The sequence below is a fragment of the Paraconexibacter antarcticus genome, from assembly GCF_024220175.1.
Lineage (GTDB): Bacteria > Actinomycetota > Thermoleophilia > Solirubrobacterales > Solirubrobacteraceae > Paraconexibacter > Paraconexibacter antarcticus.
The window spans coordinates 1,329,452-1,386,622 of record NZ_CP098502.1 but is presented as its reverse complement, the minus strand read 5'-3'; the positions used below and the strand labels follow the sequence as shown (position 1 = coordinate 1,386,622).

The window sequence follows — 57,171 nt, the reverse complement described above, 5'->3', positions numbered from 1 at the left end:
ACTAGAGCGCGGCGCAAACCGGCTCCGTTATCGCGGTGTGAAGGGGGACGCGAGCAGCAGGCCCTCGCGCAGCCCACCGCCGGCGACCCGCAGCGGCGCCCCCAGCGCGGTGACCGCGGCCTCCAGCAGCACGAGGCCCGCGGGCAGCAGCGCGACGCGCCGCTCGTCGAGCAGGTGGATCGACGCGACGTCCGCCGCGGGGGCGCTCTGCAGGACCGTGAGGGCGACCCGGAGGCTGTGCGCGGAGAGCTCGCTGCCGACGAGCCGGGTGACCGACGTCGCGCTGCCGCCGACCGCGAGCGCGAGCGCCGGGCGCACCGGGGGCGCGACCGGCGCGAACGCCGCGGCGACCTCCGCGCGCAGCGCCGAGAGATCGTCCGGGCAGGGCGGGTCCAGGCACGGCGGCAGGCGCGCCGAGCCGATCGGGAGCGAGACCGACCACGTCGGCCCGCCGGCGAGCGTCCCGAGCACGAGCTCCGTCGACCCGCCGCCGACGTCGACGACCGCCAGCACGGTGTCGGGGGCGGCGTCCGCCGGGTCGAGGCCGAGCGTCGCACCCGCGAACGCGTACGCCGCCTCCTCGGCACCGAGCAGCACCCGGACCTCCACCCCGTGGACCCGCCGCACCGCCTCCGCGAGGTCGGCGCCGTTCGGCGCACCGCGCACGGCCGCGGTCGCGACGACGTCGACCGCCGTCGCGCCCAGCTCGCGCGCGAGGGCGAGCTGCTCCCCCACCGCGAGGACGACCGCCGCGATCCGCTCGGCGGGCAGCGGGTCGCCCGCGGCCCGCCCCGTCCCGAGCGCGGTGAACGCCCGCACCGCGGCCACCTCGGTCAGCCCGGCTCCCTCGCGGTCGGCCACCAGCAGCCGCGTCGTGTTCGAGCCGATGTCGATGCAGCCGATACGCGGGGGCGTCATCCGCCCCAAGACTGCCATGATTGAGGGCAGTGAGCACGGCCGCGCCCGCCATCGAGGTCTCGGACCTGCGCAAGTCCTACGGCACCCACGAGGCGGTCCGGGGGATCGACTTCGCGGTCGAGCGCGGCGAGGTCTTCGGCCTCCTCGGGCCCAACGGCGCGGGCAAGACGACGACCGTCGAGATCCTCGAGGGGTACCGCGAGCGCACCGGCGGCGACGTCAGCGTCCTCGGCCTGGACCCCGGGCAGCGCTCCCGCGAGCTGCGCGAGCGGGTCGGCATCGTCCTGCAGTCGAGCGGCATGTACCGCTTCGTCACCTGCCGCGAGGCGGTCGCCCACTGGGCCTCGATGTATCCGTCCCCGCGCGACGTCGACGAGGTCATCGCGCTCGCCGGCCTGCAGGAGAAGCAGGACAGCTACGTGCGGGCGCTCTCGGGCGGGCAGGCGCGCCGCCTCGACTTCGCCCTCGCGCTCATCGGCGACCCGGAGCTCATCTTCCTCGACGAGCCGACCACCGGGTTCGACCCGGCCGCCCGCCGCCAGGCGTGGGACACGATCCGCTCGCTGCGCGACCTCGGGAAGACCGTCCTGCTCACGACGCACTACCTCGACGAGGCGCAGGCGCTCGCCGACCGCGTCGCGATCATCAAGGACGGCCGCATCCTCGCGATCGGGTCGCCCGGCGAGCTCGGCGTCGGCTCGGCCACGCGCGTGCGCGTGAGCTGGCGCGACGAGCACGGGGCCGTCCAGGAGCGCGAGTGCACCGACCCCACGCAGCTCGTCCACGACCTCACCGGCGACGCGCTCGCCCGCGGCGAGAGCGTCACCGACCTCACGATCACCCGCCCGTCGCTCGAGGACGTCTACCTCGAGCTCACCGCCGCCGACGAGCCGGAGGTGGCCGGTGTCTGACGCGCTCGGCCTCGCCTGGCGCCAGTACCGCCTGGAGCGCCGCATGTTCTGGCGCAACCCGACGGCGGCGTTCTTCAACTTCTTCCTGCCGCTGCTGTTCCTCGCGCTCTTCGGCGCGATCCTCAGCGGCAACCAGAAGGACCTGAACGTCATCGTGCCCGGCATCGCCGGCATGAGCGTTATGTCGACGACGTTCAGCGCCCTCGCGATGAACCTCACCTTCCTGCGCGAGCAGGGCGTGCTCAAGCGCATGCGCGGGACGCCGCTGCCGTCGGGCAGCTACCTCGCCGCGATCGCCGCGCACGCGGTGACGAACGCGGCGGTGCAGGTCTTCATCGTCGTCTGCGCCGGGAAGCTCTTCTTCGGCGTCGACTGGCCGAAGGACTACGCGGAGCTCGTGCTCTACGTCGCGGCCGGGGTCGCCTGCCTCGCCGCGCTCGGCGTCGCCTACTCGCACATCATCCCGAACTTCGACGCCGCGCCCGCCTTCGTGAACTTCGTCTTCCTCCCGACGATCTTCATCTCCGGCGTCTTCTACGACGCGTCGAACGCACCGGCCTTCCTGCGGGACATCGCGCGGGCGCTCCCGCTCGTCCACATCATCGACGGGCTCTCCGGCGCGATGGTGACCGGGCGCTCGATAGCCGACAACGCGGGCGGTCTCGCCGTCATCGCGATCTGGGGCGTCGCCGGCGTCGTCTTCGCCGTGCGCGGCTTCAGCTGGGACCAGAAGAGCGCGTAGCACGGCGGTCCGGGCGGCGCCCGGGCCCGTACCGTGGGCAGGATGAACGTCACCTCGACCCCCGGAATGAGCTTCACCGAGCACGCGCGCGCCGTCGCGGCCGGCGATGCCGACGCCTGCGTGCGCATCGAGGCGCTCCTCGCCGGGCGGATGCGCAGCCACGCCGGGGCGACGCTCGACCGCGCGGTGTACCACGCCTGCCGCGGGGCCCGGCTGCTGCGCCTGGAGGGGGACCGCGACGCCGCCCGCGAGGAGCTCGGCCGCTCCCGCGAGTGCTACGTCGCCCTCGCCCGCGACCAGCGGACACCGGTCGACGACGACCTCGACGAGCTCTGGCTCGAGCTGCTCACCGGCGACGAGGACTGGACGGCGATCCAGCCGATCGCCGAGGCGCAGCTCACCCGCGCGCAGACCGGCCGCGAATGGGGCGTGTCCCGCTGGCAGGCGCAGCTGCTCGTCGCCCGCTGCGCGCACGCGGGCGGCGACGACGCGCTCGCGACGACGTACGCGGTCGCCGCCGCGCAGGGGCTCAGCACGCACTGCCGCGGCGAGCTCGGTCTCGTGGACGCGGCGCTCGCGTTCGTCGAGGAGCTCCACGAGGCCGCGGGCCGGACCGAGGAGGCCGCTCAGGTCGCCGAGCAGCGCGGGCAGCGCGCGGCCGAGATCGCCGCCCACGTCGCGGCCACCCGCAACGACGAGCTCGTCGGGGTGCTGATGGAGCTCGACGCGCTCGTCGGCCTCGACGACCTGAAGGCGTCCGTCCGCACGCTCGCGAACTTCCTGCGCGTCCAGGTCCTGCGGGAGCAGGGCGGCCGGCCGCGCGCGCAGCTCGTGCAGCACCTCGTCTTCTCGGGCCCGCCCGGCACCGGCAAGACGACGGTCGCGCGGCTCATGGGCCGCATCTACAAGGCGGTCGGCCTCCTGGAGAAGGGGCACGTCGTCGAGGTCGGGCGTGGTGACCTCGTCGCCGGCTTCGCCGGGCAGACGGCGATCAAGACCGGGCAGGTGGTCCAGTCGGCGCTCGACGGGATCCTCTTCGTCGACGAGGCCTACTCGCTCTTCGAGGGCTCGAACGGCTCCTCCTACGGCCCCGAGGCCGTCGCGACGCTCATCCGCGCGATGGAGGACCAGCGCGACCGCCTCGTCGTCATCATCGCCGGCTACCCCGAGCCGCTCGCCGAGCTCCTGCGCTCGAACCCGGGGCTGTCGTCGCGCTTCACGACGTCGATGACGTTCGCGACCTACTCGGCCCCGGAGCTCGCGGAGATCTTCTGCCGCCTCGCGGCCGCGGACCAGTACGACGTGACCGACGAGGCACGCGTCGAGCTCGTCCGGCTCTGCGAGGTCATGCTCGCGACCGCCGACGAGCACTTCGGCAACGCCCGCGCCGTGCGCAACGTCTACAAGGACACCCTCACCCAGCACGCCGACCGCGTCATCGCGCAGGACGTGCTGAGCGAGCCGGCCCTCTCGACCATCACGGTGGAGGACCTGCTCTGGGAGGACCGGCCGGACGGCGCCCTCCCCGGCGAGTTCACCCGCCGCCGGCGGTTCGCGGCGGGCTGACCGCCGCTCACCCGGCGCCCTTCGCCGCCCCGGGCGGCGGGGTCGCGACGTCCTGATCGGCCTGCGGCGGGTCCTTCAGCAGCAGCTCGGGGACGGAGACGAGGCCGTAGCCCTTCCTCCGTAGCCGTTTGATGATCCTCGGCAGCGCCTGGACGGTCTCGCTGCGGTCGCCGCCGCCGTCGTGCATGAGGACGATCGAGCCGGGCGTGACCGCCGACATGACGTTCTGCACGATCCGGTCGACGCCGGGCCGCGCGTAGTCCTGGCTGTCGACCGACCACAGGATCATCGCCATCCCGCGCCGTGCCATGAGCTTCTCGGTGTCCTGGTTGAAGGCGCCGTAGGGCGGGCGGAAGAGCCGCGGCACCGGCTCGCCCTGCGCCTCCATCGTCGCTGCGGAGGAGATGAGCTCGTCCTCCTGCTGGCGGTAGGTCATCGTGAGCAGCGAGTGGTGCGTGTAGGTGTGATCGCCGATCTCGACGCGGCTCAGGAGCGTCGTCGCCTTCGCCGGACCCGGGTTCTCGTCGAGGTTCCGGCCGACCTGGAAGAACGTCGCGGGCGTCTTCGTCCGGCGGAGGATCGCGAGGATCTTGCCGGTGAACGGGCCGGGGCCGTCGTCGAAGGTCAGGGCGACCATCCGCCGGGTCGCGGCGCCGTGCCGGATCGGGCCGATCCGCCCGCCCACCGCGAGCACCGCGCGCGTCTCGACGTCCGCCGCGTTCGGCTTCGGCAGCTGCTTCGGCCCGACGAGGCGGTCCTTCGGGATGGACTTGGCGACGCGGTGCGCCGGGGCGCCCTTCGAGTCCTTCGGCGCGTGGCCGAAGGGCATGAGCGACGACAGCACGAGGGCGAGCAGCACCCCGGCCAGCGACGCGATCTGGACGGGGCGCCGCTCCCAGTGGCGCAGGAGCGCGCTGAGATGACGGTGGGCGGCGGGCACGGAGAGGCGAGGGTAGTCCCCGGGCCTTAAGCGGGCTGCAGGAGCCGCTGCGGACGGCGCCGCAGGGCCCCCTCGGACCGCGGCCGCCCGAACTCCGGGGTCACAAACCCTACAAGCTTTATGCGGTATGCCATCCGGGCGCCCGGTGTGAATAAACCCTATACCCACCCTGTATTCTGGAGATTGTTCCCCGCGGCTCCGTGGGCAACGCCTCCGTCCGACCCGGGAGATCGTCGTGTCCGAGCTGTTCCGCTTCCCCAACCCCGTCAACGAGAAGGCCGCCCGCACCGTCGCGGGGGTCGTCGCGCTGACCTCGCTGCTCGCGCTCGTGACCGGCTGGCTCTGGCTCCTCGTCCCGCTCGCGTACGGCTTCGTCGCCCGCGCGCTCACCGGCCCGACGCTGAGCCCCCTCGGACGGCTGGCGATGAACCACGTCGCCCCCCGCCTCGGCGAGCCGAACTACACCGCCGGCCCGCCCAAGCGCTTCGCCCAGGTCATCGGCGCCGTCTGCACGACGCTCGGCGCGATCTTCGTCGTCGGGTTCGGCTGGGACACCGGCGCCGAGGTCATCCTCGGCATGATGGTCGTCTTCGCGACGCTTGAGTCGGCCTTCGCCCTCTGCGTCGGCTGCAAGCTCTTCGCCCTCGGCATGAGGCTCGGCGTCGTCCCCGCCGAGGTCTGCGAGGAGTGCAACAACATCTGGGCGCGGATCCCGCGCCCCGAGTCGGCCTGACCCGCCGCCCGCCCCGCCCCGCCTGCCCGCCCAACCGGCGGCGTGTGGTCAAGTGGTGCGATATGTCCCACCGGGCCGCACGCCGGACTCAGGTGCTCGCGAGGAAGGCCCGGAGCCGCGCCACCGTGCGAGCCGTCTCGTCCGCGTGCAGGTCGTCCCACACGAGACGGAGGACGCGGAAGCCGGCGAGCTGGTAGTCGGTGTCGCGATGCCGGTCCGCCCGCATCTGGCTGCGACGCTCGTGGAACGCCCGGCCGTCCAGCTCGACGACGAGGCGCGGTCCCAGATAGACGCAGTCCGCGCTGTGCCCGGCGATCCGGTGGTTCAGCTCGTCGGGGTGCGGGAGGCCCTGACGACGGCAGAAGCGCACGAAACGCCGCTCGAACTCGGACTTCGTGTGGGCGTCGTCGGCCTCGATGAGTCGCCGGACCCGCCCGCGCCCGGCCCGGCCCGGCGCCCGGTCCTGGGCCGCTCGGATCCGAGCGATGTCGAGGGACGGCAGGTCGTCGGCGAGCCGCCGGAACGCCTGCCAGTCCATGACGTCGGCGAGGTCGACGAGCGTCCGCGGGATGGTCGTCACGACGAAGGGCGCCTTGCGGAAGACGTCGACCACCGGGATCGACTTCACCCGGTGGACCGCGAGATCGCCGCGGCTGGTCGTCTCGTCCGTCGTGCTGAGGTGGATCCGTCCGTCGCCGGCCGGGATGCGCCAGCCGTGGAACGCGCCCGCGGTGAAGTGGGAGAGGACGTCGCTCGCACCGCAGGCCCACAGCGCCGCGAGCCAGGTGCCCTCGTCCCGCAGCACCGTGTGCCCAAGCGCGTAGACGTCGGCCTCGACACGCGTCAGACGGTGGTTCCGCAGGTACGCCTGCACCTGGTGCTGCGCGACCCCGAGGGCGATGAGCTGGTCGTGGCGGATGAGGCCGTATTGCCGGTTTGCCAGCTCGAACAGGCGCCGGTCCCGGTGCGTGCGGCGAAGTGGGGTCATATATCCCACTAGGCCGCACGCCGCCCGAACTCGCCCCCCGCCGCGCCGGGAGATGGCGCCGCGCCGCTCAGCCCACGACGAACGCGTCCGGCACGCTGCCGACGATCCGCACCGGCACCTCGTGCTCGCGCGAGCGCAGCCAGTCCTCCCGCAGGAGGCCGTGGACGTTCACGTCCTTCTGGACGTCGCCGTGGCGGTGCCAGCCGCGGAGGATGCCCTCGTGTACGAGCCCGACATTCGACAGCGCCGTCCGCGAGCGGGCGTTGGCGACGTCCGAGTACGCGCCGACCCGCAGGAGCCCGCAGCGCCCGAACGCGAGATGGAAGACGAGGGCCTTGGCCTCCGCGTTGACCCCGGTGCCCCACCAGTCCCGCCCGAGCCAGGTGCCGACCATCGCGCGGCGGTCACGGACGCTGAGCTCGCTGAGGCCGATGACCCCGACGGGCCCGGCCTCGCGGTGCTCGACGACGAGGTCGAGCTGGACGCCGGCCTGGCGGCGGCGGGCCTGGCGCGCGAGGTACGCCCGGGGCTCCTCGATGGTCGTGTACGGCCCCCACGAGAACCAGCGGGTGACCTCGGGGTCGCTCGCGAGGCGCAGGAGCGCCGGCGCGTCGCGCGCCGTGGGGAGCCGGAGGACGAGGCCCGGGCCGTGGACCTCGAGCTGTGGTGCGCGCGCCATCTCCGGTATCCCTACACCATGCTCGCCGTCCTCTACGACCTGCACGGGAACCTCCCGGCCCTCGACGCCGTCATCGACGACGCCGCGGCCGCCGGCGTGGAGGGCTACGTCCTCGGCGGTGACTACGCCGGCTTCGGGGCCTGGCCGCGCCAGACCGTGGCCCGCCTGGAGCGGCTGCCGAACGCGACGTGGATCGCCGGCAACCACGAGCGCTGGCTCTCCGGCGACGAGCACGACGTCCCCCCGAACCCGGTCGCGCGGCCTGCGGTGCGCGCCATGCGGCGGGACCTCGACGCGGAGACGACGGCCCGCCTGACCGCGCTCCCGTCCACTGCCCGCATCGGCGACACGCTCTTCTGCCACGCCTCGCCGCACTCGGACATGCGCTCCTTCGGCCCGGGCGTCGAGCCGGAGGACCGCGAGCGCCTCGGCGACGTCGGCGGCGCCACGCGCGTGGTCTTCGGCCACACCCACGTCCAGTTCCGCCGCACGGGCCCCGCAGGCGTCGAGCTCGTCAACCCCGGCAGCGTCGGGCTCCCCTTCGACGGGGACGACCGCGCCGCCTACGCGCGGATCGCCGGCGACGGGACGCTCACGCTCCACCGCGTCGCCTACGACACGCAGCTGACGATCGCCGCCCTCGAGGACCACGGCGAGCCGTGGGCGGCCATCGTCGCCGGCTGGGTCCGCGCGGCCCGCCCGGTCTGATCGGGCCCGCGACCGCCGCCCGTACCCTCGGGTGATGCCCGAGCGCTCCGATGCCTTCGAAGTCGTCGACGCCGAGGGACGGGTCCGCGCCCGCCTCGGCGTGGGCCCCGACGGCGCCCTCGCCCTCGACCTCGCCGACGCCGCCGGCCTGATCCGCGCGACGCTGAGCGTCGAGCCCGCCGGGTCCGCCTCGCTGCGCCTCGCCGACGAGCGCGGGACCTACCGCGTCGCGCTCGGCGCCTGGCTCGACGGCAGCTCCTCGGTGGACCTCTACGACGCCGGCCGCAACCACCGCGTGAGCCTCGGCGAGAGCCCGCGCGGGCCGGCCGGGCTCAACGTCTGGGACGCCGCCGGCCACCTGCGCGCCGCCCTCGCCCAGGGGCCGGAGGCCGACCGCGAGAGCTCCGTCGAGTTCTGGGACCGCGACGGGACCTACCGGGCCGGCTTCGGCACCTGGCCGGACGGCGGCACCGGTGCCGAGCTCCTCGACGCCGGCGGCACGCTGCGCACGCGCGTCGGCCAGCGCCCCGCCGCCGACGGCGCGCCCGCCGTCGTCGAGCTCTACGGGGCGGACGGCCGCTTCAAGGCCGCGATGGGCGAGTACCCGGACGGCGCCGGGCGGCTGAGCCTGTGGGACGCGGACGGCACGCCGATCGCCGGGCGCATCGATCAGAGCCCGTAGCCGAGCTCGCCGGGCGGCTTCGGGCGGGCGTAGTGGTAGCCCTGCCCGACGTCGCAGCCGAGCCCGCGGAGGCGCTCGACCTGCTCGACGAGCTCGACGCCCTCGGCGACCGTCCGCTTGCCGAGCGCGTGCGAGAGCGAGATGACCGCGGCGACGATCGCGGACTCCTGCTCGGAGCGGTGCATCCCCGCCACGAAAGAGCGGTCGATCTTCACGATGTCGAAGGGCAGCCGCTGCAGCGCGCGCAGCGACGAGTAGCCGGTCCCGAAGTCGTCGACGGCGAGCGTGATCCCTAGCTCCTTCAGGCCGTCGAGGACCTTGCCCATCGCGCCGAGGTCCTCCATGACCGTCGTCTCCGTGACCTCGAGGCAGAGCAGCCCCGGGTCGGCGCGGGTGCGCTCGAGGACGTCGGCCACGGTCGCGACGAGCTCGGGGTGCTGGAGCTGGCGGGCGGAGAGGTTCACCGACATGCGGACGGGGACCTCGGGGCGCCGGGCCTGCCACGTCGCCGACTGCGCGCACGCGACCTCGAGGACCTGGAGGCCGAGCTGGTGGATGATCCCCGTCTCCTCCGCGGTGGCGATGAACTCCGCCGGCCCGAGCAGGCCGCGCTCGGGGTGGCGCCAGCGGACGAGCGCCTCGACTCCGTAGAGGGCGCCGGTCGCCATCCGCACCTGCGGCTGGTAATGGACCTCGAGCTCGTGGCGGTCGATCGCGCGGTGGAGGGCGTGCTCGACGTGCTGGCGCTCGACGGCGCGCTCGCGCATCGCGTCGTCGAAGACCTCGTAGACCCCGCCGCCACGCTCCTTGGCCCGGTACATCGCGGCGTCGGCGTCGCGGATGAGGGCGTCGGCGTGCGCGTTCTGGTCGAGGGCGAGCGCGATGCCGACCGAGGTGCGGACGTACACCTCCTCGCCGTCGAGGAGGAACGGGGCGCTCAGCGCCGCCGAGAGCCGCTCGGCGATCCGGATCGCCTGCTGCTCGCCGTCGATCTCCTCGCAGAGCACGACGAACTCGTCCCCGCCGAACCGGGCGGCGGAGTCACCGGTGCGCAGGACGCCGAACAGGCGCGTGGCGACGTCGACGAGCAGGCGGTCACCCGCCGCGTGCCCGAGCGAGTCGTTGATGACCTTGAAGCGGTCCAGGTCGCAGAAGAGGACCGCGACCGACGTGTCGCGGCGGCCGAGGCGGGCGAGCGCCTGGCCGAGGCGGTCGAGGAAGAGCGCTCGGTTCGGGAGCCCGGTGAGCTGGTCGTGGAGCGCCTGGTGGGCGAGCTGCGCCTCCGCGCGCTTGCGCTCGATCGCGTAGCTCACCGAGCGCACGAGCAGGCGGCCGTCGACCTGCCCCTTGACGAGGTAGTCCTGCGCGCCGTCCTGCACCGCGCGGCGCGCAAGCTCCTCGTCGGCGCGCCCGGAGAGGACGATCACGGGGACGTCGACCGCCGCGGTGCGGATCTGGTCGAGGGCGTCCAGGCCGGTCGCGTCGGGCAGCGACAGGTCGAGCAGGACGCAGTCGTAGCGGGCGTCGAGGAGGCGGCTGATCCCCGTGGCCAGGCGGTTGACGTGCTCGACGAGCACCGGCCCCTCGGCCGCCTCGTCGAACATCTTCCGCACGAGCAGCGCGTCGCCGGGGTTGTCCTCCACCGCGAGGACGTGCAGCACGCCCTCGCCGAGGTCGGTGCGGGCCTCGGACCGCACCGGGTCAGGCCGGGCCGGGCGCGGCCGGGTCGGGTGCCGTCTCGTCCTTGAGCGACACGTGGAACACGCTGCCGCCGCCGGGGTTCGGCGTCACCCAGATGCGCCCGCCGTGACGCTCGGCGATGCGGCGGCAGATCGCCAGGCCGATGCCGTTGCCGTCGAACTCCTCGCGCGCGTGGAGGCGCTGGAACGCGCGCCAGATGCGGTCGGTGCGGTCGGTCTGCACGCCGATGCCGTCGTCGGTGACCGTGAGCTCCCAGCCGTCACCGCCGGGGACCGGGTCGACGGCGACCACGACGGTGTTGCCGCGCTCGGAGCGGCGGAACTTCACGGCGTTGGAGATGAGGTTCTGCAGCAGCTGGCCGAGCTGCGGGCGGTCGGCCACGATGACCGGGAGCGGGCCGCGGATCTGCACGTCGGCGCCGGCCTCGGCGATCGCGGGGCCGAGGTCGCGCTGCACCTCGACGAGCAACTGGTCGAGGTCGACGGGCGCGGCGCTGACCGCCGCGCTGCCCACGCGGGCGTACCGCAGCAGGTCGTCGATGAGCGCCTTCATGCGGTCGGCGCCGTCGACGGCGTAGAACATGAACTCCTTGGAGCGCGCGTCGAGGACCGGCCCCGCGCGGCGATCCAGCAGCTGCAGGTAGCTCGTCACCATGCGCAGCGGCTCGGTGAGGTCGTGGGAGGCGACGTAGACGAGCTCCTGGAGCTCCTCCTCGGTGCGGCGGTTGCCCGCGCGCACGGCGGCCAGGGCGCCGGCCGCCTCGGCCCGGCGCTCCGGCGGCAGCTCACCGATCAGCTCCTGGAGCCGGGTGAACGCGTCGCGCTCGGTCGCGTTGTCGATCGCCAACTGATCCACCGTCTGACTGCTATCGGCATCCCTCGCCGCGTCCTCAAGCCCCGCTGGCGCATCGGCATCCATGGTGGGGTTCACGCTACCGTGCGGGCATGCCGCCTGTGCACGATCCGGACCCGGACGACCCCCTCGGACTGGGCCTCTCCGGCGCTCCCGCCCCCGCCGAGGACGAGCCCGCCGACGCCGTCGAGGTCATCGACGTCGTGGCCTCTGTGGGCCCGCTCGACACCGTCGTCGTCACCCTCCGCGAGTTCCTCCACCGCTCAGGGGCGGTCCGCGCGATCGCGCTCATGCCGTCGGCGCGCGAGGAGGACCCCCCGACGCTCGTCGACTGCGCGCGCCTGCAGCCGATCGAGGTCGTCGCGGACGGGCGCACCGTCCACCTCCCCCACGCGATCCCGCTCGAGGCCGAGCCGCTGGCGCTGTACGACGTGCGCCAGCTGCCGCCCTTCGAGGTCCACCCCGGCGACGGGCGGATCGCCGCGCCCCTCGGCGGCGTGGAGCACTACGGGTACGCGGTCCGCTCGCTCGCCGCCGCCCTCGGCGACGGCGCGGTCGCGCTCATCACCTTCACGACGACCGACCTCGAGGCGCCGCTGTCGCTCACCGCGCGGCTCGGCGACCCGATCGTCATCAGCCTCGGCGACGAGGAGTACGAGATGGAGCCGGGCTGGCCGGAGCAGCTCCCGAGCGAGTAGCCGGACGCGCCGGCCGGTGGGCGCGGCGAGGCGTCCGTCAGGCCCGGTCCGCGACCCGCATGGCGAGCGCGAGCCCGCCGCCGATCGTGTGGGTGCTCTCGCCGATCGCGACGGTCGCGGGACCCCCGAAGGGCTGGCGCGCCTTGACCTCGACGTGGTCCCCGAGGCTGATGCCCTGGGCGTCGAGGTAGCGGAGCATCTCCGGGTCCCCGCCGGCGATGCGCGAGAACGTCCCGCCGTCGCCGGGCTGCAGGTCGGCGAGCGAGCGGGTGCGATCCTCCCCGACGAGCAGCTCGGCCGACGGGATCGGCGCCCCGTGCGGGTCGTGCGTCGGGTCGCCGAGCTTCGCGGCGATGCGCGCCTCGAGGTCCGCCGAGATGACGTGCTCGAGCGCGTCCGCCTCCTCGTGCACCCGGTCCCACGGGACCCCGAGGTGCTCGGCGAGGTAGAGCTCGAGCAGCCGGTGGTGGCGCAGGACCTCGAGCGCGAGGCGCTCACCCTCCGCGGTCAGCCGCACGCCCTTGTACGGCATGTGGTCGGCGAGCCCGAGCTCCGTGAGCTTGCGGAACATCGCCGACACCGACGCGGGCGTCACGCCGATGCGCTCGGCCATGTCGTTCGTCCCGACCGGCGCTCCCTCGCTCGCGATCGCGATCGAGTAGATCGCCTTCACGTAGTCCTCGACCGCCTCCGAGGAACCGGTGTGCGAGACGCGGTGGGGCCCGACGGACATGGCCCTGAACGATACCTCGGGGGCGGGGATGACCCACCGCCCGAGAGACGGAGCCCCTGGGCGGGTTCTCCCGACCTGATCCGCGGCGCAGCCGAGGATCAGGCGAACTCGATGACGGAGCGGATGCCGTCCGCCGCGTGCATGAGGTCGAAGCCCTTGTTCACCTCGTCGAGGGTGATCCGGTGGGAGATGAACGCATCGACGTCGATGTCGCCCGCCATGTAGCGGTCGACGAGCTGCGGGACCTGGTCGCGGCCCTTGACCCCGCCGAAGCTCGACCCGGCGACCCGGCGCCCGGTGATGAGGTAGCGGGGGATGACGTCGAGCGTCTCGCCCTTGCCGGCGACGCCCGTCACCGTGCACAGGCCCCAGCCCATGCGGGCGGCCTCGACGGCCTGCTGCATGACCTTCACGTTGCCGGTCGCCTCGAAGGTGTAGTCGGCGCCGAAGCCCCCGGTCATCTCGAGGATCTCATCGACCGCGTCCGGCCCGCCGACCATGACGTCCGTCGCGCCCTGGCCCTTGGCGAGCTCGAGGCGGTCCGCCGAGAGGTCGACGCACACGATGCGCTCGGCGCCCTGCAGGCGGGCGCCCGCGACCGCGCCGAGGCCGACCATCCCCGCCCCGAAGACCACGACGAACGAGCCGGCCTCGACCTTCGCCGTGTTCATCGCGGCGCCCAGGCCGGTGGACAGGCCGCAGGCGAAGAGGCACGCGCGGTCGAGCGGCGCCTCGGGGTCGACCTTCGCGAGCGCGATCTCCGGCATGACCGTCGCCTCCGCGAACGTGCTCGTCCCCATGAAGTGGCGGATCGGCTCGCCGCCGTCGCCGATGCGCGAGAGCCGCGTCGTGCCGTCGGGCAGGTGGCCCTTGCCCTGCTCCTCGCGGATGGCGAGGCAGATGTTCGTCTTGTCGGACACGCAGTGCACGCACTCGCGGCACTGCGGCGAGAAGAGCGTGACGACGTGGTCGCCGACCGCGAGCGAGGTGACGCCCTCGCCGACCGCCTCGACGACCCCGGCGCCCTCGTGACCGAGGACGGTCGGCGCGTACCCCGAGGGATCCACGCCCGAGGCGGTGTACATGTCGGTGTGGCAGACGCCGCAGGCGACGAGCCGGACGAGCACCTCGCCCCGCTGCGGGCCCTGCAGCTCGACGTCCTGGACGACGAGCGGCTTGGCGAATTCCTCGAGGACGGCGGCGCGGATCTTCATATGCGAAGACCCTAACCCCCCGCCGGAGCGGCGGCGCGCCGTGCGGGAGGGCCGGGGGTGCGGCCTCCCGTGGGGTGGCGGCGGGGTTCAGGCGACGCGCAGCGCCGGGCGCGCGGCAGGCCGCTCGTCCGTGTCGGTGAGCTGCGTGCGGAGCTCGTCGAGCGAGCGGCGCAGGAGGCGGGACACGTGCATCTGGGAGATCCCGACGCGGTCGGCGATCTCACGCTGGGTGAGTCCCTCGAAGAAGCGCAGCCGGACGATCTCGCGCTCGCGACCGGCGAGGGCACGCATGCCGTCGTCGAGCAGCACGCGGCGCTCGGCGGTCATGAAGCCGTCGTCCTCCTCGCCGAGGAGGTCCAGCGCGGTGCGGTTGTCGCCCACCGGTTCCTCGAAGGAGACCGTCGAGTAGTTCTGTGCGCCCTGCATCGCCTCGAGCACCTGCTCCTCGGTGGAGTCGGTGGCGACGGCGAGCTCGGCGATCGTCGGGGCGCGGCCCTCGGTCACGGTGAGCCGGTCGACCGCGCGCGTGAGCTTCGCGTTGAGCTCCTGGATGTCGCGCGGGACGCGGATGGACCAGCCGCGGTCGCGGAAGTGGCGCTTGATCTCGCCCGCGATGTTCGGCGCGGCGAAGGTGGAGAGCTTGAAGCCACGCTCGACGTCAAAGCGGTCGACCGCCTTGAGCAGGCCGACGGCGCCGACCTGCACGAGGTCGTCGAGCGGCTCGCCGCGGCCTGCGTAGCGCCGGGCCATGTGCCGCACGAGGGGCATCATCCGCTCGATGAGGATGGCGCGCGCCGCGCGGTCGCCTTCCAGGTGGTAGCGGCGCAGCAGCTCTGCTTCGTCGTCGAGTGCTGCGGTGGGGGTGACCGTCTCGGTGTTGCTCATGGGCCTGGGGTGCCTTCCCGTTGCCGTGTGCGGTGGATGACGTTGATACTCACGACCGAAAGCACGCGAACAAGCCGGTCAAACCCGGTCACATCGCCGGTTCCGCGAACATTTTCCCGGTCTGAGGGTGGTCACGTCCGGTCATATGCCCGGTGAGCAGGCCCGCGGCGGTTGCACCTCACGCCGGGATGTGACAGACAGGTTTCTGCGCACACGTTCTCGGGCAGTGCAGCATGGCCGTTCGTGCGCCCTCCGCGATGACAGACCTTCCCGACCTCGAACTCACCCTTCCCGCCCGTGCGGAGAACGTCGGCGTCGTCCGGCACCTCCTCGGCGGGGTGGCGGAGGCGCTCGACATCGACCGCGAGCAGCTCGACGACATGCGCCTCGCGGTGAGCGAGGCCTGTGCGAACGCGGTCGTCCACGCGTACGGCGACGGCAGCGGCCTGATGGACGTCGACATCGCCGCCCGCGGCGCCGAGCTCCTCATCAACGTCCGCGACCACGGGGGCGGCATGGCCCCGCGCACCGACTCCCCCGGGCTCGGCGTCGGGCTCCCGCTGATGGCGAGCCTCGCCGAGTCGATGGAGCTCCTCACCCCGCCCGGCGGCGGCACCGAGGTCCGGATGCGCTTCCGGCTGCCACCCCCTCCCGTGCAGGAGCTCCGCGCGTGACGAGCGACGAGGCGCCGGTGCCCGCCGGGGACCGCACGCCCCCCAACGGCGCGGACGGCCGGGTCGACCGCACCCGCGTGAGCCTTGCGTCCGGGCCGATGATGGGGCCGGTGCTGTCCCGGCTCGTCGGCATCTACGCCGCCCGCGCCGACCTGCCCGTCGATCGCCTCGGGGACGCGCTGCTCGTCGCGGATACGCTCGCCGACCGCGCGCCCGCGGTCTCGGACCGCGGCCGCGTCCAGCTCAGCCTCCAGTCCGAGGCCGGCCGGCTCGAGCTCCGCATCGGGCCGCTGCGCCCCGGCGGCGGGCAGCGGCTGCTCGACGGGGCACGGCTGCCCGAGACCGGCGCCGTCGTAGAGCAGCTCGCCGACGAGGTCCGCGTCCGCTCCGGCGCCGCCGGCGGCGAGGTCCTCATCGTCAGGTTCGGCGCGTGAGCGGGCCCCGTCGAGCAGACCGGTGTTACAAGCCGGCCGGCACGGGTAGCATGGGCGCGCATGTCTGATTCCGCGAGCGACCCGATCACCTTCGACTTCGCCCTCTCCGAGGAACGCCTCGCGAGCGGTGCGCACGTCGTCGCGGTCTCCGGCGAGGTCGACATCTTCACCGCCCCCGACCTGAAGCGGACGATCGCCGCCGCGATCGAGGACGGCGCGCATCTGCTCGTCGTGGACCTCACCCACACGCGGTTCCTCGACTCGACCGCCCTCGGCGTCCTCATCGGCGCGGTAAAGCGCCTGCGGCCGCTGAACGGCCGCCTCGCGATCGTCAACACCGAGCCGTCCACGGCGAAGACCTTCCAGATCACCGGCCTCGACCGGATCTTCACCATCGTCGCCACGCGCGACGAGGCGCTGGACGTCGTCACCGCCGCCTGACGCATACGCCGCGCGCACCGGTCGCGCTGACGCGTCCAGTTCCGCCGCGCGCCGTCCAGCAACGTTCTAGTCTGATCCGGTGACGTTCTCCTGGCCGCCGCCTGCCGGCCGTTCCCGGGTCCTGGGCGCGGCGATCGCCGCCGGGCTCGTCATCCTCGTGCTCTTCACCGTCTTCGTGCTGCGGCTCACGGAGAACGCCGTCCGCCGCGAGGCGACCGGGCGCGTCGGGACCACCGCCGAGCTCAGCGCCCGGCTCGTCCGCGAGCAGGCCCTTCGCATCGGCGAGGTCGTCGGGTCCTACGGGACGCGGCTCGAGACGCTGCCGCCGCTGCGGAACGCGCGCCTGCCCGCGGCCGACGCGCAGCGGCTCCACATGACGCTCCGGGCGCTGCGGACCGAGGTCGACGGCATCGCCTCGGCGGCGTTCACCGATCCGCAGGGCCGGCTCGTCGCCTCGTCCCCCGCTTCGCCGCTCCCGATCGGGACCGACCTCTCCGGGCGTGACTGGTACCAGGGCGTCAAGCGCCGGTCGCCGTACCTCTCACGCGCCTTCATCTCGGCCGGGCCGGCCCACCGCAAGGTCACGGTCACGGCCGTCCGGGTCTACGGCGCGCGCCACCGGCTGCTCGGCATCCTCCTGGCCTCCGAGACCGACCGCACGCAGCGGTTCACCGACGCCTTCGGCCGTGAGTTCCACGCGAACGTGACCGTGACCGACCAGGACGGGGTCATCGTCGGGACGACGGGCGGGGCCGCCAACCGGCTCGTCTCCCTGGCGCAGGACCCGCTCGTCGCCAAGGCGCTCCGCGGGAGGAAGGGCACCTCGGTCGGGGACGTCGGCGGCGACCGCACCGTCACCGGCTTCGCGCCCGTCGCCGGGACGGGCTGGACGGTCACCGCGGCCGTCCCGGCCTCCGAGGCCTACTCCGACGTCCCGCGCCTGCGCCTCGCGCTGCTGATCGCCGCGGGCGTCATCGCCTTCCTGCTGCTCTTCCTCGTGCCGACGGTCGCCGGGCGCCTGTCGCGCGCCCGCGACGCCCTCGGGGTCCAGGAGGCCTTCCAGCGCGACCTGCTGCCGTCGCAGCTGCCCCGCGGCGTGCAGTCCGTCTACCTCGCGAGCGAGCGCCGGATGCTGCTCGGCGGCGACTTCATCGACGCCGTCGCCACGCCGGAGGGCGGCGTCGCGCTCCTCGTCGGCGACGTCTGCGGCCACGGCCCCCGTGCTGCCGCCCTCGGCGCGGGCCTGCGGGCCGGCTGGCGGACGCTCGCGACCGCCGGCGTCGGCACGACGCGCCTGGACCTGCTCGACCTCCTCGTGGAGGGCGAGCGTCGCGACGAGGACCTCTTCGTCACCGTCGCCTGTGCCGAGATCAGCCCGGACGGCCGCCACCTGACCTACGCGATTGCGGGGCACCCGCCGCCGCTGCTCCTCACGCCCGACGGGATCACCCTGCTCGAGGGCCCGCGCGGTGCGGCCCTCGGCCTCGGCGCCTCCGTGCCGTGGCCGACCGGCGAGTGCGCGCTGCCGGACGGCTGGGCGCTGGCGCTGTACACCGATGGCCTCATCGAGGCGCGGCCTGCCCCCGACGGCCCGCGTCTCGGGGTCCCGGGACTCGTCGAGTGGGCGACCGACCCGGCGGGCCGTCCGAGCGCCGAGCGGCTGCTCCGGGCGGCCCGCAACCTCGCCGACCGCGAGGCCCATGTGCTCGAGGACGACCTCGCCCTCGTGCTCGTCGACGCCTCCGTCGTGCAAGTTGATGTGCGGACCTCCGCCGCTCCGCGTAGCATTGAGCACGCATGACGTTCGGCCAACTCAAGATCGACCGCGACACCACCCCGGAATCGACCACCCTCCGCGTCAGCGGCGAGGTCGATCTGGCGACTGTCGACACCCTCGTCGAAGCCGTGGAAGGGGCTGTGCCGACCGGTGGCACCCTTGTCCTCGACCTCACCGGCGTCGAGTTCATGGACTCCGCCGGCGTCGCCGCCGTCAACCGCTGCCGCCGGATGATCACCGCCGCCGAGGCGAAGATGGTCGTCCGCTGTCGCGCCGGCGGCCCCGTCGCGCAGCTCGTCTCGTGGACGGGGCTCGACACGATCATCGACGTCGAGATCGTCGACGGTCCCGCCACCGTCTGACGTGCCCGGCGCCCGGCGGCGCCGCTGCAACACGACCCGCAGGCACCGCCGGCCGCCCCGCGATCTGCGAGGCTCGCAGGGTGGACAACCCCGGTCAGACCGTGAGCGCGACGGAGTTCGCCGCGCTCACCGGCGTCTCGCGCGAGCGCCTGCGCACGTGGGAGCGCCGCCACGGCTACCCGGTCCCCGTGCGGGTCGAGGGCGGCGCGCGCCGCTACGCGGTCGCCGAGATCGCTCGGGTCGTGGGCATCCGCCGCGCGGTCGAGACGGGCGTGCCGGTCGGGGTGGCGATCGCCGCCGAGCCCGGCGACGCCGCCGAGCCGATCGGCGACCGCGCCGCGGCCGCGCTCGCCGAGCACGCACCGCTCGCCGTCGTCGCCCTCTCCGGGCCGGAGCCGCTCATCGTGCGCTCGGTGAACGCCGTCGTCGCCGCCCGCCCGGACGCACCGCGTCCCGGCGACGACCTCCTCGCGCTCGCGCCGTGGTACGCCGAGGACCCGGGCTTCGCGACGCTCAAGCGGCTCTTCACGGACGACCTCATGGCCGCCCCGTGCACCCACCCCGACTGGACGGGCGGCCTGCGGCCGGGAGCGCAGTCGCTCGCCTATCGCCTTCCTCACGAGCTCGGCCGTCCGCCGCTCGTGGCGCTCATCGGCATCGACACCGCGCGCGAGCGCCGCACCCGGCAGCTGCTGCAGGATGCGGAGGCGGAGCTCGCCCGGGTCCGCGACGAGCTCGAGACGGACCGCGCCTTCGCTGCGGCGGCCGGCGCCGTCGCCGACCTCTTCCGGACCCAGCGCGGCGCCTCGACGCTCGCGGACGCGGCGACGATCCTCGTCCGGCGGCTCGGCGCCGTCGACGCGGGCCTCGCCCCCTCGATGGGCGGCGCGCTCGTCCTCGGCCGCTCCGCCCGCGGGCTTCTCGGCCCGGACCTCGTGACCGCCGCGCGCTTCGACGACCTCGCCGACGCCCTGCGGGAGGGGGCGCCGGCCTGGATGCCGGCACCGGTCGCCGCGGCGTTCGGCGCGCCCACCGGCCTGGAGCTGCTGCTCGTCCCGCTGCAGGCCGCCGGCGACGGCCTCGGGGCCCTGCTGCTCCTCTTCGACGAGCGCTCGGTCCTCACCGAGGCCGGCGAGCGGCTGCTGCGCGTCACCGCCGGCACGATCGCCCTCGCGCTGGTCCGCGAACGGGTCGCCGGCGAACTCCGGGACCCCGGCGCGGACTGACGCGCGGGGCGTTGCGTGACACCCGGCGGACGCCGCGCGCCGCGATGCGGAAAACTTCCACGGCATGAGCGTCATCGATGAACTGGAAGAGCACAACCGCCGGTACGCCGCGAGCTTCGCGGAGCAGCACCTGCCGACCGAGCCTGCGCTGCAGCTGGCCGTCGTCGCGTGCATGGACTCCCGCATCGACGTCTTCGCGTGCCTCGGGCTCGAGCAGGGCCAGGCCCACGTCATCCGCAACGCCGGCGGCGTCGTGACCGACGACGTCATCCGCTCGCTCTCGATCTCGCAGCGCAAGCTCAAGACGCGCGAGATCGTCCTCATCCACCACACGCAGTGCGGCATGCAGACGATCACCGACGACGGCTTCCGCCAGGAGCTGCAGGAGACGACCGGTCAGGCGCCGTCCTTCGCGATCGAGTCGTTCACCGATGCCGACGCGGACGTCCGCCAGTCGATCGCGCGCCTGCGGTCCTCACCGTTCCTCCCGCACACGGACTCGATCCGCGGCTACGTCTACGACGTCGAGACGGGCGTCCTGCATCAGGTGCAGGAGACCGCTCCCGCCGCCTGATCACCCCGCTCGGCCGGCGCCGCGCGCCGGCGCCGGCGCCGAGAAGCGCAGGAAGGCCGTCAGCAGCTGCCGCAGCGATCGGTCGAACCGCTCGGCCGGGAAATGCTCGGGGTCGGTGAGGGCGAGCACCGCCGCGTTCTCGCCGAGCCCGACGATGCTCAGCGCGAGCAGCTCGGCGTCGACCTGGCTCGTGCCGTCGGGACCGGCGGTCAGGCCCTCGACGATCTGCTGCACCCGCGCGACGATCGTCGCGCGGCCCGCGTCGATCCGCTCCCGGACGAGGGCCGGTGTCCCCTCGACCTGCAGGAGGATCAGCTCGTAGCTCCGCGGCCGCTCGGTGATCGCGCGCAGGACGCGGCCGATCGCCTCAACGACGAAGGCGGCCAGGTCCTCCGGCCCCCCTCCGGCCGGGGTCGCGATCGCGCCGATCGCGGTGAGGATCTCGGCGACCGCCCGCTGCTCCTCGGCCGACAGCAGCGTCGTCATCACGTCGTCGCGGTTGTTGAAGGCGTCGTAGACGACCGGCTTCGTCACCCCGGCCCGGCGGGCGATCGCCTCCATCGTCAGCCCCGCGTACCCGTGCTCGCGCACGACGTCGAGCGCCGCCTCGAGCAGCTGCTCGCGGCGCTCGGGCGCCGACAGGCGGGGCGCGTAGCGGCGTGCCGGACGGGCGGCGGCCTTGCGCGGGGTCGGTGGGCGACGGCTACGGGCCACGGCGACCTCTAGGGTGCCGCCGCCGTCACGTTCGGGTAGTACGACGTCTTGCCGTTGAACGTGATCCCGGGCGCGGTGTAGCACGGCGGCGCGCCACCCAGCTGGATCGGCGTGGGGTTGCCCACGTTGCGGCAGTCCGAGGACGGGAGGCCCTTGCCCTTCGCGAGCTCGGCGATCGCCCCCGGGGCCAGGTACGGGTTATGACGGTTCGTGCCGATGCGCTGCGAGCCGCCGGCGACGGCCTCGTTGAGGATCGGGACGATGACCCGCAGGTAGTGCTGGCCGCTTGCGTCCTTCGCCTGGGTCGCGGCGCCGAGGTTCGCGATCGCGGTCACCGCGTCCTGGCGGTAGAGGTTCGCGTACTGGACGACCGGGACGAGCTGGCGGCCGGCGGCCTCAAGCTGGACGAGGAGCGGCCGCGCCGCCTTCAGCGTCCGCGTGAGCGCCGGGAGGGCCGGGCCTGCGGCGTCGAGCACCGGGCCGAGCTCGCGGAAGGCGCCCTTCAGCTGCGGCGCGAGCTTCGACGCCTCGATGAGCGCGGGCCGGACGAGCGGGGCGACCGGGCGAAGCGTGGCGAGCGTCGGGGCGGCGTCACGGGCGACCCCCTCGAGCTCGTTCGCCGTCACGCGCGCCTCGCGGAGGAACGGCGGCAGCACGCGGATCGTTGCGGTGAGCTCCTTGTTGCGCGCGGCCGTCGCGCTGAGCAGGCTGTTGCCGGAGCGGACGAGGCTCTGGACGTCGGTGCCGCGCTCGCCGACGGCGGTCAGCGCGTCCCCGGTGTCCCGGATGAGCGCCTTGAAGGCGGGCTTCTGCGCGTCGAGCGTCGTGACGAGACGGGCGAGCGCGTCGGTCGCGGGGCCGGCGTTTCCGAGCAGCGCGTTGAGGTCGTTCCCGCGGCCGTCGAGCCCGATCGACAGGTCGGAGAGGAAGTTCTTGAACTCCTCGCGCGTCGTCTTGTCGAACGCGCCGAGCACCTGGTCGACGGCCTGCGGCTGGCCGATGTTGGAGAGCTTGAGGCTGCCGCCCTCCCTGAGCTTCGGGGCGTTCGGGGAGCCGGGCGTCAGCTCGATGAACGTCTCACCGAGCAGCGTCTTGATGCGGGTCGTCGCCTTCGCGTCGACCGGGATCGGCGCGTAGCGGCGCTTCAGCTCGATCGTCGCGTCGAAGCGGCCGTTCTGCGGCTCGACTTTCACGACCTTGCCGACCGGGACGCCGGCGATGCGGACCGAGGAGCCGCTCGCGAGGTTCGTCGCGTCGGACCCGAAGGAGGCGTGGAAGCGGTAGCCCTGCGCCTGGAACGGCGTCGTCCCGCCGAACGCCTTCCACACGAACAGCGTCGCGCAGAAGCACGAGAGCGCGAAGATCATGGCGGTGGCGATGGCGGCGAGTGACGGAGGCTTGGATCCCATGGTGCTGGCGGTCTACTTGCACGTCGGCGCAGGGCCGATGATCGTCTTCAGGAGCGGCGCGATGCTGCCGGTCGCGTTGATGAGGCTGTTGCAGGAGACGAGGGCGACGCCGCGCCAGCCCGCGCCGTGCGGGTCCTGCACGGACGTGAACGAGTTCGCGTTGTGGGCGAACCAGGCGAGCCAGAAGAGGTAGCCCTCGTCGTCGCCGGAGGGGTTGTAGGCGAGCTCGTTGACCGTGTAGTTCAGGATCTTGAACGCGCTGGTCAGCGACGGGGTGACCGAGCTGAGGTCGCGCGTGGTCGGCGACAGGTCCACCGCCAGCGGCTGGAGCTGACGGACGAGCGGGCGGAGCTTCGTGCGCAGCACCGGCTCGCCCTGGACGGCGACGTCGTCGACGGCCTTGAGGATCGGCTTGAGCTTGCGGAGCGTCGGGTCGAGCCCGTCGAGGGTCGGCGTGAGCTCGCCGGAGAAGCCGCGGAGGTTCGCGAGCGTGCTCGAGGTGGCCGACAGCGTGGCGGGGAGCTTCGCGACCGAGGCGCGCAGGGCGGCCTCCTGGCGCGCGAGCGCCTGCAGCGTGGCGTTGCCGCCCGTCACGACGTCGGCGAGCTGCTGGTCCTTCGACGCCGTCGCGGTCGTCAGCACGGCGAGGCTGTGGACGAGGCGACGGAGCTCCGTGCGTCGCCCGGCCATCGCCTGCGTCACCTCGTGGAGCTGCTGGGCGGTGGGCTTGAGCGTCTTCAGGAGCGCCTGCAGGTCCGGCCCGCGCCCGTCGAGGCCCTTGTCGACACCGGCGACGAGCACCTGGAAGAAGCGGCGGGTGTCCGTGTCCAGCGCGGCGGTGAGCTCGTCGCTGTCGACCGGCGGCGACGTGCGCGCCACCGGGATCGTCGTGGACCTCGGCGCCACCCCGGCGGTCCGGTGGCCGGGGAACAGCTCGACGATCATGTCCTTCAGCGGCGTGTTCGGCACGAGCACGGCGTGCGCGTCGTTGAAGACGTGCGGGAGCTTGCCGGGGTCGACCTGCATCTTCACGACGGCGAGGCCGTCCTTGTACTCGGAGCTCGTGATCGTGCCGACGCGCACGCCGGCGACGTTCACCGCCTGGCCGAGGCCCGGGTTCAGGCCGGCCGTCGTGTCGAACTCGGCCTTCAGCGTGTACCGCGAGGCGAACGGGTTCGGGAGCCGCTGCTTGACGAGGATGTAGCCGCCCGCGAGCGTCGCGGTGACCATGAGGAAGGCGATGACTCCGAGCCACTTGCCGTAGTCGTCGATCGCGCGTCTCATCGCTTCGCCCCCTTGACGGTCGCGGCCTTCGCGGCCTGGCGGGCGACGTCGCGCAGGGCGTCACGCAGCGCCGAGGACGGCGCCGACGCGGTCGGGGCCTGCTCGCCGACGGTGCGCGTGATCGTCGGCACTGTCGCGGCGGCCGGCGTACCGCCGCCGGAGGAGGACGACCGCTTCGTCGCCGTGATCGTCCCCGCGGCGGGGAACGGCGTGCGGGCCTGCAGGTTCGGCGCCGCCTGGTCGGTGCAGGTCGCCTCGGGGTGGTAGGGCGGCAGGTTCCCGTTGCCGAGCCAGTGCGGCGAGGTCCCCTCGATCTTCGGGCCCTGGCCGACGAGCTGCGGGAGGCCGGGCAGTGATCCGGTCGCGATGCTCTCCGCCCCCGCCGCCGCGATGTAGCGGACGGCCGGGCCGTTCGCGTCGAAGTCCTGCGACGAGCTCGCGAGGCCGGTCGTCGCGTGCAGGAGGTCCTGCCACACGGGGCGGCCGGTCGAGTTGGCGCCGTCGTTCAGGCTCGCGTTGAGCACCGGCAGGACCCGGTTCTGCAGGCAGTTGCTCACCGGCGTCACGAGCGGGAAGAGCGTCGTGAGGCGACGGCTGAGCGTCGGCAGGCGGTCGATCGTCGGGGTGAGCTTCGTGAGCAGCGCCGGCAGCTCGGCGGGCTTCGCGAGCGCCCCCGCCTGGCGCAGGAGCGCCGCGGTGTGGCGCAGGGTGGCCGGGGTCTGCGGGAGGTTCGGGCGCAGCGCGTCGGCGAAGCGCTTGACCGACGGCAGCGCGGCGTCGATCGCGGTGAGCGACGGCGGCGCCGTGCGGACGAGGTCGTCGATGCCGCGGACCGTCGCGCCGAGGTTCGCCGACTGCGAGGCCAGCGCGCCGCTCGTCGTGTCCAGGGCGCCGACCATCCCGCCGAGCGCCCGGTCGTTCGCGGCGAGCGTCCCGGTGATCATCGAGAGGGAGGAGATGAGGTTCGACAGGTCATGGCGCTCGATGCCGCGGGCCGCCTGGGCAACGATCGCGGTGTCTCGGAGGGCCGGGGTGAAGGGCTTGGCGGCGTTGCCGAAGGCGTGGGCGGCGCCGTTGTCGAGGCCCTCGCTGAGGTTCGTGATCGTCCGCTTGATCGAGTCGCGCGTCGAGTGGTTCAGCGACGTGAGGATCTGGTCGAACTGAACGGGCACCTGGGTCTGCGGCAGCGGGATCGTCCCGCCGTCGGGCAGGTCGGGGGCGCTCGGGCTGCCGGGCCGGAGCTCGATGTAGAAGCCGCCCTCGAGAAAGAGCCGCGGCCGCACGCGGATCGTCGCGTCCTGATGGATCGGGAGCGCGTTGTCCTTGAACTCCATCTTCACGAGCGCGGTCGTGCCCGGGCCCTTGGCGAGGCCGACGACCTTGCCGACGTCGACGCCGGCCACGCGGATCGGGGAGCCCTTGCGCAGCTGGCTCGTGTTCGAGAGGACCGCGTCGGCCCGGTAGCCGTGGACGAACGGCACGCGCTTGGCGAACGAGAAGTAGACGACGAGCGCGATCGCGACGATGCCGACGAGGCCCAGGGTCCCGACGCTCAGGCGCTTCCTCGGGGTGCGGCGCTTCGCGGCCATCTACTTGGTGCTCCCGATGAAGCCGGCACCCGCGCCGAGGTCGCGCACACCGGGCGGTGGGCTGGTCTCGACGGTGCTGTTCCGCTGATTCCCGGTCGGGTTTCCGATGCGCACGCCCTTGACGTACGGCTCGTTGCCGGCCTCGCACTCGTCGGCGTTCTCGTGCGGGGTCGGCGTGTTGTGCAGGTTCGGCGCCACCGTGCCGGCCGAGGTGTCCTGACCGGAGAGCAGCAGCGTCGTGACGTTGAACCACGAGGCGGTCTGGTCGCCGATGCCGACCGTCGAGAACGCGTTCCGGAAGGCGACCGGCAGCAGGTTGCACTGCAGCTGCGACGGCAGGATGGTGTCGAGCGTCGTCTTCAGCGTCTTCACGGTCGTCGTGAGGAGCTTCACCGAGTTCGGCGCGCTCGGATCACGCGAGAGCGTGCCGAGGGCCGCGAGCGCCGTGCGCAGGTTGTCGGCGAGCGCGGGCGTGCGCTTCAGTACCGGGGTCCCGGCCTTGATCGCGTCGCGCAGCCGCACGGTCGCCGTCGGGAGCAGGGCGGTGCCGGGCCGGATGGCGCGCGTGATCGAGGAGAGGTCGGCGAGCGTCGAGCGGATGACGGGCAGCGTGCGGATCCCGGCGTCCTCCGCCTTGGGCAGCTCGTCGATCGTGTCGCCCAGCGCGGGCGAGGAGGCGTCGAGCGCCTGGAGCGTCGTCGCGCCGTTGTCGAGGAGCGACACGAGGTCCGGGCTGACGGGCGCGATCGCCCGGGCCGCGAGCGCGCCGCCGGTGATGAACCGGCGCAGCTGGGTGTGCGGCTCGACGGCGACCTTGATGACGCGCTCGAGCGCGGGCAGGAGCTTGCCGGAGGCGGCGATCGTCATGTTGATCGACTCGCCACGGCCCGCGAGCGCGTCGCCGAGCGAGGTGATCGTCCCCTGCAGGCCCTTCGTCGTCTGGTCGTCGAAGACGTTGAACGCCTCGTCGAGCTCGACGATCGGCTCGGCGTGGCTCAGCGGGATCGTGCCGCCGGCCGGGACGCCCGTGGCGGACCTGCCCGGGATGAGGTCGAGGTACTTCGCCCCGAGGATCGACCGCGGGCGGACCTTCACGCGGGTGTCGACGGAGACGGGCTCCTGGCTCTTCTCGAGCGCGAGGGTGAGCAGCGCGTAGGCGGGCTTGCCGTTCACGCCGGGCTCGGCCTTGATCTTCGTGACGAGGCCGACGCGCGCGCCGCCGACGCGGACCTCGCTGCCGCCCTCGATGAGCTCCGCCGCGTCCGGGACCTGGACCCGGATCTCATAGGCGGGCACGAACGGCAGGCCGCGGTTCGCGCGGTAGGAGAGCACGATGCCGATGAGGCCGATCGCGAGGATCATCGACCCGACGAGGATCGGGTTCGAGAAGAGCTCCGAGGAGGAGGCGCCGCGCCGCTTCATGAGCCGAGGAGGTACTGGAGGAGGTCGCGGGCGGTACCTGAGCCCTTGGACTGGTCCGACCCGCCGAGGGCCCCGGGGACGCCCGGGATCGGCGGCAGCTTGATCGGCGGCAGGCCGGGCAGCTGGATCGTCGCGCCGTCGGTCGTGCCCGCCGGGGCGGGCGTCGCCGGCGCGGCCTGCGTGGAGGTCGCCGCCGGGGCCGCGGGCGCCGCCGTGCCGGGCGTCGTCTTCACCTTGCGCGCGGCGGGTGCCTTGCGGGTCGCCGTGGTGTCCCCGTAGTGCGCGGAGCAGCCCGGGGTCGGGGTCTCGGAGTACTGCGAGCAGCTGCTGAGCAGGATGTGCGCGGGCAGGAGGTGGGAGACCGAGTCGAAGCGCGAGGACGCCGAGGCCGCGCCGTAGATGAAGCTCAGGAGGTTCTCGAGCCCGCCGCGGGCCTGGAGGTTCACGAGCAGCTGGTTCAGCGAGCGGCCGGTCGGCCCGGCGGCGGCGGTGAACGTCTTCAGGAGCTTCACGACGGGCTTCGCCGCCGTGACGGTCCTGGACCCGGTCGTCGCGGCCGTCGACAGGTGGCTCAGCGCCGGCTTCGCGGCGGCCGTGAAGGCCGGGATCTGGTTCACGAGCGAGACGATCCCGGGGGTGGCCGTGCGGATGTCGCGGAGTACCGGGGTCCCGGCCGCGGCGACCTCGTTCAGGCGCGCGAACGTCGGCTGGGCCTGGTCGAGGAGCGCGGGCAGCTTCTTCACGCCCTGCTCGAGCGGGTCGCTGTGGTCGGCGGTCGTGCGCGTGACCTTCGCGGCCTCGTCGAGGAACGACGTGACCGACTGCGGGCGGTCGGCGAGCGTCGTCGAGATCCGGTCGACGTCGACGATCGACTGCGCGATCTCGCGCTTCTGCTCGCCGAGGATCGTCAGCGCCTTGCGCGTGAGCGCCAGGGCGGGGTTGGCCCGCCGGAGCACCGCGTTGAGGTCGTCCCCGCGGCCGGCGAGCCCGAGCCCGAGCGACGCGATGACGACCGAGAACCGCTGACGGACCGGGACGCGGAAGATGTTGAAGAGGTCGGTGATCGCGACCGGGACCGAGGTGTGCGTCACGGGCACCGTGGCGGCCTGGTCCCCCACCGGCTCCAGGGCGCCCGCCGCCGGGGTCCCCGGCTCGCACTGGACGAACCGCTCGGAGATAAGGCCCTCCGGCTGGATGTTGCAGGAGGCGTCCTTGCGGAACGGCGCGAAGCGGCGGTCGACCTGCATCTGGATCCGCGCCTTGAAGTCAGGCGTGAGGACGACGTCCTTGATCGTGCCCACCCGGGCGCCGGCGATCTTCACGAGCTGGCCCGGGATGATGCCCTTCGCCGTGTCGAAGATCGCGTCGACGCGGTACGTCGAGTCGGCGGTCGCCGAGCCGTGGTGGCTCGACGTCACCGGGCCGAGCAGCAGCCCGACGAGGACCGCGCAGGCAACGCCGACGGCGGCGGCCCAGCGCATGAGGCGGCCGGGCAGGGCGATGGGGAGGCGCACGCGGGACATCACTTCTGGTCGTGCGCCGGGTTGCAGAGGGACGGGTCCGGGATGTACGGGTTGGACTTGTCGCCGGCGGGCTCGACGGCGCCGCCCGGGCAGCGGGCGGTGTTCCCGGTGCTGAGCTGGGTCTTCGCGACGGAGCCGAGGCCGCCGGACAGCGCGCCCGGGCCGGTGATGAGCGGGACGCGGGCGTAGTGCCCGTTGGCGTCGTAGTAGCCCGCCGTCGTCCCCGTGAAGCCGTTGAACAGGCCGGCGATGGCGTCCGGCGAGTACGGACGCAGGCCGGTCGCGATCGGGAGGGCGGTCTTCAGGGCGGTCGACGTCGCGGACAGCGCGGGCCGTGCCGCCTTGTCGAGCGCCGGGACGCCCTTCAGCGCCTTCGTCAGCGCCGGGATAAGGTCGCGGAGCTGCCCGATCGCGGGGCGCAGGTCGCGGCCGGTCGTCGGCAGCAGACGCAGCACCTCGGCGAGCGGCTTGGCCGTCGGCTGCAGCTCGCGGAGGACGGGCCGGACGGACGTGAGGGTCGAGCGCGTGAGCTGCAGCGTGTGCATCGCCTGGCGGAGCGTCGACGGCGCGCGGACGAGCGAGTCCTGCAGCGCCGAGCGCTCGGCGGCGAGCGCGGCGAGCGTGCGGGCCGTGTTCGTGATCGAGCCCTGCAGCGCGCCCCGGCGCTGCGCGAGCGTCGTGGAGACGGTGGCGGCGGTCGACACCAGGCGCCCGACGGCCGCCTCGTCGCGGTCGGCCTCGCTGAGCAGCGCGCTGCCCTGGGCGATCGCCGGGTTCGCGTAGACGATCGCGTCGTTCGCGTCCTGCGCGTTCCCGTGGAAGACGTCGGCGCCCTCGTGGATGAGCCGCTTGAGCTTCGCGCGGGTCGGCGCGTCCAGCGCGGTCAGGACCTCGTCGAGGTCGACGATCGTGCGGGTGTCGGTCGGCCGGATCGTCCCGCCGTCCGGGATGTCCGCGCCCGTCGCCGACGGCGTGATCTCGACGTAGCGGTTCGCCACGCCCGAGAGGCCGACCGCGCGGACGCCGGCGACCGTGCCCTCCTTGAAGGGCCAGAAGTCGTCGTTCTTGGTCTTGACCTTGACGTTCGCCTGGTTGTCGTTCGTCAGGGTGATGTCGGAGACCGACCCGATCGCGCGGCCCGACACCTCGACGAGGTCGCCACGCACGAGCTGGCCCGCGTCGAGGAAGCGGATGTTCATCGTGTGCGAGCTCTTGCCCAACAGCACGACGGCGAGGATCGCGATGGCGACCAACCCGACGGCGGCCAGCGCCGCGCCTCTCACCTTGCCCTCACCCATGACCTAGCCGCCGATCGGGGCCCTGGCGTTGCCGCCCCAGAAGAGCTGGGTGCCGACCATGCCGATCGCATGGATGCCGAAGATGTTCACGACCATCGACTTCGCGGTCGCGGTGCCGACGCCGACCGGGCCGCCGGAGACGTTGTAGCCGTAGTAGCACCCGACGAGCACGACCATCGTGGCCATGCACATGCCCTTGATCGCGGAGTACGCGAGGTCGACGGGATTCTGGAACTGCCAGAAGATCTGGAAGTACCCGCCGGCGCTCACCTCGCCGATCTGCTGGACGACGGCGATGTAGGAGCCGACGAACCCGAAGGCGATCGCCGAGATGTAGACGAACGGGAGCACGAGCCACATCCCGAGCAGGCGGGTGGCGCAGAGGTAGAGCATCGAGTCGAAGCCCATGACCTCCAGGGCGTCGATCTCGTCGGAAATCCGCATCGAGCCGAGCTCGGCGACGATGCCGGTGCCGACCTTCGCGGCCATCATGTAGCCGAAGGCGTAGGGCGTGATCTCGCGCAGGTCGCACAGGGCGGTGAAGGCGCCGGACACCGACGGCGCGCCGATCTGGCGCGAGGCGTAGGCGCCCTCGATGCCGCACTCGAGGCCGAGGATGAACACGAGGCCGAGGACGATGAGCACGCTGCCGGTGACGAGGATCCCCGCCTGGCGCAGCGTCTCGCCGAAGAACTTCATGACGCGCAGGCGGTACACGTCGCCCATGACGCGCATCGCGAAGCGCAGGAACGTCCCGAACGGCGCCGTGGTGCGGTCCCCGATGGCCTTGAAGGTCGACATTCAGCGCACCAGGGTCAGCTCGGGGTGGGTGGCCAGCAGCGTCTGCGTGAAGACGTAGTTGAAGGCGCCGATGCCGAGGAAGCTGATGACGACGGCCTGGTTGACCGCGCGGCCCACGCCCTCGGCGCCGCCCTTGGCGGTCAGGCCCTTGTAGCAGCAGACGATCGCGATGATCGCGCCGAAGAGGATCGTCTTCAGCAGCGAGCCCCACAGCTCGGTCGAGGTCGCGTTCGTGAAGTACGTCGCGAAGAACGGGCCGAGCGGCGCCCCGTTCGTGAGCGTGACGAGCACCCCGCCGAACGTCCCGAAGATCACCGCGTAGACGTTGAACATGCCCGTCACGAGCATGAGCGCGAGGAAGCGCGGGACGACGAGGTTCTTGATCGGATCGACGCCGAGCACCTGCAGCGCGTCGAGCTCCTCGCGGATCTTGCGGGCGCCGAGGTCCGCCGTGATCGCCGTCCCCGCCACGCCGGCCATGACGATCGCGCACACAAGCGGCGCGAACTCGCGGACGACCGCGACGATGAACAGGCCGCCGAGACGGTCCAGGGCGCCGAAAAGGTTGAGGAAGTTCGCGGCCTGGATGCCGGCGGGCCCGTAGGTGAAGGCGAACGACGCGACGATCATCGGGAACCAGCACAGCCGCACCGCGAAGAGGAACTGCGTCACGAACTCCTTGCCGTACGGGAAGGGCGGCCGCACGGCGGAGATGAGCGTCTTGCCCGTCAGGACACCCATCGAGCCGATCGTCTCGATGAACTCCTTCAACGGCAGAAAAGTGCGATCGCCTACGGCGCGCAGCATGCGTCTTCGTACCCCATCCCGTGGCCCTCTCGGCGGTCTCCTGAGCCGCCCCCTCCTCTGAGGCGACTCCGCGAGGCTACGCTAACGTAGGTTCGGGAAGGAGTGCAAATGGGTACGGCGCGATCGGGCGCACCTGCCCAACTTCGGCGCCGCGAATTGGACGGTCCGCCCGGGAGCCCTGGGGCCGGACCCCGCCGCCGCGAGCCCCGCCGGTACCCTCCGGCGTCCGTGCTGCTCGCGTCCCGCCTCCGCCTGCCCGACGACACCGGCGCCCTGCTGTGGGACCTGGACGGCGTCGTGCTCGACACGCTGAGCCTCGAGGTCGGGATCGTCCAGGATCTCCTCGCCGAGCACGTCCCCGCGGTCGCGCCCGTCGACCGCGAGGCCGTGCGGCGCGCCTTCCCGCACACGATCCCCGTCTTCTGGCGGCTCCTGCTGGAGGGCGCGGGCGCCGAGCCGGACGACGCGCTCGTCCGGACGCTCACCGACGCGCTGGAGGACGCCCGCACGACCGGGGCGCCCGCCGTCCTCCCGGGGGTGCGCGAGCTGCTCGACGCCGCGGCGGCCGCCGGCCTCGCCGTCGCCGTCGTCTCGAACAACCCCGTCGCGCACATCGAGGAGCTGCTCGACCACGCGGGCCTGCGGAGCGCCTTCGCCCACGTCGTCGGCAACGACCAGGGCCTGCCGGGCAAGCCCGCCCCGGACATGTACCTCGCGGGCGCGGAGGCCGTGGGGCTGGCGCCCGCCCGCTGCGTCGCGCTGGAGGACTCGCTGCTCGGCGCGGCCGCCGCACGGGCCGCGGGCTGCCACGTCGTCGGCGTCGCCACCGGGGCGGCGACGTTCGGCGAGCTCGAGGCGTCCGCGGACGTCGACCGCGCGTTCCTCGCCTTCACGCCGTCGACCGCCGTGCTCGCCCCGGGCGACGTGACGGCAAAGTCGCTGCGCAGCCCGAACGAGTTCGTGAGCCACATGCTCGAGCACATCGCGTGGCGGACCGGCTGCTCGTTCACACTCGCCTGGGCGTGCAACGACTGGGGCTGGCTCGGCGAGGCGGTCGGCGCGCAGCTGGGGCCGCTCCTCGACGGGCCGCAGGCGACGAGCCGGGCGCTCGGGCTCATCGACGACGGCAGCTGCGAGGTGACGCTCACCCGCGGCGGGGACTGGACGACGCTGAACGGCGTCGGGCCGGTCGACGCCGAGCGGTTCGTCGGGCTGCGGGTCGAGCAGCTCGCCGCGGGCGGCGCGCTCGTCGAGATCCTGCGGGGCCTCGGCGCGGCCTGCGGCCTCGGCATCACCATCGACGTCGCGAGCGTCGAGGACCCCCACCACACGTGGGAGGCGATCTTCCGCGCCGTCGGCGTCGCCCTCCGCGGGCTGTCCGACACGCTGCGCGCGCACGCGGACGGCACCGGGAGCACGGTCGTCCCGAACGACGGGCGGCGCGCGCAGGCGGGCTACGGGCTCCGCGTCGAGGCCGCGTCGCCCGAGGCGGTCCGGGTCGTCCGCACGACCGCCGAGAGCGTCTGCACCGCCGACGTCGCGCTCGCCGGCGGGCCGCTGACCCTGACGCTCGCCACGTCCCCCTCGGTCTCGTGCGACGGGCTCATCGACCTCGTCGGGCGCCTCGGCATGGCGGCGGGCCTCGGCGGCACGATCGACTTCTCCGCCCTGGAGCTCAGCTCGAGCCACGTCGTCGCCGAGGACGTCGGGATGACGCTCGGCGCCGCGGTGAAGGAGCTCGCGACCGCCCGGATGGACGCCTTCGGGATCGAGGGCGCGGGCTCGTCGCTCGGCGCCGCGCCCGGTGAGCCCATCCGCGTCGGCATCTCCTGGGAGGGACGCAAGTTCCTGCAGCTCGTCCCGCTCGGGTGGACGCGCGAGGCGCTGCGCGATCAGCTCATCGGCGGGACGCTCGCCAGCGGCCTGTTCAGCGAGGACCTCGACGACTTCCTCGACGGGTTCGTCGGCGGCATGGGCGTGAGCGTCGTCGTCCACTGGGAGCCCGTCACCGACCTCGACGCAGCGTGGGTGCTCGTCTTCACCGGCCTCGGGGCCGCGCTCGCCGAGCTGCTCGCCCCGAACCACGCCAAGCGCGCCCTCATCGCGGGCGTCAAGGCCACGCTCGCATGAGCCCCGTATTTGTTCTTCAGACCCTCCCCCACAGGAGCCGCACGACGTGAACATCTCCAGGCACGACCTCGCCGGGCTCGACGCGGCCGGCCGGGCCGCGCTCCTCGCCCGCGTCCAGCAGGCCGACACGAGCGACATCGGCGAGACCGTCGAAACCGTCGTCGCGGCCGTCCGGGCCGAGGGCGACGCGGCGCTCGTCCGCTTCACCGCCGAGTTCGACGGCGTGCAGCTCGATCCGGCGAAGCTCGCGGTCACCGAGGCCGAGTTCGACGCCGCCGAGGCGCAGGTCCCCGCGGACGTGAAGGCCGCGATCGAGCTCGCGGTGAAGAACATCCGCCACCACCACGCGGCGCAGGTCCCGAGCGCCGACTGGATGCAGGAGACCTCGCCCGGGGTCATCTCCGGCGAGCGCTACACGCCGATCGCCTCGACGGGGCTGTACGTCCCGCGCGGCAAGGGCTCGTTCCCGTCCGTCATGACCATGCTGTCGGTGCCCGCGGTCCTCGCGAAGGTCCCCGTCATCGCGGTCTGCACCCCGCCCGGCCCCGGCGGCGAGGTCGACGCGGCGTCGCTCTACGCGGCGCGGCTGAGCGGGATCGACACGATCTACCGCGTCGGAGGCGCGCAGGCGATCGCCGCGCTCGCCTACGGGACGGAGTCGCTGCCGAAGGTCGAGAAGATCGTCGGCCCCGGCAACCGCTACGTCACGCACGCCAAGCGGCTCGTCTACGGGCAGGTCAACCCCGGCCCGCCCGCCGGCCCGAGCGAGTCGATCGTCCTCGCCGACGACAGCGCCGACCCGTCCGTCGTCGCGCACGAGCTGCTCGTCGAGGCCGAGCACGGCCCCGACAGCGCCGCGGTCCTCGTCACGACCTCGCACGCGCTGGCGGACGCGGTGAGCGCGCTGTTGCCCGCGCTGACGGCCGCCCTGCCGGAGCCGCGCAAGACGTTCGTGGAGACGGTCCTCAGCGGCTTCGGCGGGATCGTCGTCGCCCCGACGCTCGACGACGCGATCGCCTTCTGCAACGAGTGGGCGCCCGAGCACCTGCACGCGATCGTCGAGGACAGCCTCGGCGTCCTGCACCGCCTCGAGCACGCCGGCGAGATCCTCCTCGGCGAGCACGCGTCGATCGCCTTCGGCAACTACGTCATCGGCCTCAACGCGATCCTGCCGACCGGCGGCTTCGCCCGCGGCTACTCGTGCGTCGGCGTGGACGACTTCATCAAGCGGTCCTCGTTCGCGTACGTCACCGCCGCGGGGGCGCGGGCGCTCGGGCCGTCGGCTGCGACGCTCGCCGACTACGAGGGCTTCCCCGCCCACGCGGCGGCCGCGCGCCACGCCCTGGCCCGCGCGGCGGAGGGGACGGCGTGAGGCTCTACGTCTGCTGGGGCACCTTCGACGTCCCGGTAAAAGGCCACGTCTGCCACGACGCCCACCGCGCGCTGACGGCCGCCGGCCACGACCCCGAGGTCGTCCACGCGCACTCCTTCGGGGGCCTGCCGGGCCTCGTCCAGACCCCGACGCGCAAGAAGGTCCGGGCGGCGACCGGTCGCTACTGGGTGCCCGCGCTCGAGCTCGACGACGGCACCTGGGTCGGCGGGACGAAGAAGATCGTCGCGTGGGCGGCGGCGCATCCGGCGGCCTGAGGGTCCTGGAGACCGGCCGGGGCTGACGCACGGCCGGATGTCGGCCTTGCGCTGAGCGCGCCCGCGGTGGGACGATCGTGGCAGACGTCACCAACTCGCCCAAAGGAGTTCCACCCATGGAGTCCTCCCCCGCCCGTGTCCTCATCGTCGCGAGCCAGACGGCCGCGACCGACGGCCTGCTCGACGCCGTGCGTGAGCGCGCCGCCCGCGGACCGTGCCGGTTCACGCTGCTCGTCCCGACGCCGGTCACGGCGGTCCAGCGCCTGCTGAACCCTGACGATGCCGACCGCGCGCAGGCGACCGCCGTGCTCGAGCAGGCCCTGCCGGCGCTCAGTGAGGCCGCGGGCTCACCGGTCGCCGGCCGCGTCGGCGTGCCCGAGCCGCTCGCCGCGATCCAGGACGCGGTGAACCTGCTCGGCTTCGACGAGATCATCATCTCCACGCTGCCGCACCGCGTCTCGCGCTGGCTGCACCTCGACCTGCCCCACAAGGCGGCCGGGCTCGGGCTGCCGGTGACGACCGTCACCGCGAGCTCGCGCGACCGGGAGCCGGCGGCGGTCTGACATCGCCGGGGTGACGTCCGTGTCCCGCGGGGTGCCGCGGGACACGCCCGCGGATAGGGTCGGGCCGTGCGCGCGCGTCTGTACGGCATCCCGATGTCCCACCCGGTCATCACGGCCCGCCTCGCGCTGGCCCGGAAGGGCGTGGAGGTGCAGGAGCGGACGCTGCTCGCGGGGGCGCATCCGCTGCTGCTCCTCGCGCTTGGCTTCCGCGGGGGCACCGTGCCCGCGCTCCGGCTCGACGGCGCCCGCGTCCAGGGCTCCACGGCGATCACCCGCGCCCTCGAGGCGGCCGTCCCGGACCCGCCGCTGTACCCGGGCGGGCCGGCCGAGCGCGCCGCGGTGGCCGAGGCCGAGGCCTGGGGCGAGCGCGTCCTGCAGCCGATTCCCCGCCGCCTCATCCGTCGCACGCTCGTCCTCTCCGGCACCCAGCGCCGCTGGTTCGCCGCGACGACGATGCCGCTCCCCTTCCCGGGCCTCGTCGCGCTCGCGCTGCGGCCGATCGCCGGGGTGTTCGCGGGCATGGTCGGATCGAGTGCCGAGAGCACCGCCGCCGACCTCGCCTCCCTCGACGAGATCCTCGGCCACGTCGACGCGCTCATCGCCGACGGCGTCATCGGCGGGCCGGACCTGAACGCGGCCGACTGCCAGATCGCCCCGGCCGTCCGGATGCTCCTCGCCTTCGCCGACCTGCACGACCGGGTGGCGGCGCACGGGCCGGCAGCGGCGCTGGCGTTGCGCCTGGTGCCGGACTACCCGGGGATTCCGGGGGTGCTCGGGGTTTGAGGGTGGGTAGGCGCGGCCGGAGCAGGCCCGTCTGGCCCCCGACGCGCCACAAGCGCAATCTTAGGACGAGTTTAGACCTTTTGGTCGAATGCGCACACTAGGGTTGGCGCTCATACCGCCCCGGCCTAGGATGCGCAGATGTTCCGGGGAACGGGGTGCTCGCGGGCTGCGCGAACGGTCGCGAGCACGGTGCTCGCGGGGGTCGTCGTGGGCGTCGGCGCCGGTGCGCCCGCCGCGGCGGCCGCGACGCTCCGCGCCCCGGCGGCGCAGACCCCGGCCCCCGACGCTCAGGTGCAGACCCCGCCGGTCTTCAGCTGGGGCGCCGTCCCGCGTGCTGCCCAGTACGAGTTCCAGCTCGCCGCCGACGACCAGTTCAGCTCGATCGTGCTCGGCAGCGGGTTCGGGAAGGGCGACTTCCGTACGCACTCGACCGCCGCGACGCTCGACACGGCGATCCCGGACGGCACGTACTACTGGCGGGTGCGTGCCATCTCCGCGAGCGACAAGGTGGGGCGATGGTCATCTACACGGACGCTCGTGAAGGCGTGGAGCACCGCGCCGGTCCTCGGGCTCAGTGACGGCATCGGGGTGGCGTGGCCGTCGACCCCTCTGCTCCTCAAGTGGTCGGCGGTGCCCTACGCCGCGAAGTACTCGGTGACGATCACCACGGACCCCGCGCTCTCGAGCGGAGCGATCGGCTCCTCGCCCAAGGTCACGGACACCCAGGCCACCGTGTTCGCATTGCCGGGGACCTTGGCTCCAGGCACCTACTACTGGGCCATCACCCCGCTCGACGCCCGCGGGCATCCTGGGACGCGCTCCCACATCGGGACGTTCGCCTGGTCGTGGCCGACGACGAGCCCGACGCGCGTGACCGACCTGGACCCCGACCCGACGGTCTTCGACCCCCAGTTCTCCTGGGACCCGATCCCGGGGGCGGCGAAGTACGAGGTGGAGGTCAACTCGGCGTCGAACTTCCCGGCGGGCTCGAAGTGGTGCTGTACCGACCCAACGATCGGCACCTCGTTGTCACCGACCAAGCCCCTGGCCAACAACCGTTATTACTGGCGGGTGCGGGCGGTGGACAGCAGCGGCAACGCTGGCCAGTGGAACAACGGGCCGGACTTCAACAAGGACTACGACAGCGGCGAACCGACGATCCCGAACCTCGCGGTGCGGAGCACAACCGGCGCCGCGGTCCCGGGGAGCGGCGGCCCTCCGGCGACCGACACCCCGATCGTCTCGTGGGATCCGGTCCCCGGGGCGGCGAGCTACGAGGTCCAGATCACGCCGTACCAGAGCGGCTTCGGATGTGACTGGGCACTGGTAGGCCACGACAGCAGGACACGGGATACGCAGACCGCGGCCCCGGCCTGGACGCCCCTGGGGCCTGGTGGCCACTTCGGTCCGACCTCGTACCCCAGCCCACAAGCCGAATCAGCACTCCCCGCCGGCGGCGCGAAGTACTGCCTCCGCGTCCTCGCGCGGACCGATGACGACGCCAAGGGCGGGGCCGTCATCAGCCAGTGGACCCAGCTCGGGGGCACGAACCAGCCGGCCTTCCAATACAACGACCCGCCGGCCTACGTGCCGCTGCCTTCGGGCCAGGTGCTCCAGGCGACCGACGGGGACTACATCGCGCCCGGGGCGGGGGCGGCCGTCACGCGGACGCCGCTGTTCACCTGGAAGCCGATCCCCAGCGCGCGCGGCTACTACGTGATCGTCGCGCGCGACGATCACTTCACGAAGATCGCGGACGTCGGCTTCACCAACGTCCCCGCCTACGCGCCCCGCAAGACCTCCGCCGGGGGGATCCCGCTCTCCGACGAGACGACGAGCTACTACTGGTCGGTGATCCCCACCACGGGCGCGTCCGGCACCGGGTCGAACGCCCCCGGGCCAACCCCGAACCACCCGTTCAACAAGAACTCGGCGCCGCCGGGCCCGGCCGGGCCCGCCGCCGGGGCCGACATCCTGACCCAGCCGACCTTCGCGTGGACCCGTGCGGAGGGCGCGCTCCACTACCAGCTCCAAGTCGCCCAGGACCCGACGTTCGCCAACCCGATCAACGACGTGCAAACCGATTCGACTGCGTACACCAGCTCGTCGACCTACCCGGCCGACACCGTGCTGTACTGGCGAGTCCGCGCGAACGACGTCACCAGCCAGGGGCTCAACTGGTCGCCGGTGCAGACCTTCCGTCGCCGCCTGCCCACCCCCGTCCCGTCTCCACTGACGGCCACGACCGGTGAGGACATCCGCGCGCTCTCATGGTCGGCGGTCGAGGCCGCCGTCTCGTACTCCGTCCACGTGGATCAGGTCGACGGCTCGTCGAAGGACTTCACCCTCAACTCGACGTCGTTCACCCCGATCGACTGGTACGGGCAGGGGATCTGGCACTGGAAGGTCCGCGCGAACTTCGCCGCCCTTGGGACGACGGTGCCGGGCCCCTACTCGGCGACCCAGAACATCATCCACACGCTCGGCCCGCCGTCCGGCGCCTCCGGCCGGCGGACGCCGGGGCGCATCCTGCTCAGCTGGAGCCCTGACCCGTCGGCCAAGCAGTACCAGGCGCAGCTGTCCACCACCGACGGCTTCGGATCGGCGTTCGCCTCGGTCACGACCGACAACACGGCATGGGCGCCGGATCTCACCAGCGACGCCCTGAAGAAGGGCGGGACGATCTACTGGCAGGTGCTGGCGATCGACTCCGGCGGTAACAAGGGCAAAGGGGCGAAGGGCAGCTTCCGGCTTCCGGTGGCGCTGACCGTGGTTCCGACCGGCATCCTTCAGCGCGGGCGGACCAGCACCCTCACCCTGCGCGTCACGTCGCCGTCGGGATCACCGATCCGACTCGCCCGGGTGGCCGTGAGCGGGCTCGGGGTCCGCGCGGCGCATCGGGTCACGAACCGGGCCGGGAAGGCGACGTTCCGGGTTCATCCCCGCCGTCGTGGCAATCTCATCGTGGTGGTCACGCGCGCCGGCCATCAGACGACACGCGTCAAGGTGCCGGTCGCGTAGACGCCAGGCGGGTCAGCGCTGAGGTCCCAATGACACGATGACGCCGTCGCCCCGGTAGATGACCCGCTGACCCGGTTCGCGAAGACGGAACCGCACCACGTTCGCGTCGGCCGGATCCATCACGAACAGCCCGAATCCGTCGAGGATCCGGTCCGACGGGGCATCCGGCACCGCGGAGTGGCGGGCGATGGCTCGTAGTTGCGCCGCGCTCAGGAGTTCGAGCCGGGTGTCGTACGACACCCGGCCGGCGAGGGCCGGCTCGTGCCAGAGCAGCCAGTCGGTGAAGCGGTCTCCGGCGTGGACCCGCAGCCCGGGGTCGCGCCGCATCGCCGTCGCGACGAGCGTGAGCGCGCGCTGATCGTAGTTGCGCTCCGGCCAGTTAGGTGGGCGCGTCGCCACGAAGACCAGTGCCGCGACCAGCGCGACGACACCCATCCCGGCAAGCGCGAGATTCAGCCGGACCCGGCGCGCCCCCGGCGGCGGCGCACCCCACGCGGACGTGAGCAGGCCGGGCATCAGGATGGTCGCGGTCAGCGCGAACCACGTGACGTTGCGAAGCGCTGAGACCCCGGCCGCCGCCGTGACTCCTAGTGCGACGTGCTCGAACAGGGGATGCCGATCCCCGGACCGCCCGAGCAGGAAGACGGCCGCGGTGGCGAGCGCGAAGAACGGAACCGCGAGAAGGGTGAGCGAGGTCACCGGTTGCCACTCCGAGATGAGCCCGCGGAACGTCGGGTTGGCGAGCGTGTGGTGGTAGTACCCGATCATGGCCGGCCCGTAGGGGGTCACGAGGACGCTCGCCGGGCCGCCGATGACGAAGACGGCCGCCCGGCGCCAACCGCGGCCCGTTCCCTCCGGCCGTCCCACGAGCTGGGTCAATCCGTGGCACGCGACCAAGACGGCGGCGAGGGTGACCGACCCGTGCAGGTTGCCCCAGAGGACGAGAACCGGGAACACGAGATAGGTCCGCCGAGCCGGACGCCGGGCGTCGGCGGCCAGCAACCAGAGCACCGCGGCGAAGAGCGGGTAGGCGAAGCCCTGCGTGCGCACCTGGATGGACGTGAAGGCGTAGAGGCACGTGCTGACGATGAGCACCTCCACCACGTGCAGATCGGCGCCGCCGAGACGGCGGGCGGCGCCGATCGCGATGACGAGGGCCGACAGGAAGAGCGCGACGTAGACGATCGCGTAGAGCAGGAGACCGCCGACCCGATCGATCTCGTACAACACGAGTTGCCCGAGCCATTGCTGGTCGACCCACTTCACGCCGCGCGTGAGGATCGCCATCTGATCGTGATGGGGGATCCCCTGATGCGCAACGACGCGGCCGTCGACCAGCGCGAGGAAACCGTCCTGGTTCAGGTGGGTGGGCAGGGTCAAGAACAGACCGACCCCGGTCAGCGAGAGGAACAGCACGAACAGCGCGTTACGCTCTACGGCGGCGACGGCGCGGGCGCCCCCGGCCGACTGCGTCACGTCGCTCGTCCCCGGCCCGCCATACGGCGGCCAACTATACGACCGTTCACCGAGCGTCCGCCGCCGACGTGTGCGACCGGGGAGGAGCACCCAGCACGATCACGACGATACGGCCACGAACGAATGCGGCTCGGGAGCCGTTTTCCTGCAAGAGCACCGCGGCAGCCGAAGGGAGATGACCCAACGGTCGTTCCGACCGATCCAGGACGATCAGCCGAGCCCCGCCGAGGGCCGAGCGCCATCCGTCCCCGACCTGACCGCGGACCCGGCGGAAACGCCTGAGCTCCGCTTCGCTCAGGAGCTCGTAGCGGATGTCGAATGGGATGTGACCCGTCAGCGACGGGGCGGCGACGAGCAGCCAGTCGGCGTAGCGCGGGTGGACGAAGATGGGAGCCGTCGGGTCGGCGGCAACCGCACGCGAGATCACTGCTGCCGCGGCCGGCGGAAAGCGTCGATCGACCTGGCGCGGCGCGTCGCCCAAGCCATGCACTGCGGCTACGACCACCGCTCCTACAGCCGATATGAGGGTCGCCGCGCCGCCGGCCACCGACGCCGCGCTCCGGGGCGAGCGTCTCGCCGGGAGACAGGCCGGGAGCATCAGAGCCCCGGCGAGCCCGAACCAGCCGAGGTTACGGCGCGCCGACAACGCCGCGACGAGGAGCAGGCCGAGCGCCACCCGCTCGAAGAGGCTGAGTGTGCTCCCGCTCGAGACGATCGCGAGCACGGCTCCGGCCGCCAGGACCAAAGCCGGCACCTGGATCGGCTCGAGCGTCACTGGCATCCAGTCGGAGGCCACGTTGCGAACCTCACCGTTCCCTGCGAGGTCGCCGACATAGGCAAAGATCTCAAGTCCGTACGGGGTCGCGACGAGCGTCGCCCCGGCAAGGAGGACGAGGAGGACCGTGGCGGCGCGCTCACCGGGAGGCGCGGCGTCGCGCAGGCGACAGGCGGCAGCGACACCGACGAGAGCGACGCCCAAGAACACCGAGCCGTGCACGTTCGCCCAGAGCACGAGCAACGGGATGACCCAGAACACCCTGCGCGACGGGGTCCGGCTGTCCGAGCAGAGCAAGGCGAGAACAGCGGCAAACAACGGGAGCGCGAGGCTCTGGGTGCGGATGTTGCCGGCAACGAGCATGAGGGGGACCGCCGCGACGAGACCCACGAGCACGACCTGCCGCGGCGCACCTCCGCGACGCCGCGCACCGACGAGGACAACTGTAAGGCTGCCGACGACCGCGAGGGCGTTGACGGCGCCGAGCAGGCGGACTCCCCCGGCGCGCCACAGGTCGTAGAGCACGAGCTGCCCCAGCCATTGCTGATCGATCCACCGATGCCCCACGGTCCAGGCCGTGAGCGTGTCGTGGTGCGGGATGCCGCCCGCAACCACCCGGCCGGCGGCGATGGCAAGCCAGGTATCGGGAGTGACGAACGCGCCGACTCCGAGAAATAGAAGTGCCCCCGTGAGGAGGACCAGCAAAGCCGGGAATGCCTCAGCCGCGACGACCCGACCGACGCTGTCCGGCGGACGACCCGCGCTCGGCGACCGCGGTGACACGAGCGACCGCTCGGGCGGACCCGAACTCAGACCAGCCCGAAGCGGACGGCGTCCGCCGCCGCCTGGGCACGATTCGACGCGCCGAGCTTGTCGAGGATGGCCCCGACGTGGTGCTTTGCCGTGCTCGAGCTGATGCAGAGTGCCTGCCCGATAGCGGCGTTGTCGCGGCCCTGCGCGACAAGCGAGAGCACCTGTCGCTCACGGCTCGTGAGCTCGTCGGCGCAGCGTGCGGCGCTCGCGTGGCTGCGCTCGAGCTGCCTCAGTCGCTCGACGAGCGCGCCCGCGACACGTGGCGCCAGCGCGCATTCGCCCACCGCAGCGTTCCGGATCCCGCTCACGAGGTCGGTGATGTCGGCGTCCTTGAGCAGGAACCCGGTGGCTCCCGCGAGCAACGCATCGAGCACCGCCGTCGAGTGCTCATCCGCGAGGATGAGGATCGCCGGCGGGTGGGTCATCGCCGTGATCTGCCGGGTGGCGCCGATCCCGTCGAGAATCGGAAGATCGGGGTCCATCACGACGACGTCAGGCCGGAGCTCGGCGGCCAAACGGACCGCCTCCGTCCCGTCGGTCGCTTCGCCGACGACTGCCACGCCCATCGCGGTCAACGCTCGGGCCAGCCCCATCCGGAAAAAGGAGTAACAGTCGGCCAGGACCGCCGTGACCGGTACGATCACGTCGCGGGTGTGCTGCTCGGCGTGCACACGACGATCCATCGGCATTCCAGACTCGTTTCTTGACAACCCCTGCTCCCTCCCGCCTCAGAGTCCCTCGCATCGTCGTCGCCGACGAGTCGGCGATCATCCGCTCTGCGCTGCGTGTGGCCTTGGAAGAGGGAGGGATGTTAGTCGAGGCGGAGGCGCGTGACCGGAAAGAAGCAAATGACGCAGTTCTGCGGTTTGCGGCCGACATCATCGTCCTGTCTGCCGCCTTGCCAGGCGGCGCGGTCGGCGCGACCGAGGACATCGCCCGAAGCCACCCGGCCACCGAGATCGTCCTGTATGCACCTTCGGCCACCGACGAGTTCATGCTGCGCGTCGTCGCTGCCGGCGCGCACGGGTTCCTGCTCGGCTCGACGGACCCTCGGCGCCTCCCTCACACCGTGGCGGGTGTCCTGCAAGGCGAGGCGGCGTTCCCGCGCCGGTTCGTGCGGGTGATGGCCGACGAGCTCGCTCGACGGCACCGCCCGCTACGTCGGGTCCCGCCCGGCGCGGGCCTCACCGCGCGCGAGGAAGAGGTGCACGGACTACTCGAAGCCGGCCTCTCGAGGGAGGCCATCTCGGTCCGGCTCGGCATCTCGGCCGCCACCGTGAGGAGCCACGCGACGCGTGCCGAGCGCAAACTGCACGCGCCGCCGCGGATTCCGGCGTCCGGAGCGGGCACGTGACCCCTCCCAAGGGCGGCCCTCCGGCGTGGCGGGCGAGGCTCGGCGGGCTTCCGCACGTCGCGCTGATCGGCGACCTTGTGGTCTTCGAGGCACGGACCTGGAACGCGCGACGGCGCGGCCTGGCCGGCCTTCCCGAGCTGCCTGCGTCAGTCGGCCTGCTGATAGCGCCGTGCCGTTCGATTCACACGTTCGGGATGGCCTTTCCCCTGGATCTCATCTGGCTCGATCGCGCCGGCGATGTCAGAGGCGTCACCGAGGCCGTACCGCCGCGGCGGCTGAGATCCGACCTTCGGGGGCACTCGGTCATCGAGGTGGCAGCGGGGCGCGGTCACACGTTTGCACAGGGCTGGGCCAGTCGCTGAACCCGCAAACGACGGGGCCGCCCGCGACCCTGACGGGTACCCCGGCGGGCCGAGCAACAGCGTGGAGATCTCCACGCATGTTCGGCCTGACAAGGGTATTGCGCAAAACACGACATGGTCTATCTTCGACGTTGAGCATCGGGTGTCTCACTCGGCTCGTCGGCTCATCACACCAACCTCTGGAGGCATCTCAATGCTCGAGTACCTGCTGGCAATGTTCGGCGCCGTTCGTGCGGACGACGAGGGTCAGACCGCGGTGGAGTACGCGCTCGTTCTGCTCCTGATCGCCCTCGTCCTCGTCGTCGCGCTCGCGACCGGGCTGGGCAGCGTCCTCTCGACGACCATCAGCAAGATCACGGCATCGCTGGGGGCCTAGGAACTGCGGCCTACCCCGTCCCGGCTCGTCGCCGGGACGGGCCACCGCCGGCGGCAAGAATGCCCGCACAGCGCACGGCCGATCAAACTCATCCGGTCGGTGACGACCTGGGTCAGTCGACCGTCGAGTACGCGTCGGTGCTCCTCACGATCGTGATCGTCGTGGTCCTGTTCCTCGCCGCTGGCATGGACGGCGCGCTCGATCCGGTGATCGCGCACATCAAGAGCGCCGTGCCCTGAGCTACCCGCCAGTCGTTTCGACGCCTCCGCCCTGTGTCCCACCCGAGGTTCCCGTGAACCGATCACACCCCACTCCCGAGCAGTCCCGCCGCCGCCGGCATCGAGACGACTCGGGCGTCGTCGCGGTCGAGTTCGCGCTGGTGCTGCCGTTCCTGCTTGCCTTCGTCTTTCTCCTCACGGACCTCGCCCGCCTGTTCAACTACACGAACGACGTGAACCAGCTCGCCGCCAACGGCGCGCGGATGGCCGCCGTGAACAACTACCCGGGCAGCGCGGGCTTACGGGCTACCGCCGACACGAGCGAGATGAAATCGGCCTCGGGCGGCGACCACCTCGACGGCGGCCTGTCGATCTGCTTGTCCTATCCCTCGGGTTCGACGCAGACCGGGAACCCGGTGAAGGTCACGATCACCGGCCGGTACAAGATGCCGACGCTCGCCAAGCTCGTCCCTGGTGTTCCGGACCACATCGACTTCAGCGGAAGTTCGACGATGCGGCTCGAGCGCGCCTCGACGGCGACGGCCGGGTGCTGACCGTGCCCCGCCGCCTCCGGCTGCGCGGCGACCACGGCGTCGCCACGGTTCTCATGGCCGCACTGCTGGTCGTCGTCGGCGTTCCCTTCATGATCTTCGCCGTCGACGTCTCGTACTGGTGGGTCCACAAGCGGCACCTCCAGAATCAGGCCGACGCCGCGGCGCTGGCCGCCGCCGGGTCCTTCCGGTTCCCCGCATGCGTCAACGCGACGATCACGAACACCGCGCTCGAGTACTCGGGCCTGGGCGACGGATCGCCCGTGAAATACAACGATACGAACCCAACCGTCCCGGCCAGCCGGCTGCACGTCGTCATCAACCAGCCGCACTACTACAACCAGAACACCAAGCCCGACAATCCGGCCGACGACCCGGCCGACTACCAGGGCCCCGACACGTCGCCGTGCGCGAAGAAGTTCGTCGACGTGAAGATGACCGAGACCGACCTGCCGCACCTTTTCAAGTTCAGCCTCTTCGGCAGCGACCCCTTCGGCAGCGTCGTACCCAACATCAACGCGCAGGCCCGGGTGAAGCTGTTCAACTCGGACGTGGGGCAGGATCTCTCGCCCTTGGCCGTCCAGGATCCGACGCCCAAGAAGGTCCGCGTCTACCTCGTCGACGAGGCCACGGGGAACACGCTGAAGGATGCGTCGAACAACGACGTCAGCGTGCTCCTGAGCCAGCACGGCAGCGGTAACGGCTATCTGCACTACGACAACGAGACCGCGCCACTGTCGTTCACGCCGCCCACCCCGGCGGCGCCCGCGACGTCGATGAACCTCGGCGTCCGCGTCGCGCTCACCGGAAGCAACTCCACAGCGTGCCCTCCGGTCGACGCGCTGACGCAGTGCTACGACAACGTTGCGACCGCGCAGGGGCTCTCGTACATCCGCGACTGGGTCGACAACGGCAGCGCCCTCACGGCGACCCAGAAGCCGCAGTCGCGGAGCATCACCACGCAGCCCGGCACCTGCGGCAACGGCTCGTTCACCACGCGCACTGCCACCTGCACCATGGGTCTGACCGCCTCGATCAAGTGGAACCCGGACATCACGGCCGCGACCGCGGCGAGCAAGACCATCGTCACTGTTGTCTTCAACGGCCAGTCGTACCCGATGACCTATGTCGCCGGCAGCTGGACCACGGGCAACAACGCCGGCACCTGGTCGGTCGCCAACGTCTCCGTCCCCGCCGGGACGATCGGCCCCCGGACGCTGACGCTGAACTGGGAGCAGCAGACCGGCAAGGTCGTCGTCGGCACCCAGACGCAGACGTGCACCTCAAGCGGGAACAACAAGTGCACCGGCACGTTCGCCGGGTTCCAGCGCTCGTTCTGGAACGACCCGACCGACCAGACCTCGCGGGGAGGCCCGATCGGGACCTTCGACGTGCTGAACCCCAGCATCCAGCAGGTGTCCGACCTCCGCGCCTGCACCCCGAACTTCTCGACCTGCGCGACGAAGCTCACCTTCGCGGTCGACATCAAGGGCTCGCTCACGCTCGCAGCCGCGACCGACCCCGCGATCTCGCTGCGCGTGCAGAACAGCGGTGGCGGTCAGACCCAGGCGGTCGACTGCGACCCCAACCGCGACCTCGTCGACTCGATCATCCTCGGCTGCCAGCCGAAGTACCAGGTCAACGACGGCAGTCCCTGTAGCACGGTCACCACGCCGTATCCGAGCTGCGTCGGCACCGAGCAGGGCAACTTCTCGAACAAGCCAGCCAAGGCATTCAACGAGCGTTTCCTGTGCAATCCCCCCGGGAACCCGGGGAACTGCAAAGCTGGCAACCTGGCCGGCGGGTTCGACGGCAAGCCCACGACGTGTCCGCCGGCTGGGTCCTTCGGGCACAACAACTGGCCGAACTACCCGACAAACGACCCGCGGCTGATCGGGGTGTACGTGACACCGTTCGGCACCTTCCAAGGCAACGGTCAGGATCTCTTCCCGATCGTGAAGTTCGCGCAGTTCTACGTGACCGGCTACGCGTCGAACGGCTCCGGCTTCGACAACCCGTGCATCGGCCAGGGCGACGAGTTCGCCCCCGGGACCGAGTCGGACATCGGCGTGGTCTCGGGACACTTCGTCAAGCCCCTTGCCGGCGGTGGCGAAGGCGCCACCAACACCGACTGTGACACCAACGACGTCGGCGGCTGCGTCGCCGTGCTCGTCAAGTAACAACCCCCTGAAGGAGCAAACCGATGGAAGCAGCAACGACGAAGCAGACCCCCCTGGACGGCTTGCGACGCTTCCTCGGTACCCGACGTGGCTCATTCGTGGCCGCCGCCATCGCCGCGGCACTCGCGGCCGGCGCGCTCGCCGTCTACCTGAACCACTACAAGAAGGATGTCCGCGACGGCGTCCTCCCCACGCAGGTCCTCATCGCCGACCGGCTGATCCCCAAGGGCACGTCCGGCGACGCGATCGCGTCCAATCGCTTTTTCCGCCCTGCGACGCTCGCCGAGGACGCCGTCAAGAGCGCCGCGCTGACGGACGCGGCCGCGCTCACCGGCAAGACCGCGACCCGCGACATCTACCCCGGCCAGCAGCTCACCTCCGCCGACTTCCAGTCCGGCGCCGACCCGCTTCGCGGCCGCCTGACCGGCGACGAGCGCGCCCTCGCCGTCCCCGTCGATCAGGCACACGGACTGATCGGAAGCGTACGCCGCGGCGACTTCGTGGACGTCTACGGCTCGTTCAGCGGCGGCAACGCGGGCCGCGGGGTGCTGCGGACGATCGCCCAGAACGTACTCGTGCTCAAGGCACCGAGCGGAAACGGCAACAACAACACGAACAACACGCAGTCGGTGATCCTGCGGCTGACGGACAACCAGTCGACCCGGCTCGCATACGCGGCCGACAACGGCAAGATCTGGTTCGCCCTCCGGCCACCGGTCGGAAGTGAGAGCAGTGACCTGCCCGCGATCACCGACCAGTCGGTGGCGGGCCCGCAGGCCTCCGGCCCGATCGGCACCCCGTGAGCGGCCAGACGGTAAAGGCGCTCGTCGCGGTCGACGGCCACGTCAACGGCGAACTCGTCGAGCGCGTCATCGGTGACCCCCGTGTGGCGGTCTCCGCGGTCGGCGACCCCTCCATGGGATGGCCCAGCCGTGAGGACGCGGAGGCCTTGCTCGTGGTCTGCCGTGACGAGTCCGAGGAGGGTCTCGAGCTCGTCCGACGGGCGCACGCCGACTATCCGGGCCGGCCGGTGGTCGTCGCCTGTGAAGGCTCGCCGAACGGCTTCCTGCGGAAGGCGTTCCGTGCCGGGGCCGAGGACGTCGTGTCGATCACGACGCCCGACCAGACCGCCATCGACACCTACCTCGCGCTCGCAAAGGCGGTCGCCCGGCGCGACTCGGACAAGCTCACCGCCACCGAGGGACGCGTCATCACCGTGCTGGGCCCCAAGGGCGGGACCGGCAAGACGCTCGTGTCCACGAACCTCGCAGCAGCGCTGTCGTCCGAGCACCAGCGGGCCGTGGTTATCGATCTCGATCTGCAGTTCGGTGACGTCGGACTCGCGATGGGCCTGCGTCCGGAACGGACGCTGTACGACCTTGCGATGTCCGGCGGGAGCCCGGACGCGACGAAGCTCGAAGGCTACATCGTCGATCATGTCTCCGGCGCAGGTGCACTCCTGGCCCCCACGCGACCGGACCAGGCCGCCTCCGTGACGCCGGACAGCGTCCGGGAGCTGATCCGGGTGCTGCGCGCGAGCACGCCGTTCGTCGTCATCGACACCCCGCCGGCGTTCTCGCCGGAAGTCATCGCCGCGCTCGACGAGTCCACGGACATCTGCATGGTGACCATGCTGGACGCGCCGTCCCTCAAGAACACGAAGATCGCACTCGAGACCCTCCAGCTGCTCGGAGTGCAGGTGCCCGTTCGACTGGTGCTCAACCGCAGCGACTCGAACGTCGGCATCAGTCACGCCGACGTCGTGGCGATTCTCGGCCGCGCCCCCGACGTGCTCGTCCCGAGCAGCCGTGAGGTCGTGCGTTCCGTGAACGCCGGCGAGCCCATCGTGACGGCGTCGGGCAAGCGGAACGAGCCCGCCAAGGCTCTTCGCGCACTCGCCGGCCTCTACCTCCGTGAAGGGTCTTGAGACATGGATCTGCGTGACCGCCTGGCCCAGAACCGCTCCGGAGCCGCGGAGACCGGCCCCGATCCGATGGCGGAACTCCGCGCCCGGGTTCATACCGCCCTGATCGAGGAGCTCGGCCCCCAGCTGCTCGACAGCTCTGCTGAAGCCCCAGAGGAACTCCGGATCCGGGTGCGAGCAGACATTCGCGGCCGCCTCGCGGCCGAGCGCGGACTTTCGGTCGCCGAGCGCGACACCCTGCTCGAGGACCTCACCGACGACGTGCTCGGAAACGGACCGATCGAGCGCCTGCTGGCGGACGACACCATCACCGAGGTGATGATCAACGGTCCGCACGACGTCTGGATCGAGCGCGCCGGCCGCATCTCCCGCAGCAGCGTGCGCTTCGCGGACGACGATCACCTGCGGAGAATCATCAACAAGATCGTCAACCAGATCGGCCGTCGGGTCGATGAGTCCTCGCCGATGGTCGACGCGCGCCTGCCGGACGGCAGCCGCGTCAACGCCGTGCTTCCGCCGGTGTCCCTCAGCGGGCCGCTCATGACGATCCGCAAGTTCGGGCGCGACCGGCTGACAATGTCCGACATGGTGCGCCTCGGCACGCTCACCGACGAGGCCGTCGAGTTCCTCGACGCCTGCCTGCACGCGAAGCTCAACGTGCTCATCTCGGGCGGCACCGGGTCGGGCAAGACCACGATGCTCAACGCGCTGTCTGCATCGATCCCGGACAGCGAGCGCATCGTCACGATCGAGGATGCAGCCGAGCTGAAGCTCGATCAGGCCCACGTCCTGCGACTCGAGGCCAGGCCGCCCAACATCGAAGGCGAGGGCGAGATCCGCATCCGTGACCTCGTGCGCAACTCCCTGCGGATGAGGCCCGACCGGATCATCGTCGGCGAGGTTCGCGGGGCCGAGGCCCTCGACATGCTCCAGGCGATGAACACCGGCCACGACGGCTCACTCTGCACTGTTCACGCGAACTCGACCCGGGACGCACTGGCGCGCATCGAGACGATGGTGCTCATGGCGGGCTTCGACCTCCCCGTGAAGGCCATCCGTCAGCAGGTCGCTTCGGCGCTCGATCTCATCGTGCACCTGGATCGCCTGCCCGATGGCGCACGTCGCGTGATGGCGGTGACCGAGGTGCTCCGGATGGAAGGAGACATCGTGACGCTCCAGGATCTCTTCACGTACGACGTCCACGCCGGCGGCGCGACCATCGCCAGCAAGGGCGGGCTGCGACCGACGGGGCTGCGGCCGGCCTTCCTTCACAAGTTCGAGCTGCGGGACGTCACGCCGCCGGTGTCGGTCGCTGGGCCGGCCGCGTTCGGCGCGCCTATGCCACGGAGCCTCCGGGGATGATGGGCCGGTCGCGTCGTCGCCTTCTTGCCGGGGCGTTCATCGCGGTCGGCATGGTCCCGTCCGTCGCGTCCGCGGCGCCCGGCTCAGAGACGGACACCCGTCTGAACGAGACGTCCGCGTGGCCCGCACGCGAGGTCGTGCTCTCGCTTCCGGCGAAGCGCATCCTCAAGGACTCCGACGTGGCGGTCGTCGAGAACGGCCTGCGCGTGGACGGCGCGACCGTGACTTCGGCGGCGAGCGACCCACACCGCGGTGTGGTGCTCGTCATCGACACGAGCCTCACCATGCGAGGCGAACCGATCCGCCAGGCCATGATCGCCGCGCAGGCGTTCGCGAGCCATCGCTCGAGGTCGACGCCCCTAGGGGTGATCTTCTTCTCGGGCGAGCCGCGTGTGGCGCTCCGCCCGACGACCAATCCGGTCGCGATCCGCACCACCTTGGGGGTCGGTCCTGCCCTCACGCGCGGCACCCGTATCTTCGACGCGGCCGCGGCGGGCATCAACGCGCTCCATAAGGCGTCGCTCACCTCCGGGTCGGTCGTGGTGCTCAGCGATGGCGCCGAGGCTCAGCGCGGCAGCTCGATCGCGCCGGAGGGGCTCGCCGCCCTGGCGAAGCGCTCCGGCGTCCGGATCTTCTCGGTCGGTCTCGACTCGCGGAGCTTCAGCCCCAGGTCGCTCGAGATCATGAGCGCGCTCACCGGCGGGCGGTACGGCCAGGCCGCGCGTCCGAAGGATCTCCCGCCGATCTTCAACGCTCTCGGCGAGCGGCTGTCATCGGAGTATCTGGTGCGGTATCGCTCGACCGTCCCCGCCGGCACGCCGGTCCTCGTCCACGTCGGCGTCTCCGGGAATCCCGAGAACGCCGCGCTCCGGTACACGGCGCCGAACTTCGATGTGCCCAATGTCGGGCTGAGGCGCCCCCACGAGTCGAGCGGACTGAGCCCGTCTCGAGTGCTCGTCGTCTCGACGATCCTGTTCGTCGTCCTCATGCTGGCCTTCTACCTGATCTTCCGGCCCGAGCGGCGCTCGGTGATCTCGCGAGTCGGCGACTTTTCGGGGGGATCAGCGGTACATGCCCCCACCCTAGGGGACGTCCGCGAGGTCAAGCGCAAGAAGGAGCGCAAGCCGTCGGCGCGCTGGGAGCGCTATCGCGACACTGTCGAGCTCGCCGGCCTGTCGGTCGACGCGGCCAACCTCGCGCTGGCGACGGTGGGCGTCGCGACGGCGATCGCGGCTTATGCTGTGTTCGCCGCGAAGAACGCCGCCTTGCTGCTGCTCGTGCCGGCCGTGCCCGTCGGCGTGCGGATGCTGGTCTCGTCTCGTCTCACGGCGCGCCGGCGCGCGTTCGAAGATCAGCTCCCCGACAACCTCCAGGTGCTAGCGTCCGGGCTCCGAGCGGGGTATTCCTTCTCGGCCGCCATGGCAGCGATGGCAGACGACGCGGACGAGCCGTCACGGACGGAGTTTCTCCGAGCCTCCACTGACGAGCAGCTCGGCGTCGACGTCGCCGCTGCGCTCCACGCCGTGGGCGAGCGCATGGACAGCCCGGAGACCGAGTACGTCGGCATCGTGGCCCGGATGCAGCGCGAGAGCGGAGGTAACACCGCAGACGTCCTCGAACAGGTGATCGAGACGGTACGAGAGCGTCAGAAGCTCAAGCGGATGGTGTCCGGTCTGACTGCTCAGGGCCGTTTCGGGGGCGCGATCGTCTCGGCGATGCCCGTCGTCGTCGGGGTGGGCATGGCGATCCTCAACCCCGGTTACTTCGACCCGATGTTCCACTCCGTCGCCGGGATTCTGTTGCTCGCGATGGGCGTGATCATGCTCATCGCCGGCTGGCTGGTCATTCGCAAAGTCGTCAACGTGGAGCCCTGAGCCTTGCTTCTCCTCGCCCTCCTCCTGATCGGGGTAGCCGTGGCGTACCTCGCATCCGCCTTCTCGATGCAGCGCACCCACGCCGATATGCGCGTGCGTGAGATCGAGCTCTACGGTTACACGGCCCCAGCGGTCGCCCCGAGCGCGGCCAAGCCGATGACTGCGCGCGCGCTGGCCCAGGCCATCGGCGACTTGGTCGGCCGGCGTTTCGGGACGGAGGGTGACTCGCGCGTCCGTCGCGAGATCCTCGCTGCGGGGCTCTATAAGCTCACTCCCCGGGCACTGGTCGGCTATCAGGTGCTGGCGGCGTCATTGGGCCTCGTGTACGGGATTTTCTTCGACGTCATCCCGAACCTGAGTGGGCCGTTTTTCGATTCGCTCATCCTCGCGGTGGTCGGCTGGCTGATCCCGATCACGTATGTCAGGCGGACCGGTCGCCTTCGTCTGGACCGGATAGAGCGGGCGCTCCCGGACGTGATCGACCTCGTGGTTGTGTCGGTCGAGTCGGGTCAGGGCTTCGCTCAGGCGATGTCGACAGCCGCGGACCGCACGCCCGGCCCTCTCGGTGAGGAGCTCCGCCTGACGTTGCAGGAACAGCGCTTCGGACTTCCGATGGACAAGGCGCTGGAGAACCTCAACGCCCGCGCAGACACGCCGAACATGCGGTCGTTTGTCCGCGGCGTCGTTCAGGGCGAACGACTGGGTGTCTCCATCGGCCAGATCATGCGCAACATCGCGCGGGAGATGCGGCTCCGCCGGCGCGCCGCCGCCGAGGAACGCGCCCAGAAGACGTCGGTGAAGATCCTGTTCCCGCTCGTCTTCCTGATCCTCCCGTCCTTGTTCATCGTCCTCTTGGTACCCGCCCTCCTCGGACTCGGCGACTCTGTCGGCTGACGGCGGTTAGCGTCCGCGCCGACAGCGTGCGTAAGCTGACGACGCGATCCGCCACCTGCGTTGCGCAAGCGCGGCGACCACGGTTTGCTTGTTATCGTTTGTATTTTTTCTAGATAGTTGAGCCAAGGGCCAGGGGTGGCACATGTCAATCGAACCGCGTAACTCACCGGTGAGGCGCCGCAAGATGGCCGACGGTCGCGTGCGTCTGACCGTGCTCGCCGCCGGCGCCGCCGTGGCCGGCACCGCCGTCGGCGTCGGCGTGCCCGCCATCGCGCAGGACAGTGCGCCCACGCCCGAGCAGATCGCCTGCAAGGACCCGGGCCGCACGACGAACATCATCACCTTTAACAGCGCACCGCTCGACTGCTCGACCGTCCCGTTGCCCGCGGACGAGCCGGCCCCGACGACCCAGGCCGCGGCCCCCGCCGCGGCGACCCCTGCCTCCCCCGCAACCCCGGCCACCCCCGCGGCCCCGGTCACCCCCGCGACCCCGGCGGCGAAGGCGCCGGCGGCAAAGCCGGCGACGCCGGCCGCTCCCGCGACGCCTGCGACGCCCGCCCCGGCCTCCGCTTCGGCCACGAAGCCGGGCATCACGCTCGCCGCGCCGAAGGACGCCATCGACCCGGTGCTCAAGGCCCGTGTGAAGGCGAAGATGCAGGCCCGCGCGAAGGCGAAGGCCCGCGCCGAGCGCAGCATGAAGCTCCGCGTGAAGACGAAGGCGAAGCTGCGCGCCCGCCAGAAGGCCAAGGTCCGCGCCAAGATCCGCGCCCAGCACAAGATCCGGGCCGCCCACAAGCTCGCGACGACGGAGGCGACCTCGTACGCGTCGCTCCCCGCGTCCTGGACGAGCCTCGCGCCGCTCACGATCCCGGCCTTCACGGTCGACGGCTTCCCGATCCCGCCGTTCCTGCTGCCGATCTACCAGGCCGCCGCCGCCCAGTACGGCGTGCCGTGGGAGATCCTCGCGTCGATCAACGAGATCGAGACGAACTTCGGGCGCAACCTCTCGGTGTCGTCCGCCGGCGCCCTCGGGTGGATGCAGTTCATCCGCAGCTCCTGGGAGCGGTGGGGCCTCGACGGCGACGGCGACGGCCGCCGCGATCCGCGCAACCCCGTCGACGCGATCTTCGCCGCCGCCCGGTACCTCAAGGACGCCGGCGCCGACCAGGACCTCCCGAAGGCGATCTACGCGTACAACCACGCCGACTGGTACGTCAACCGCGTCGTGAAGCGCGCCCGCGAGTTCGCCGGGCTCGACCCGCTGCTCGTCTCGGCCCTGAGCGAGCGTGCGCTGCGCGAGGACACGCACCTGTACCGCGCGGCGGGCAACCCGTTCGCCGGTGACGGCGCGATCGCCCCGTCCCCCGGCCAGGCGCTGCTCCTCAGCAAGCGTCAGCTCACGCGCCTCGTCCTGCACAGCAAGGACATCGAGATCTACGAGGGCGGCCGCCAGGACATCGCCGCGGGCCACATCAACCGCCGCGTCCTCGCGACGCTCCTGTTCCTCGCCCGCTCGGGCCTGAAGCCGACCGTCAGCTGCCTGATGAGCGGCCACTCGCTGCTCACGACGTCGGGGAACATCTCCGAGCACTCGTTCGGCCACGCCGTCGACATCTCGGCGATCAACGGCATCCCGATCGTCGGCCACCAGGGCCCGGACTCGATCACCGCCAAGACGCTGAACAAGCTCGTCGAGCTCCAGGGCTACCTCGAGCCGCACCAGATCATCAGCCTCATGACGGTCGACGGGCACGACAACACGCTGTCGATGACCGACCACTACAACCACATCCACGTCGGCTTCGCGCGGGTCCCGCGCGTGCCGTCGAACGAGCGCCCCGCGGACATCGTGAAGCTCGTGCGGACGTTCCGGGTGACCGAGAAGGCGCGCCTGCGCGCCGCGAAGGTGGCGGCGCACACGACGAAGCAGCGCACGGTGGCGGTGCGGCCCGTCGCACGCAGCCTGCCGCGGTAACGCCCGTCAGGCCGGCGCCCGCGCCCCCGCCAGCCCCTCCACCGCGTCGGCCGCGGCCACCGGCCCGCCCGTCGCCGCGAAGCCGTCGGCCACCCGTCTCGCACCGTCGGTCTTCGTCATCGCCTCGAGGACCGCGGCGCGGAGCCGGGCGGGCGACAGGCGCGGTGCGGGCAGCCGGGTCCCGGCGCCTGCGACCTCGACGCGCCGGGCGACCTCGAACTGGTCGCGGCCGAAGGGGACCACGCACACCGGGACGCCGGCCGCGAGCGCCTTCTGCGTCGCGCCCGCGCCGCCGTGGGTCACGACGCAGGCGGCCTTGGCGAGCAGCGGTGTGTGGGGCAGGAACTCGGCGACCCGCGCGTTGGCGGGGACGGTCAGGCCGGCGAGCCCCGCAGCCGGCACGGTGGCGACGAGGTGGACGTCCTCGCCGGCCAGCGCCTCGAGCGTCGTGGCGACGAGACGCCCGTCGTCCTGGAACTCCGACGAGGTCGACACGAGCACCAGCGGGCGGTCGACGGCCTCGAGCCACGGCGGCGGGTCGGCCGGCGGCTCCCACGCGCACGGCCCGACCATGCGCACCCCCGCGGGCCACTCCGGACGCGGGTACTCGAGCGGCTCCGCGGTCATGTAGAGCAGCAGCGGGGCACTCGTGTAGATGTCGGCGACGCGCGCGTACGGCGGGACCCCGGCGCGCCCCCGGACGGCGTTCGCGAGGGGCAGCGCGGCGCGCCCGGCGACGCGCTCGAGGAGCGGGCCGAGGGCGCGGTCGCGCAGGCGCCCGAGCGGGCCGTGGGCAGGCGTCAGACCGGGTCCGAAGGGCGGCACCCCGCCGTCCGGCGACGGGACCGGGAGCGGATACGGCAGCCATTGGGCCCACGGCAGCCCCGACCGCTCGGCGACGGCCGACGCGCCCCAGGACATGACGTCGACGAGCACGGCGTCGGGCCGCTCGGCGGTGATGGCGGCCTCCAGGTCGGCCGCGTCGTGCTCGGCGCGGGCGCCGAAGGTGGCCATGGCCCGCCCGACCTTGGCCGGCGGCGTGCGGGCCCTGAAGTCGTCGTGCTCGATCGCCTCGATCGCGGGGGCGATGGCCTGCGCCGAGAAGCCGCAGGCCTCCAGCGCGGCGGTCTGGCTCGCGAGCGTCCGCACCGCGACGTCGTGCCCGCGCCGGCCGAGCTCGTCGAGCACCGGGACGAGCGGGAAGAGGTGCCCGCGCGCGGGCGAGGTGTAGGCCAGGATCTTCATGTCGTCTCCTCGAGCAGCCGCTCGATCGCGTCGGTGAGGGTGGCCTGCGTCTCGGGCCGGGACTGGCCGAGGTCGTGCGACAGGATCCACCACGCCTGCACGTCGCACAGCGCGATGAGGGCGGCGCGCCGGCGGACGCGGACCGGGTCCGGGAGCGCGCCGAGCCTCCCGCCGAAGGCGTGGTCGACCCACTCGTGGTGCATCGCCTGCGAGGCCGTGAGGGTCGTCGCGTCCTCGCCCGTGGGCTCGCCGCCGCCGAGGCGCCCGATCATGAGCGCCCGCTCCCCGACCGCCTCGTAGTGGTCGAGGAGGTTCGCCACCGCGCCGGCCACGTCGTCAGTCGGGGCGGCCCAGCGCTGGTCG

55 protein-coding genes (1 of these 55 running past the window's edge) are annotated in these 57,171 nt (G+C 72.2%); 32 read left to right on the top strand and 23 right to left on the bottom strand.

The window, feature by feature from the left end:
- Positions 1-27 precede the first annotated feature (27 nt).
- The gene (locus NBH00_RS06950; protein WP_254572619.1) at positions 28-918 is read right to left on the bottom strand and encodes a Ppx/GppA phosphatase family protein; all 891 of its coding nucleotides are present in this window, start codon (positions 916-918) and stop codon (positions 28-30) included.
- A gap of 29 nt (positions 919-947) precedes the next feature.
- Between NBH00_RS06950 and NBH00_RS06945 the strand changes: the two genes are divergently transcribed.
- Genes NBH00_RS06945 through NBH00_RS06935 form a run of 3 tightly spaced genes read left to right on the top strand, consistent with a single transcriptional unit; the run spans position 948 to position 4,137 of the window.
- The gene (locus tag NBH00_RS06945) at positions 948-1,829 is read left to right on the top strand and encodes an ABC transporter ATP-binding protein (RefSeq protein WP_254572618.1); all 882 of its coding nucleotides are present in this window, start codon (positions 948-950) and stop codon (positions 1,827-1,829) included.
- The gene (locus NBH00_RS06940) at positions 1,822-2,571 is read left to right on the top strand and encodes an ABC transporter permease (protein WP_254572617.1); all 750 of its coding nucleotides are present in this window, start codon (positions 1,822-1,824) and stop codon (positions 2,569-2,571) included. The genes NBH00_RS06945 and NBH00_RS06940 overlap by 8 nt, the downstream gene beginning before the upstream one ends.
- Before the next feature lie 42 nt (positions 2,572-2,613).
- On the top strand, positions 2,614-4,137 hold the full coding sequence (locus NBH00_RS06935; RefSeq protein WP_254572616.1) for an AAA family ATPase: 1,524 nt from the start codon (positions 2,614-2,616) through the stop codon (positions 4,135-4,137).
- 7 nt (positions 4,138-4,144) lie between these two features.
- Here NBH00_RS06935 and NBH00_RS06930 read toward each other — a convergent pair whose 3' ends face one another.
- Positions 4,145-5,077: a polysaccharide deacetylase family protein gene (locus NBH00_RS06930; RefSeq protein WP_254572615.1), complete on the bottom strand. Its 933-nt coding sequence runs from the start codon at positions 5,075-5,077 to the stop codon at positions 4,145-4,147.
- 235 nt (positions 5,078-5,312) lie between these two features.
- On the opposite strand from NBH00_RS06930, the gene NBH00_RS06925 reads away from it, so the two are divergent.
- The gene (locus NBH00_RS06925; protein WP_254572614.1) at positions 5,313-5,810 is read left to right on the top strand and encodes a DUF4395 domain-containing protein; all 498 of its coding nucleotides are present in this window, start codon (positions 5,313-5,315) and stop codon (positions 5,808-5,810) included.
- An 88-nt stretch (positions 5,811-5,898) separates the two neighbouring features.
- On the opposite strand, the gene NBH00_RS06920 is transcribed toward NBH00_RS06925, so the two are convergent.
- Positions 5,899-6,798 (bottom strand): DUF559 domain-containing protein, encoded by a 900-nt coding sequence (locus NBH00_RS06920; protein WP_254572613.1) that lies wholly within the window; start codon positions 6,796-6,798, stop codon positions 5,899-5,901.
- Positions 6,799-6,865: 67 nt separating this feature from the next.
- Positions 6,866-7,477: a GNAT family N-acetyltransferase gene (locus NBH00_RS06915; RefSeq protein ID WP_254572612.1), complete on the bottom strand. Its 612-nt coding sequence runs from the start codon at positions 7,475-7,477 to the stop codon at positions 6,866-6,868.
- Positions 7,478-7,495: 18 nt separating this feature from the next.
- On the opposite strand from NBH00_RS06915, the gene NBH00_RS06910 reads away from it, so the two are divergent.
- The gene (locus NBH00_RS06910; RefSeq protein ID WP_254572611.1) at positions 7,496-8,185 is read left to right on the top strand and encodes a metallophosphoesterase family protein; all 690 of its coding nucleotides are present in this window, start codon (positions 7,496-7,498) and stop codon (positions 8,183-8,185) included.
- Between the two features lie 34 nt (positions 8,186-8,219).
- Positions 8,220-8,867: a hypothetical protein gene (locus NBH00_RS06905; RefSeq protein ID WP_254572610.1), complete on the top strand. Its 648-nt coding sequence runs from the start codon at positions 8,220-8,222 to the stop codon at positions 8,865-8,867.
- Here the strand turns inward: NBH00_RS06905 and NBH00_RS25200 are convergent.
- Both NBH00_RS25200 and NBH00_RS06885 read right to left on the bottom strand, forming a co-directional pair.
- Entirely contained in the window at positions 8,855-10,564 is a 1,710-nt protein-coding gene (locus tag NBH00_RS25200) for a putative bifunctional diguanylate cyclase/phosphodiesterase (protein ID WP_302182709.1), read from the bottom strand. The genes NBH00_RS06905 and NBH00_RS25200 overlap by 13 nt on opposite strands.
- A gap of 4 nt (positions 10,565-10,568) precedes the next feature.
- Positions 10,569-11,423, bottom strand: coding sequence for a sensor histidine kinase (locus NBH00_RS06885; protein WP_254572609.1), 855 nt, complete (start codon positions 11,421-11,423; stop codon positions 10,569-10,571).
- Between the two features lie 89 nt (positions 11,424-11,512).
- Here NBH00_RS06885 and NBH00_RS06880 point away from each other — a divergent pair, with 89 nt between their 5' ends.
- The gene (locus NBH00_RS06880) at positions 11,513-12,118 is read left to right on the top strand and encodes a hypothetical protein (protein ID WP_254572608.1); all 606 of its coding nucleotides are present in this window, start codon (positions 11,513-11,515) and stop codon (positions 12,116-12,118) included.
- A 37-nt stretch (positions 12,119-12,155) separates the two neighbouring features.
- Here the strand turns inward: NBH00_RS06880 and NBH00_RS06875 are convergent, their stop codons facing one another.
- From NBH00_RS06875 to NBH00_RS06865, 3 genes are all read right to left on the bottom strand, one after another.
- The gene (locus tag NBH00_RS06875) at positions 12,156-12,851 is read right to left on the bottom strand and encodes a metal-dependent transcriptional regulator (RefSeq protein ID WP_254572607.1); all 696 of its coding nucleotides are present in this window, start codon (positions 12,849-12,851) and stop codon (positions 12,156-12,158) included.
- A 98-nt stretch (positions 12,852-12,949) separates the two neighbouring features.
- Positions 12,950-14,065 (bottom strand): zinc-binding dehydrogenase, encoded by a 1,116-nt coding sequence (locus tag NBH00_RS06870; protein ID WP_254572606.1) that lies wholly within the window; start codon positions 14,063-14,065, stop codon positions 12,950-12,952.
- Between the two features lie 87 nt (positions 14,066-14,152).
- Positions 14,153-14,950: a SigB/SigF/SigG family RNA polymerase sigma factor gene (locus NBH00_RS06865; protein WP_254572605.1), complete on the bottom strand. Its 798-nt coding sequence runs from the start codon at positions 14,948-14,950 to the stop codon at positions 14,153-14,155.
- Between the two features lie 257 nt (positions 14,951-15,207).
- Here NBH00_RS06865 and NBH00_RS06860 point away from each other — a divergent pair, with 257 nt between their 5' ends.
- The 7 genes from NBH00_RS06860 to NBH00_RS06830 all read left to right on the top strand — a co-directional run bounded on the left by NBH00_RS06860 (position 15,208) and on the right by NBH00_RS06830 (position 20,438).
- Positions 15,208-15,624 (top strand): ATP-binding protein, encoded by a 417-nt coding sequence (locus tag NBH00_RS06860; RefSeq protein ID WP_254572604.1) that lies wholly within the window; start codon positions 15,208-15,210, stop codon positions 15,622-15,624.
- Positions 15,621-16,058, top strand: a complete 438-nt coding sequence (locus NBH00_RS06855; RefSeq protein ID WP_254572603.1) for a hypothetical protein — start codon at positions 15,621-15,623, stop codon at positions 16,056-16,058. Before NBH00_RS06860 ends, NBH00_RS06855 begins: the two co-directional genes overlap by 4 nt.
- Positions 16,059-16,118: 60 nt before the next feature.
- Positions 16,119-16,499, top strand: coding sequence for an STAS domain-containing protein (locus NBH00_RS06850; RefSeq protein WP_254572602.1), 381 nt, complete (start codon positions 16,119-16,121; stop codon positions 16,497-16,499).
- Between the two features lie 79 nt (positions 16,500-16,578).
- Positions 16,579-18,300, top strand: coding sequence for a SpoIIE family protein phosphatase (locus tag NBH00_RS06845; protein ID WP_254572601.1), 1,722 nt, complete (start codon positions 16,579-16,581; stop codon positions 18,298-18,300).
- Positions 18,297-18,638 (top strand): STAS domain-containing protein, encoded by a 342-nt coding sequence (locus NBH00_RS06840; protein WP_254572600.1) that lies wholly within the window; start codon positions 18,297-18,299, stop codon positions 18,636-18,638. The genes NBH00_RS06845 and NBH00_RS06840 overlap by 4 nt, the downstream gene beginning before the upstream one ends.
- A gap of 80 nt (positions 18,639-18,718) precedes the next feature.
- Positions 18,719-19,864, top strand: coding sequence for a MerR family transcriptional regulator (locus NBH00_RS06835; RefSeq protein WP_254572599.1), 1,146 nt, complete (start codon positions 18,719-18,721; stop codon positions 19,862-19,864).
- Between the two features lie 64 nt (positions 19,865-19,928).
- Positions 19,929-20,438: a beta-class carbonic anhydrase gene (locus NBH00_RS06830; RefSeq protein ID WP_254572598.1), complete on the top strand. Its 510-nt coding sequence runs from the start codon at positions 19,929-19,931 to the stop codon at positions 20,436-20,438.
- Here the strand turns inward: NBH00_RS06830 and NBH00_RS06825 are convergent, their stop codons facing one another.
- Genes NBH00_RS06825 through NBH00_RS06785 form a run of 9 tightly spaced genes read right to left on the bottom strand, consistent with a single transcriptional unit; the run spans position 20,439 to position 31,219 of the window.
- Positions 20,439-21,152, bottom strand: a complete 714-nt coding sequence (locus NBH00_RS06825) for a TetR/AcrR family transcriptional regulator (protein WP_254572597.1) — start codon at positions 21,150-21,152, stop codon at positions 20,439-20,441.
- An 8-nt stretch (positions 21,153-21,160) separates the two neighbouring features.
- Entirely contained in the window at positions 21,161-22,561 is a 1,401-nt protein-coding gene (locus NBH00_RS06820) for an MlaD family protein (RefSeq protein WP_254572596.1), read from the bottom strand.
- A 12-nt stretch (positions 22,562-22,573) separates the two neighbouring features.
- Entirely contained in the window at positions 22,574-23,845 is a 1,272-nt protein-coding gene (locus NBH00_RS06815; RefSeq protein WP_254572595.1) for an MlaD family protein, read from the bottom strand.
- Positions 23,842-25,434, bottom strand: coding sequence for an MlaD family protein (locus NBH00_RS06810; protein WP_254572594.1), 1,593 nt, complete (start codon positions 25,432-25,434; stop codon positions 23,842-23,844). The genes NBH00_RS06815 and NBH00_RS06810 overlap by 4 nt, the downstream gene beginning before the upstream one ends.
- Positions 25,435-26,856, bottom strand: a complete 1,422-nt coding sequence (locus tag NBH00_RS06805; protein WP_254572593.1) for an MlaD family protein — start codon at positions 26,854-26,856, stop codon at positions 25,435-25,437.
- A complete protein-coding gene (locus tag NBH00_RS06800) occupies positions 26,853-28,370 on the bottom strand; it encodes an MlaD family protein (RefSeq protein ID WP_254572592.1) in 1,518 nt (505 codons plus the stop codon). Before NBH00_RS06800 ends, NBH00_RS06805 begins: the two co-directional genes overlap by 4 nt.
- A gap of 8 nt (positions 28,371-28,378) precedes the next feature.
- Positions 28,379-29,677: an MlaD family protein gene (locus NBH00_RS06795; RefSeq protein ID WP_254572591.1), complete on the bottom strand. Its 1,299-nt coding sequence runs from the start codon at positions 29,675-29,677 to the stop codon at positions 28,379-28,381.
- 3 nt (positions 29,678-29,680) lie between these two features.
- On the bottom strand, positions 29,681-30,478 hold the full coding sequence (locus tag NBH00_RS06790; RefSeq protein WP_254572590.1) for an ABC transporter permease: 798 nt from the start codon (positions 30,476-30,478) through the stop codon (positions 29,681-29,683).
- Positions 30,479-31,219, bottom strand: a complete 741-nt coding sequence (locus NBH00_RS06785) for an MlaE family ABC transporter permease (protein ID WP_254573707.1) — start codon at positions 31,217-31,219, stop codon at positions 30,479-30,481.
- A 294-nt stretch (positions 31,220-31,513) separates the two neighbouring features.
- Here NBH00_RS06785 and NBH00_RS06780 point away from each other — a divergent pair, with 294 nt between their 5' ends.
- The 6 genes from NBH00_RS06780 (at position 31,514) to NBH00_RS06755 (ending at position 39,429) form a co-directional block, all read left to right on the top strand.
- Positions 31,514-33,415 (top strand): HAD-IA family hydrolase, encoded by a 1,902-nt coding sequence (locus NBH00_RS06780; protein ID WP_254572589.1) that lies wholly within the window; start codon positions 31,514-31,516, stop codon positions 33,413-33,415.
- A 46-nt stretch (positions 33,416-33,461) separates the two neighbouring features.
- Complete coding sequence (gene hisD, locus NBH00_RS06775; RefSeq protein ID WP_254572588.1) at positions 33,462-34,787, top strand: histidinol dehydrogenase; 1,326 nt, start codon at positions 33,462-33,464, stop codon at positions 34,785-34,787.
- Entirely contained in the window at positions 34,784-35,062 is a 279-nt protein-coding gene (locus NBH00_RS06770) for a hypothetical protein (RefSeq protein ID WP_254572587.1), read from the top strand. Before hisD ends, NBH00_RS06770 begins: the two co-directional genes overlap by 4 nt.
- A gap of 116 nt (positions 35,063-35,178) precedes the next feature.
- A complete protein-coding gene (locus NBH00_RS06765; protein WP_254572586.1) occupies positions 35,179-35,625 on the top strand; it encodes a hypothetical protein in 447 nt (148 codons plus the stop codon).
- Between the two features lie 66 nt (positions 35,626-35,691).
- Positions 35,692-36,408: a glutathione S-transferase N-terminal domain-containing protein gene (locus tag NBH00_RS06760; protein WP_254572585.1), complete on the top strand. Its 717-nt coding sequence runs from the start codon at positions 35,692-35,694 to the stop codon at positions 36,406-36,408.
- Between the two features lie 138 nt (positions 36,409-36,546).
- Complete coding sequence (locus NBH00_RS06755; protein ID WP_254572584.1) at positions 36,547-39,429, top strand: hypothetical protein; 2,883 nt, start codon at positions 36,547-36,549, stop codon at positions 39,427-39,429.
- A 12-nt stretch (positions 39,430-39,441) separates the two neighbouring features.
- Here the strand turns inward: NBH00_RS06755 and NBH00_RS06750 are convergent, their stop codons facing one another.
- The 3 genes from NBH00_RS06750 to NBH00_RS06740 form a co-directional block, all read right to left on the bottom strand.
- The gene (locus tag NBH00_RS06750; protein WP_254572583.1) at positions 39,442-40,905 is read right to left on the bottom strand and encodes a hypothetical protein; all 1,464 of its coding nucleotides are present in this window, start codon (positions 40,903-40,905) and stop codon (positions 39,442-39,444) included.
- A 46-nt stretch (positions 40,906-40,951) separates the two neighbouring features.
- On the bottom strand, positions 40,952-42,385 hold the full coding sequence (locus tag NBH00_RS06745; RefSeq protein ID WP_254572582.1) for a hypothetical protein: 1,434 nt from the start codon (positions 42,383-42,385) through the stop codon (positions 40,952-40,954).
- Positions 42,386-42,489: 104 nt separating this feature from the next.
- Positions 42,490-43,164 (bottom strand): response regulator, encoded by a 675-nt coding sequence (locus NBH00_RS06740; RefSeq protein WP_254572581.1) that lies wholly within the window; start codon positions 43,162-43,164, stop codon positions 42,490-42,492.
- A gap of 32 nt (positions 43,165-43,196) precedes the next feature.
- Here NBH00_RS06740 and NBH00_RS06735 point away from each other — a divergent pair, with 32 nt between their 5' ends.
- From NBH00_RS06735 to NBH00_RS06680, 12 genes are all read left to right on the top strand, one after another.
- The gene (locus tag NBH00_RS06735; protein ID WP_302182708.1) at positions 43,197-43,847 is read left to right on the top strand and encodes a response regulator transcription factor; all 651 of its coding nucleotides are present in this window, start codon (positions 43,197-43,199) and stop codon (positions 43,845-43,847) included.
- Entirely contained in the window at positions 43,844-44,209 is a 366-nt protein-coding gene (locus tag NBH00_RS06730; RefSeq protein ID WP_254572580.1) for a DUF192 domain-containing protein, read from the top strand. Before NBH00_RS06735 ends, NBH00_RS06730 begins: the two co-directional genes overlap by 4 nt.
- Positions 44,210-44,402: 193 nt before the next feature.
- Positions 44,403-44,585 (top strand): Flp family type IVb pilin, encoded by a 183-nt coding sequence (locus tag NBH00_RS06725; RefSeq protein ID WP_254572579.1) that lies wholly within the window; start codon positions 44,403-44,405, stop codon positions 44,583-44,585.
- Positions 44,586-44,644: 59 nt separating this feature from the next.
- Positions 44,645-44,824, top strand: coding sequence for a hypothetical protein (locus NBH00_RS06720; RefSeq protein ID WP_254572578.1), 180 nt, complete (start codon positions 44,645-44,647; stop codon positions 44,822-44,824).
- Positions 44,825-44,877: 53 nt separating this feature from the next.
- Positions 44,878-45,357, top strand: coding sequence for a TadE/TadG family type IV pilus assembly protein (locus NBH00_RS06715; protein WP_254572577.1), 480 nt, complete (start codon positions 44,878-44,880; stop codon positions 45,355-45,357).
- 2 nt (positions 45,358-45,359) lie between these two features.
- Complete coding sequence (locus NBH00_RS06710) at positions 45,360-47,534, top strand: pilus assembly protein TadG-related protein (protein WP_254572576.1); 2,175 nt, start codon at positions 45,360-45,362, stop codon at positions 47,532-47,534.
- A gap of 98 nt (positions 47,535-47,632) precedes the next feature.
- Complete coding sequence (gene cpaB, locus NBH00_RS06705) at positions 47,633-48,337, top strand: Flp pilus assembly protein CpaB (RefSeq protein WP_254572575.1); 705 nt, start codon at positions 47,633-47,635, stop codon at positions 48,335-48,337.
- Positions 48,334-49,461, top strand: a complete 1,128-nt coding sequence (locus tag NBH00_RS06700; protein ID WP_254572574.1) for a CpaE/TadZ family protein — start codon at positions 48,334-48,336, stop codon at positions 49,459-49,461. The genes cpaB and NBH00_RS06700 overlap by 4 nt, the downstream gene beginning before the upstream one ends.
- Positions 49,462-49,464: 3 nt before the next feature.
- Positions 49,465-50,820, top strand: coding sequence for a TadA family conjugal transfer-associated ATPase (locus tag NBH00_RS06695; RefSeq protein WP_254572573.1), 1,356 nt, complete (start codon positions 49,465-49,467; stop codon positions 50,818-50,820).
- Entirely contained in the window at positions 50,817-52,694 is a 1,878-nt protein-coding gene (locus NBH00_RS06690; protein WP_254572572.1) for a type II secretion system F family protein, read from the top strand. Before NBH00_RS06695 ends, NBH00_RS06690 begins: the two co-directional genes overlap by 4 nt.
- 3 nt (positions 52,695-52,697) lie before the next feature.
- Positions 52,698-53,588 (top strand): type II secretion system F family protein, encoded by an 891-nt coding sequence (locus NBH00_RS06685; RefSeq protein WP_254572571.1) that lies wholly within the window; start codon positions 52,698-52,700, stop codon positions 53,586-53,588.
- Between the two features lie 184 nt (positions 53,589-53,772).
- Positions 53,773-55,563 carry a lytic transglycosylase domain-containing protein gene (locus tag NBH00_RS06680; protein WP_254572570.1) on the top strand — a complete coding sequence of 597 codons (1,791 nt, stop codon included), beginning with the start codon at positions 53,773-53,775 and terminating at the stop codon, positions 55,561-55,563.
- 6 nt (positions 55,564-55,569) lie between these two features.
- Here the strand turns inward: NBH00_RS06680 and NBH00_RS06675 are convergent, their stop codons facing one another.
- Both NBH00_RS06675 and NBH00_RS06670 read right to left on the bottom strand, forming a co-directional pair.
- On the bottom strand, positions 55,570-56,808 hold the full coding sequence (locus NBH00_RS06675; RefSeq protein WP_254572569.1) for a glycosyltransferase: 1,239 nt from the start codon (positions 56,806-56,808) through the stop codon (positions 55,570-55,572).
- Positions 56,805-57,171, bottom strand: partial view of a TetR/AcrR family transcriptional regulator gene (locus tag NBH00_RS06670; protein WP_254572568.1) — the 3' portion only. Its footprint extends 242 nt past the window's final position; the window shows 367 of its 609 coding nt (coding positions 243-609); its start codon lies off the right edge, out of view; it ends in the stop codon at positions 56,805-56,807. Before NBH00_RS06670 ends, NBH00_RS06675 begins: the two co-directional genes overlap by 4 nt.

Bases quoted from the DNA above. Each gene is read 5' to 3' on its own strand.
- NBH00_RS06950 (WP_254572619.1), bottom strand. From the start codon at position 918: ATGACGCCCCCGCGTATCGGCTGCATCGACATCGGCTCGAACACGACG.
- NBH00_RS06935 (WP_254572616.1), top strand. From the start codon at position 2,614: ATGAACGTCACCTCGACCCCCGGAATGAGCTTCACCGAGCACGCGCGC.
- NBH00_RS06920 (WP_254572613.1), bottom strand. From the start codon at position 6,798: ATGACCCCACTTCGCCGCACGCACCGGGACCGGCGCCTGTTCGAGCTG.
- NBH00_RS06915 (WP_254572612.1), bottom strand. From the start codon at position 7,477: ATGGCGCGCGCACCACAGCTCGAGGTCCACGGCCCGGGCCTCGTCCTC.
- NBH00_RS06910 (WP_254572611.1), top strand. From the start codon at position 7,496: ATGCTCGCCGTCCTCTACGACCTGCACGGGAACCTCCCGGCCCTCGAC.
- NBH00_RS06905 (WP_254572610.1), top strand. From the start codon at position 8,220: ATGCCCGAGCGCTCCGATGCCTTCGAAGTCGTCGACGCCGAGGGACGG.
- NBH00_RS06880 (WP_254572608.1), top strand. From the start codon at position 11,513: ATGCCGCCTGTGCACGATCCGGACCCGGACGACCCCCTCGGACTGGGC.
- NBH00_RS06875 (WP_254572607.1), bottom strand. From the start codon at position 12,851: ATGTCCGTCGGGCCCCACCGCGTCTCGCACACCGGTTCCTCGGAGGCG.
- NBH00_RS06870 (WP_254572606.1), bottom strand. From the start codon at position 14,065: ATGAAGATCCGCGCCGCCGTCCTCGAGGAATTCGCCAAGCCGCTCGTC.
- NBH00_RS06865 (WP_254572605.1), bottom strand. From the start codon at position 14,950: ATGAGCAACACCGAGACGGTCACCCCCACCGCAGCACTCGACGACGAA.
- NBH00_RS06860 (WP_254572604.1), top strand. From the start codon at position 15,208: ATGACAGACCTTCCCGACCTCGAACTCACCCTTCCCGCCCGTGCGGAG.
- NBH00_RS06850 (WP_254572602.1), top strand. From the start codon at position 16,119: ATGTCTGATTCCGCGAGCGACCCGATCACCTTCGACTTCGCCCTCTCC.
- NBH00_RS06840 (WP_254572600.1), top strand. From the start codon at position 18,297: ATGACGTTCGGCCAACTCAAGATCGACCGCGACACCACCCCGGAATCG.
- NBH00_RS06830 (WP_254572598.1), top strand. From the start codon at position 19,929: ATGAGCGTCATCGATGAACTGGAAGAGCACAACCGCCGGTACGCCGCG.
- NBH00_RS06820 (WP_254572596.1), bottom strand. From the start codon at position 22,561: ATGGGATCCAAGCCTCCGTCACTCGCCGCCATCGCCACCGCCATGATC.
- NBH00_RS06815 (WP_254572595.1), bottom strand. From the start codon at position 23,845: ATGAGACGCGCGATCGACGACTACGGCAAGTGGCTCGGAGTCATCGCC.
- NBH00_RS06810 (WP_254572594.1), bottom strand. From the start codon at position 25,434: ATGGCCGCGAAGCGCCGCACCCCGAGGAAGCGCCTGAGCGTCGGGACC.
- NBH00_RS06805 (WP_254572593.1), bottom strand. From the start codon at position 26,856: ATGAAGCGGCGCGGCGCCTCCTCCTCGGAGCTCTTCTCGAACCCGATC.
- NBH00_RS06795 (WP_254572591.1), bottom strand. From the start codon at position 29,677: ATGGGTGAGGGCAAGGTGAGAGGCGCGGCGCTGGCCGCCGTCGGGTTG.
- NBH00_RS06790 (WP_254572590.1), bottom strand. From the start codon at position 30,478: ATGTCGACCTTCAAGGCCATCGGGGACCGCACCACGGCGCCGTTCGGG.
- NBH00_RS06785 (WP_254573707.1), bottom strand. From the start codon at position 31,219: ATGGGTGTCCTGACGGGCAAGACGCTCATCTCCGCCGTGCGGCCGCCC.
- NBH00_RS06765 (WP_254572586.1), top strand. From the start codon at position 35,179: ATGGAGTCCTCCCCCGCCCGTGTCCTCATCGTCGCGAGCCAGACGGCC.
- NBH00_RS06755 (WP_254572584.1), top strand. From the start codon at position 36,547: ATGTTCCGGGGAACGGGGTGCTCGCGGGCTGCGCGAACGGTCGCGAGC.
- NBH00_RS06725 (WP_254572579.1), top strand. From the start codon at position 44,403: ATGCTCGAGTACCTGCTGGCAATGTTCGGCGCCGTTCGTGCGGACGAC.
- NBH00_RS06720 (WP_254572578.1), top strand. From the start codon at position 44,645: ATGCCCGCACAGCGCACGGCCGATCAAACTCATCCGGTCGGTGACGAC.
- NBH00_RS06695 (WP_254572573.1), top strand. From the start codon at position 49,465: ATGGATCTGCGTGACCGCCTGGCCCAGAACCGCTCCGGAGCCGCGGAG.
- NBH00_RS06690 (WP_254572572.1), top strand. From the start codon at position 50,817: ATGATGGGCCGGTCGCGTCGTCGCCTTCTTGCCGGGGCGTTCATCGCG.
- NBH00_RS06680 (WP_254572570.1), top strand. From the start codon at position 53,773: ATGGCCGACGGTCGCGTGCGTCTGACCGTGCTCGCCGCCGGCGCCGCC.
- NBH00_RS06675 (WP_254572569.1), bottom strand. From the start codon at position 56,808: ATGAAGATCCTGGCCTACACCTCGCCCGCGCGCGGGCACCTCTTCCCG.